We start from the raw sequence: 55,552 nt of genomic DNA, 5'->3' as shown, positions 1-55,552 counted from the left end.
ACGGCGGCCTTGCCACCTATGGCATCAACTACGACCAGCTGGGCTACAAGGCTGGCCAGATGGCCGTCAAGGTCCTGAAGGGCGAGGCCAAGCCTGCCGAGATGCCCATCGAGTACCTCGCTGCGGAGGACTGCACCCTTGCGACCAACCAGGCCACGGCCGACGCCATCGGGGTCGACCTCTCCGTGCTGGGCGCCTAGGCGCGGGTCGCGTCTCGTCCCGGGATGGGACGACAGTTTCTGACGTTCGTCGTGTGCCCCGGGGCGACCCGGGGCACATCGCAGGTTTGGGGGTAGCATGCTGCCAGCTCTAACGGGTGCCGTCTCTCAGGGAATCCTCTGGGGCGTCATGGTGCTCGGACTCTTCGTCACCTACAAGATGCTCGACATCGCCGACCTGACGGTCGACGGCAGCTTCGCCCTGGGCGGCTGCGTCGCGGCGGTCGCCTCCGTCTCGCTGGGGCTCGACCCGCTGGTCGCAATCCTACTGGGCATGCTTGCCGGCGTGGTCGCGGGCCTGGTGACGGGGCTTCTCCACACTGTGTTCGACATCCCCGCCATCCTGGCCGGGATCCTGACCCAGATCGCCCTCTGGTCGGTCAACCTGCGCGTCATGGGCAAGTCGAACACCCCGCTCCTCAACGTGGACACCGTCTTCACGCGCATCTCCGCGCTGACGGGCCTCAACCAGGCCACCTCGGCCATGGTCGTGGGGCTCGTGGTGGCAGCGGCTCTGGTGGCGGCCATGTACTGGTTCTTCGGCACCGAGATTGGCTCCGCCCTGCGCGCCACGGGCAACAACGAGGACATGTGCCGCGCCCTGGGCATCGACGTGCGCGTCACCAAGCTCATAGCGCTTGCCCTCTCCAACGGCCTGGTGGGCCTCTCGGGCGCCCTCATCTGCCAGAGCCAGAAGTACGCTGACATCGGCATGGGCACGGGCGCCATCGTGATCGGACTCGCCGCCATCGTCATCGGCGAGGTCCTGGGCCGGCTCACCCCCGGCAAGCTCCAGGCCTTCGGCAGCCGCCTCACCTCGGCGGTCGTGGGCTCCGTCGTCTACTTCCTCATCAGGGCCATCGTGCTCCAGATGGGCCTCGACGCCAACGACATGAAGCTCCTCTCGGCCGTGATCGTCGCCCTTGCCCTGGTGGTACCCACCGTCGTCGAGCGCCAGCGGCAGAGGCGCTCCTACTCGAAGGGAGGCGAGCGCTGATGCTGCGCCTCACCAACGTCAGCAAGACCTTCAACAAGGGCACCGTCAACGAGAAGCCCGCCCTCGTCGGCGTGGATCTCCACCTCGAGCCCGGCGACTTCGTCACCGTGATCGGCGGAAACGGGGCGGGCAAGTCGACCCTGCTCAACGCCATAGCCGGCGTCTTCCCGCCCGACTCGGGCGTCATACAGATCGACGGGGCCGACGTGAGCCTGCTCTCCGAGCACCAGCGCGCCCGCTACCTGGGGCGCGTCTTCCAGGACCCCATGCGCGGCACCGCGGCCGACATGCAGATCGACGAGAACCTGGCTCTGGCCCGCCGCCGCGGCGAGGGCAGGGGACTGTCCTGGGGCATCGGGAAGGCCGAGCGCGCTGAGTACGCGGAGCGACTGGCCTCGCTCGACCTGGGCCTCGAGGACCGCCTGAGCTCCAAGGTCGGCCTGCTCTCGGGCGGGCAGCGCCAGGCGCTCACCTTGCTCATGGCCACGCTCAAGAAGCCCAAGCTCCTGCTTTTGGACGAGCACACGGCGGCACTGGACCCCAAGACCGCCAAGAAGGTCCTTGAGCTCACGGCCCAGGTCGTCGAGAGGGACTCCCTCACCACCCTCATGATCACGCACAACATGAACGACGCCATCCGCCTGGGCAGCCGCCTGATCATGATGCACGAGGGCCACGTGATCTACGACGTGAGCGGCGAGGAGAAGCGCGCGCTCAAGGTCCACGACCTGCTCCTCAAGTTCGAGGAGGCAAGCGGCGGCGAGCTCGCCAACGACCGCATGCTCCTGAGCTAGCCGCGCGCCGGCGGACGGGGGGTCTCATGAGGAAGATGGGCATCGTTCTGGCGACGGGCGAGGCGGGCATGCGCCACTTCACGGACGTGCTCGGGGAGGAGCTGGGCGAGACCGCCGTGCAGGTCGAGCGCTCGTCCGTGGATGCCGCTCTGACGAACGCCCTCGCCGGCGAGGGCGACAGGGAGGGCCTGGTCGCGCTCCTCGCCCCTGCGGTCGAGTCGCTCGAGCGTCGTGGCTGCGAGCTCGTCGCGATCGTGGGGACCGACGCGCACCTCGTCCTCCGCGAGTTGCGGGGTACGACCAGCGTGCGGCTGCTGAGCGTGGTCGAGGCCAGCTGGAGGAGAATCGTCGCAGCGCGGTATGTGCGCGTACTTCTCCTTGGCACGTCCACCACCATGCGCGAGAAGTTCTTCAAGTCGCCCATCGCGGCGAGCCACGTTCCGGTGTTTACGCCCAACGACGAGGACAAGGAGTGGGTCGACGCCGTGATCGGGCGCGTGTCCGGGGGAGAGGAACCCTCAGCGGACGACCTGGCACGTTTTGACGAGCTCGTGGGCGAGGCGGTCGAGCATGGCGCCCAGGCCATCGTGATGGCCGCGCCGGAGCTCCTCGCGCTCACGCGGGGTCGAGAGCTTGCGCTCCCGGTGGCCGACGCCCTGGGGGCTCAGGCCCAGGAGCTCGTGGACGAGGCTAGAGCCAGGTAGCGCGTGCGCCGCGAGGCTAATCCAGGAACTTGTCCAGCTCCCTGTCGAGCAGGGCGTTGCGTCTGACGTGGGGGTGCCGTACGAGGATGCCGCGTGCCATGACCATGTCGACCTCGCGAAGCGCCTTGAGGTCCTCGAGGGGGTTCCGCGCACAGACGACGAGGTCGGCGTCCTTTCCCTCCTCGACGGAGCCCGTCACCCTGTCGATGCCCGCGAGCCGGGCGTTGCCGAGGGTTGCGGTATGCAGGGCGAGCGCATTGCTTGCGCCCACGTACTTGTGGAAGTAGACGAGTTCGCGCCAGAAGTCGTACTGGGCGATCCAGGGGCAGCCCACGTCGTTGCCGAGCGCCACGGGCACCCCGGCGGCAAGTGCCGCCTTCGAGCACTCCCTGATGCCGTCGAAGACGACCTTGCCGTTGAACTGGGCCATCTCGGAGGCGCCTGAGACGCTTCTGTCGAAGAGCGCATAGGGGAGGGCGGGGGAGAGCGTGGTCACCAGGAAGGAACCCCTCTCGGCGAAGAGGGCCATGGTGTCCTCGTCCGGCCTGGCGCCGTGCTCGATCGAGTCGACGCCGCCCTCGAGTGCGGCGCGGACGCCCTCGAGAGACTCCACGTGCGCCGCCACGATGCGACCGCGCGCGTGCGCCCGGTCGCAGCAGGCACGCACCATCTCTGGAGGCATCTTCATCTCGCCGGGCTCTCCCTTGGCCCGTGCGTCCATGACCCCGCCGGTAATCATGAGCTTGACGAGGTCCGCGTTCTGGTCGCAGGCGGCATCGACCGCGGCCAGGGCCTCTTCGACGGTCGTCGCCGCGACGGCGACCGATCCGGCCATGTGCCCTCCCGGCACCGAGACCGCCTCGTTGGCGGCGAGGATGCGCGGTCCGATCCTCCTACCTGCGGCGATCTCGTCCCTCACGCGCGTGTCGAGGTCGCGCAGGCCACCAACGGTGCGCACGGTGGTCACGCCGCCCATGAGTGCGGCCTTGGCGAACCCGGCCACCATGAGGTGGGCGACGGCCGCGCCGACAGGAGTGGCAAAGATGGCGTCCACCGTCTTCTTGGGGTCCTTGCCACCCGACTTCGGGCTGCCGTTGCCCGCGAGGTGGACGTGCATGTTTATCAGGCCGGGCAGCAGGAATCTGCCCCCGAGGTCGACCACGCGGTATCCGGAGGGGGCCGTGCCCGCATCGACGGACTCGATGCGTCCGTCCGCGACGAGTACGCAGCGTCCCTCCTGGGGTTGAGCCTCGAGCGTTCCGTCGATCACGGTGGCATTGGCAAATGCGTATCTCATGGCCCCTCCTCGAAGTCAGCGCTGCCATCGTAGACCTTCCGAGTTTCGATGGGCTAGGAGGCGGGGTTCTTGTGCCAGACACTTTTCCCTTTGCCTGCATTGCAGCAGGATGGCGCGCCTCCTTCCCTGTGACGCATGCTTCGGGGTGGAGTAAGCTCTCCTCGATGTGAATTGGGTCCTGGGGGAGGCACATGGAGGACAAGGAAGTCATCGCGCGCAAGAAGGAGCTTCGCAAGCGGCTCAGGCAGGCGCGCAAGGACCTTGGCTCCGAGGCGCGAGAGCGTGCCGATGCCGGCATCGCCTCCCGCGTCCTCTCTCTGTCCGAGTGGCAACGCTCCCAGATCGTCCTCGCCTACCTTTCGGTAGGCGAGGGGGTGGACACACGCGGGCTCGTACGTCAGGCGTGGTTGGCTGGCAAGGTCGTTGCCATCCCCCGCGTGGTGCCCCACACTCGTCTCATGGAGTGGTATCGCATCGACGACTTCGACCGCCTCGAGCGCAGCTCCTTTGGCGTGGAGGAGCCCCTTGCGGAGCCAGATCGCCTTCTGGACGTCGCGCGCGAGGCAGAGGCGGGCGGGAGCATCCTCGCCGTCGTGCCTGGCCTGACCTTCGACGGCCATGGCTTCCGCATGGGGTACGGGGGCGGCTTCTATGACACGCTGCTTGCCGATTTTCCTGGCACTTCCGTCGGCATATGTCGCGAGGCGCAGCTTACCGATAACCTGGCAGCCATGGGCGTGGTGGGGGAGCATGACCTGGGCGTCGACGTGGTAGTGACGGAGCGGCGCACCATCGAAACGTCCGAGAGCCCCTGGTCCAATTGGGTGCGAGAGAAGGAGGGCCAGGCATGACCATGGAGAAGACAACGGCGGCACATGGTGGCGCGCGGCGGGCCGAGGGCGCAACGCTGCGGCCCATCCTCATAGTGGAAGATGACAGCGCCCTCGCGGGCCAGGTAGCAGACCTGCTGGGGCGGTATCGCTACCAGTGCCGCGTGGCGGACTCGTTCGATGACATAGACGCCCAGGCCCGTGCCCTCGACCCCTCCCTCGTCCTGCTCGACGTGAGCCTGCCCCGCTACGACGGATTCTTCTGGTGTCGTCGCATCCGCGAGACATCGCACGTCCCCATCGTCATGGTTTCGGCTCGTGATGCCGCGTCCGACCAGGTGCGTGGCATGGAGGCGGGAGCTGACGACTACGTGACGAAGCCCTTCGACCTCGACGTGCTGCTCGCCAAGGTGCAGGCGCAGATCGCCGCAACTATGGGGAGCTCGCACCTGCCACAACGGAGCTCGAGTCCCTCGCTTGCGACGGGCTCGTCTTTTTCCCGGGACTCCTCAGGGCGGAGTACCAGGGCTCAACGATCGAGCTCACCGCCACGGAGGCAAGTCTCCTTGGATGCCTGATGAGGGCATATCCAAAGACGGCTGCGCGTGGAGACCTGTACATGGCCGCGTGGGACGGGGAGGGCTTCGTGGAGCCCAACACCCTGAATGTCAACATCCGCCGGCTTCGCGATCGCTTCTCCAGTGCGGGCATTCTCGCCCAGATCAAGGTGGTGCGCACCGTTGGCTATCGTCTCTACATGGACGGAAGGCCATGAGGCTCTTCCTCAGGGATCATCTGGACGTCATGGCCCTCTTCCTCCTCGAGTCCGTTGCCATAGCCCTTGCCTTTCACTTTGGCCGAGGCTTCGATACGGCCGCAGGCATCGCCTACTTCCTCTTCGTGGCGGCATTCGTGCTGGCGGTGTTCCTTGTCGTGCGATTCGCGCGCAAGCGGGCGTTCTACGAAAGCCTGGAAGAGGACGTCGAGACCATGGAACAGCTGGTGGGGCGCCATAGCGGCGACCCCGTCACCGAAGCGTACGTCACACGCAGGCGTGATGCCTACCGCAGCTACCAGCGCCAGCTGAACGAGCGAGACGACGAGATGCTGCGCTGGCGGACGCATGTCATGCAGTGGGTGCACCAGATGAAGACGCCCGTGAGCGTCCTGCGCCTCATGGTTCAGAAGGACCCCGGGCACATGGACTCGTTCGGTGCGCTCTGCGAGCTCGATCGCATGCAGGGGCAGCTCGACCTCATCCTGAGTCTCGTGCGCATGGAGCGCATGCAGGCCGACCTCACCATCGAGGACCTGTCCCTCAAAGAGGTGGTAGAGGCCGTTATTGACAAAGAGAGGCGCCTCTTTGCGCAGAGGGAGGTCTTCCCCACTGTAGGCATCGACGCAAGCCTGCGCGTGCGCACCGACAGGAAATGGCTCGCGTTCGTCATCGAGCAGATACTGCATAACGCCGTGAAGTATTCGGACGCGGGGTCGTCGATCGAGGTCGGCGCGGGGGAGTCGGACGGAAGCGTGGAGCTCAGCTTTGTCGATCACGGCATTGGCATCCGCCCGCGCGACCTGCCGCGCATCTTTGACCTCTACTTCACGGGGAGCAACGGACGCGATCACGACCAGTCGTCAGGCGTCGGACTGTACGTGGTGAAGCGCGCGCTCGACGAGCTTGGGCACGAAATAGAGGTGAGGTCTGAGGTTGGGCATGGAACCCGAGTGGACATAGTTTTCTAGCGTCGCCCCCGACTCGCGCCCATCATCCCCCTTGTGCAAAAGTGACAGGGGCTGTCATCTTTCGTCACTCCACTCGATAGCGCCCCTCACGTGCCGTTTCGTATTCTGCTTGCAGCGAATCGGAAAGGAGAACCTCATGGCGATTCTCACCATCGAGCACGCGAGCAAGATATACGGAACCGGAGTTCAGGTGCGTGCCGTGAACGACCTGTCCATGAAGATGGAGGAGGGCGAGTTCGTAGCGATCATGGGGGCGTCGGGATCGGGAAAGTCCACGCTCCTCAACCTCATCTCGGGCATCCTCCCGCTCAGCTCGGGAGAAATTCGCATCGACGGGCGCGACATCTCCCACCTGGGCGAGCCCGAGGCGGCCGAGTTCCGCCGCAACGAGCTCGGCTTCGTCTTCCAGGACTTCAACCTGGTGGACACGCTCACCATCCGCGAGAACATCATGCTCCCACTCATGTTGCGCCACGTCCCGCCTGCACGCATGAACGCTGCAGCCGAGAGCATTGCCGCGAGCCTTGGCATCGGCAAGATCCTCGACAAACGGACGCATGAGGTGTCGGGAGGTCAGGCGCAGCGTGCCGCCATCGCCCGCGCCATCATCCACAGCCCACGCCTCCTTCTTGCCGACGAGCCCACGGGCAACCTCGACTCGGCGGCAGCCGAGGGCGTCATGCGCATCTTTGCCGACCTCAATGCGCGTCGGGGCACCTCCACCATCATCGTCACGCATGACGCCAAGACCGCAAGCTTCTGCACGCGCGCCATCTTCATCAAGGACGGTTGCATCCTGGAGGAGCTGTACCGCGAGGGAGACGGGCTGGCGTTCTACGACGAGATCCTGAACGTGCTCAAGTTCATGGGGGCGAAGTAGGATGAGCTTCTTCAGGTTTGCCCTCAACAACGTCATGCGCGACAAGGAGAGCTACGTCGCGTTCTGGCTGAGCAGCGTGTTCTCGATCGTGGTCTTCTTCGTCTTCTCCGCCAACATGAACCATCCGCAGCTTGCGCAGAGCGAGAGCGTGCAGGGCATCATGCGCCTCGCCATCGCCTTCATCGCCGTGTACTCCCTGGGGTTCCTGGGGCTTTCGCTCAGCGCCTTCCTGAAGCGCAAGCGGCGCCTGTACGGGGCCCTCCTCACCATGGGCATGACGAGGCGCCAGGTCGCCCTCTCGATCGTGCTCGAAAGCCTCCTGATTGGCGTGAGCGCCATCGCCGCAGGACTCGTCATCGGGCTTGTCTTCGGGCATCTCATGGTCATGCTCATGGCCCGCATCATCCATGTCGCCGACATCGCATACCAGTTCCCGTCCGCGTCCATCGTGCAGACCGTCGTCACGTTCTCCGTCATATTCCTGGTGGCGAGCGCAGCGCAGGCGCGCGGGATATGCAGGCGTCCCATCGTCGACCTGCTTGCCGCCAAGGTCGACGAGAGCCGCGAGATGCGCTTCTCGAAGCCCCTGGCCGTCCTGGGCATCGTCCTGCTCGCCTGCGGCTGCGGCACCTGCCTGTTCGGCGTCATCCCGTCCGTGCGAACGTTCGTGGAGTCCCACGACGCGCTCGTCGACGTCATACCCTGGCTCATCATCGCGTCCACGCTCGCCGGACTCTTCCTCGCGTACCGCCAGTTCTCGTTCCTCGTGATCTCGCGCGTCGCGCGGTCGCGCTATTACCTGAGGGAGGGAAACGCCATCTGGGTCTCCGGGCTCAGGGACCGCCTCAAGGGGTCGGTCACGACGATGTTCGTGTCGACCCTCATGCTCACGATGTCGTTCAGCGCCATCGTCGTGTCCCTCGCCCTCGTCACGACGGTCCGCGCCGACATCACCAGGGACATCCCCTTCGGAATCGGGTACTTCTCGTATGGCGACAACGCGCGGGAGTCGTCAGACGTCAGCGAGATCGAGGCCGAGCTCGCCAGCCATGGCGTGGCGTACGCGAAGGACTCCTACGGCATGCTGCAGACCGAGAAGACCATCTTCGGGAACAAGTTCGTTGCCCAGAGCTCATACGAGAGGCAGTCGGGTAGGACGCTCTCGATCGAAGACGGACAGGCGGTTGACGTCTCCGGCGCGGCCGAGCCAGAAAGCTCGGTGGAGGTGCCAGGCGGCCGGGTGCTGGAGGTCGTCGGCACGTCCACACCCATACTGGACACCGCCAAGCGCAGCGGCAGTTACGTGGTGAGCGATGCGGACTGGCAGATGCTGCAGGACACGGGCAGCCTTGTGGACGTGAGGGTCTTCACGTTTGACGTGGATGACGATGCCCAAGCCCAGGAGGTGCGTACCGCCTGCGAGCGCATACGCAGCACGATAGGCGTGGGCCTCGGGGACGGGAACGACTTCCTCTTCATTCCTCGCATAGAGACCATCTTCCTGCAGGAGTACTCGTACGAGATGTACGCCTACATCTCGCTCATGCTGGCCGTCATCTTCATAGTGGCTTCCATCAGCCTCGTCTACTTCCGGCTGCTCTCCGACGTGCGCGAGAGCCTGCCCGTCATGCGCAACCTGAACCGCATGGGGCTGTCCCTGGCACAGGTGCTGCGCATCCAGAGGCGCCAGCTGCAGCTGCTCTTCTCCCTGCCCATTGGGTTCGCAGTCGTGCTGACGGGCTTTGCGATGGCGTTCCTCATCAGCATGGACGTAGCGAGCGCACATGTCTACGTGCGCATGGCTGTGACCATGGTTCCCCTGCTCGCGCTGGAGACCCTGCTCTTTGCAGCGCTGGACACCCGCTTCAGCGGACAGGTGAAGGCCTTCGTCCGTCCGCGGGACTAGTTGACTCAACCTTCGAAAAGGTCAACTCGCGCTCGCTTGAGCGGTAGGCACCAGCGCCAGAGAATGGACCCGCACGGAAGAGGGGAGCCATCCTGAAGAGGGGAGCCATCATGCAGAACACAAGCGCGACCAACATCGGGGCCACCATCGCGCGGGCACGCCATGCCGAGGGGCTCACGCAGGAGCAGCTCGCGGACCTCCTTGGCGTGACGAAGGCTGCCGTAAGCAAGTGGGAGCTTGGGCTCAGCCTGCCCGACGTGGCGCTGCTGCCGAGCATAGCGGCACAGTTTGGCATGTCGCTTGACGAGCTGTTCGATTGGGACTCCCAGCTGGACGAAGGCCAGGTCAGGGAGACGGCGGCGAGAATTGCCCTGCGCGCCAACGACGACCCCGAGGGTGCCTACGCAGAGATCAGGTCGGTGACGGCAGAGCACCCCTTCTGCCTGCCTTGGCTACTCCAGGCAGCAATGTTTTACCTTGGTCGGAGCGCGGCGGATCCCACGCGAGCCGACGAGCTGAGGGGCAGCGCCTTCGACTGCCTCGACCGTGTCGAGGCTCGCTCCGAGGACGCGAGGCAACTCGCCCTGGCGCGCTTCATCAGGGCGGGGTTCCTCCGCAGGCAAGATGACAGGTTGGGGGAGGCGATCGCCCTGCTTGAAGGCATCGTTGGGGCAACGCCCATAGGAACCTCCTCGGTGCTCGCCTCTCTGTACGAGCAGTGCGGGCGAGCGGAGGACGCCGCATCTCTTCGTGAACGCGAGCTGTTCTCGAGCCTCGGTGGGGTCATGGGGGGCATCTGCGCCCAGCTGCTGGCCCATCCATCCAAGGCGCAGGCGGATGCGCTGCTCAAGGCTGGGAACGCCCTCGTGTCGGGCTTTGAGCTGGAGGAGCACCTGCCCGAGACCGCCCTTACCTTCTGGGCCGGGGCAGCGGCGGCTTCGGCCCAGCTTGAGGAGGCGACGGAGGCAGCATCCTATCTCGCCAGGTTCGCAGGCCTGGCGGAGAAGGTCATCTGCGCGGCGGAGCAAGGTGAGAGGTTCCCTGCCGGTCCCCTCTTCGAGCACGTCTTCGCCCCCGGCAACGCGGCAGACATGGTGCGACCCCCGGCATCAATGGTGAGGAAGGGCCTTCTTTCCATGGTCGAGGGCCGCGGCGAATGGAGCTTGGTCGCACAGGATTCCAAGGTCGCGAGAGCCCTTGCCCGCATAAGGCAACTCTAGCAAGCGCGACGGGCGCCGCACGCACAGAGCACTCGTACGCGCGGCCTGCTCCACCCAGGGCGCCCTGTTATCCTTGCGGGCAGCCGCCCGGGGGCATTGCCATCGGCGAAGCCCAATGCGTGCCGGAACACGCCATCGTATGGGTGATTCTGCCTATTGCCCCCACGCGCCGAAGCTTGGGTGTGTGGCTCGGGCATTCCGTTCAATATGATTGTCATTGTCGTACCACCTGCGGGCGGCTGGTTTCATCGGCGCAAAATGACCAACCCTGGCGCAGGAGTTCTTGCCAAAATGGCGTGGGGAGCCGGGGCACGTTCCCTAGCATGTGTCCCGTGAGTCCAAAGGCGAGCGTTGCGTCCGGAGAAGGGGAGTAAGCGATGGCAAAGTCAGACATCGAGATCGCACAGGAGGCCGAGATTCGGCCCATTGGCGAGATTGCCGAGAAGCTGGGCCTCACCGACGACGAGCTCATCCCCTACGGCCACCACATGGCCAAGGTGGACGTCACCAAGATGGCCGACAAGCCCAAGAAGGCCAAGCTCGTCCTCGTGACCGCCATCAATCCCACGCCCGCCGGCGAGGGCAAGACCACCACCTCCGTCGGACTGGCCGACGCCATGAACGCCCTCGGTCACAAGACGGTGCTCGCTCTGCGCGAGCCCTCTCTGGGGCCGGTTTTCGGTGTCAAGGGTGGTGCGGCAGGTGGCGGATACGCCCAGGTCATTCCCATGGAGAACATCAACCTCCACTTCACCGGCGACTTCCATGCCATCGAGAACGCCAACAACCTGCTGGCCGCCATGCTCGACAACCACATCAAGCAGGGCAACGAGCTGGGCATCGACCCGCGCCGCATCGTGTGGAAGCGCGCGATGGACATGAACGACCGCCAGCTGCGCAAGATCGTGGACGGCCTGGGCGGCGTGGCCAACGGCATGCCGCGCGAGGACGGCTTCGACATCACCGTGGCCTCCGAGGTCATGGCCATCTTCTGCCTGGCCACCGACCTCATGGACCTCAAGGCGCGCCTGGGGCGCGTCGTGGTGGCCTACACCTTTGACCGCAAGCCCGTCACCGCACACGACCTCAAGGCGGAAGGCGCCATGACGGCGCTGCTCAAGGATGCCATCTCGCCCAACCTGGTGCAGACCCTCGAGCACAATCCCGCGTTCGTGCACGGTGGCCCGTTCGCCAACATCGCCCACGGCTGCAACTCCGTCTCTGCCACCACCACGGCCATGAGGCTCGGCGACTACGTGGTGACCGAGGCTGGTTTCGGGGCCGACCTGGGCGCCGAGAAGTTCTGTGACATCAAGTGCCGCCTCGCGGGCCTCACGCCCGACGCCTGCGTGGTGGTCGCCACGGTCCGCGCGCTCAAGCACCACGGCGGCGTGGCCAAGGCCGACCTCAACGACGAGGACCTCGAGGCCCTCGAGGCGGGCCTGCCCAACCTCCTGCAGCACGTCGACAACATGAAGAACGTCTACGGCCTGCCCGTCGTGGTGGCCATCAACGCGTTCCCCACCGACACCAAGGCCGAGCTCGACCTCGTCGAGGCCAAGTGCAGGGAGCTGGGCGTGAACGTGGCCCTTTCTGAGGTGTGGGCCAAGGGCGGCGAGGGCGGGCGTGCCCTGGCCGAGGAGGTCGTGCGCCTCTGCGACGAGCCCTCGGACTTCCATTTCTCCTACGAGCTCGGCGGCATCAAGGAGTCCATCGAGGCCATCGCCAAGCGCGTGTACCGCGCCGACGGGGTCGACTTCACCACCTCTGCCGAGAAGCAGATAAAGCAGCTCGAGGACCAGGGCTTCACCAACATGCCGGTGTGCATGGCCAAGACCCAGTACTCCTTCTCCGACGACGCGGCAAAGCTCGGTGCGCCCAAGGACTTCCGTATCACGGTGCGCAACGTGAAGGTCTCCGCGGGCGCCGGCTTCGTCGTCGCGCTCACTGGCGACATCATGACCATGCCCGGCCTGCCCAAGCGGCCCGCGGCGGAGGGAATCGACGTCACCGAGGACGGCCGCATCGTGGGCCTCTTCTAGAGCGTCGCCTTCGCCGTCCGCGCGGAGCGCGCGCTGTGGGAACATCGACGGGGTCAAGCAAAAGCATCCTGGGTGCCGGGAGCCCCTGCCCTGGTGCCCAGGCGTCGTTTGGAGCAAACATGGAAGACCGCCTAGCGCAGAGGAGCTGCGAGGACTTCTCGCACGACCTCGCGTCCAGGGTGTCGAGTCCCGCAGGCGGCGCGGCCGTCGCCTACGTCGCCTCCCTGGGTGCCGCCCTGGGCTCCATGGCAGCAGAGTTCACCCTGGGCAAGTCTCGCTACGCCGATGTGGAGGGGGAGGTCAGGGAGGCCCTGGACGAGCTCGGGCGGATCCGTCTGAGGCTCGTCGAGCTCGTGGACGAGGACGCCCGCTCGCTCGAGCCTCTGACCCGAGCCTACGCCCTACCCGCGGGCGACCCCCGAAGGCCCGCCGCCCTCGAGGCGGCAGGCCGAGGCGCCTGCGAGGTCCCCCTCGAGCTCATGGGACTCGTCGCCCGGGCGATCCCGCAGCTGGAGCTCCTGGGCGAGAAGGGCTCGCGGCTGCTCGTCTCGGACGTGGGCTGCGCCGCGGCGCTCTGCGGGGCGTCGCTCTCGGCGGCGAGCCTGAACGTCTACGTGAACACGCGCTCGCTCGTGCGGCGCGACGTGGCGGATGGGCTCGACGCCCGCTGCGATGCGCTCCTGGCGCAGTGGGAGCCAAGGGCCGAGGCGCTGCTGCGCGCGGTCACGCGCGCCTTGAGGGAGAGGGGCTAGCATGTCCAGGGAACTGAGGGGTGCCCCCGTCGCCGCAGCCATCGCCGAGGGGCTGCGCCGGCGCGTGGATGCCCTCGCCGAAGCCGGGAGGCCACCCGTGCTGGCGGTCCTTCGCGTGGGGGAGAGGCCCGACGACCTCAGCTACGAGCGCGGCCTCCAGAAGAGGGCGGACGCGCTCGGCATCGGCCTGAGGAGGGTCCTGCCGCCCGAGGGCTGCGGCCAGGGGGAGCTGGAGGCGGCCATTCGCTCCGTCAACGAGGACGACGAGGTCTCCGGCTGCCTCATGTTCCGTCCGCTTCCCGCGGGGCTCGACGGGGAGGCTGCCTGCACCCTGCTCGCTCCTGGGAAAGACGTGGACGGCGTCACGCCTCTCTCGCTTGCCAAGGTCTTCTCGGGCAGGGGACGTGGCTTCGCGCCCTGCACGGCGGAGGCGGCCCTGCGCCTCCTCGACCACTACGGCATCGGGCTCTCGGGCAGGCGCGTGACCGTCGTGGGGCGCTCGCTGATCGTGGGACGTCCGCTGGCGCTGCTGCTGCAGGCGCGTGACGCTACCGTGACGCTCTGCCACAGCAGGACCCGTGACCTCGCCGCCGCATGCCGCGGGGCCGAGGTCCTCGTCGTCGCCACGGGCAGGCCTCGCATGGTCGGCGCGGACTTCGTCACTCCCGGCCAGGTGGTGGTGGACGTGGGCATAAACTGGGACGGCGAGGCGGGCAGGCTTGTGGGCGACGTCGACTTCGACGCGGTGGCGCCCCTCGTCTCTGCCATCACGCCGGTCCCGGGCGGGATCGGCTCCATAACGACGGCCGTGCTCATGGAGCACGTGGTGAGTGCGGCCGAGCTGCGGCACTGATTCAGACGTTGACGGTGCATGGCGCCGCGCCCGCGCGCGGCCGGAGGGAAGGCAGGTGCATGGAACGGGACGAGGCCCAGGTGGCGCATGGGATAGACAGGCCGCGCGTGGAGGCGGCGATGAGGGAGTTCCTTCTCGCCATAGGGGAGGACCCCGACCGCGAGGGGCTCAGGGGCACCCCCGACCGCGTGGCGCGCGCCTGCGAGGAGCTCCTGGGGGGATACGCCGAGGACCCGTCCTCCCACCTGCTCAGACAGTTCCAGGAGGGCCACAACCAGGAGCTCGTCATAGTGAGGGACATCCCCTTCGCCTCCCTGTGCGAGCACCACGTCCTCCCCTTCGTGGGCAAGGCGCATGTCGCCTACATCCCCCGCGACGGTCGCATCACGGGACTCTCGAAGATAGGCCGCTGCGTGAGCGGCTATGCCCGCAGGCTCCAGGTCCAGGAGCGCCTCACCGCACAGATCGCCGACGCCATGGTCGACGCGCTCGACCCCCTGGGCGTCCTCGTCGTCCTGCAGGCGGAGCACAGCTGCATGACCATGCGTGGCATCAGGAGCGCCGGCTCGCAGACGGTCACCTCCGCGGTGCGCGGCGCGCTCAAGAACGACGCGCGCACGCGCGAGGAGGCACTGAGGCTCCTCGGGCTCTAGGGGGCGAGCCTCCGCCCGTGGTGGGGCATGCGGGCCCTCTCACCCCGGGCCTCCCGGTCTCCGTCCGCCAAACGTCGCCGCATGCGTCCATGTCGCGAACACGAAGGAAGGCAAGACATGTACCGACTCCCGTTTCCCGTTCCCGAGCTGAGCTACGACGACGCGCTCGGCGTCCTCCGCTCGACGCTCAGGCTGGGCATCAGCCCCATGCTCGAGAGCGTGGAGGACATGCTCGCGGAGCTCGGCAACCCCGACCTGAGCTTCCGCAGCCTGCAGGTCGCGGGCACGAACGGCAAGACGTCCACCTCCCGCTACGCGGCGGCGATCCTGCGCGGGGAGGGCCTCAGGGTGGGCCTCTACACCTCGCCCGAGCTCGTGAGCTACACCGAGCGCTTGGAGCTGGATGGCTCTCCCGTCGCCGAGGCGGACTTCGCCCGCGGGGTCGCAGCGGCCGCCGAGGCGGGCCAGCGCGTCAACGCCCACCGCGCCGACCTGGGCCAGAGGCCCTATGACATCACCGAGTTCGACCTGCTCACCGTGGGTGCCTGCGTCGCCTTCGCGCTTCTGGGGGCGGAGGTCGTGGTGCTCGAGTGCGGTATGGGCGGCCGCTGGGACGCCACCACGGCTGTGGGTTCCATCGAATCCGTCGCCGTGACGGGGGTGGGCCTCGACCACACCCGCATCCTGGGTGACACCCTCGAGAAGATCGCGGGCGAGAAGGCCGCCATCATCCGCTCCGGAAGGAGCTGCGTCTTGGGCGTGGGCACCGCCACCCCGGCGAGCGTCGAGGACGTCTTCCTCCGGCGCTGCGCCGACGAGGGTGTGGTGCCGACGCTCCTCAGGCCGCGGAGGCTCGAGGACGCGGTGGGGGAGCTCCATCCCGGACTGCCGCGCGAGCACGAGGGCGCCCCGCACGCGAGCTACGAGGTCCTGCGTCGCCCGGGACGCATCGGCGGCTCGCTCGTCTTCGACGTCACGACGCCGCACGGCAGCTATCGGGAGCTCTCGGCACTCAAGCCCGTCTACCAGGCCGCCAACGTGGCCTGTGCCGTGGTGCTCTGCGAGGACTTTCTGGGACGCGGGCTCGATCCCGAGGCGCTCTTCGAGTCCGTGGTCTGCTGCCCCACGCCCGGCCGCTTTGACGTGGTGCGCGCCGACCCCGTGGGACTCATCGACGCCTGCCACAACCCGCAGTCCGTGGGGGTGTTCCTCTCGGCCGTGAGGGAGGTGGCTCCCGAGGTGGCGACGAGGCCCACCCTGCTCTGCGCCGTCCTGGCGGACAAGGACGTGGACGGGATCGTCGGTCTGCTTGCCCCGGAGTTCCCCCGCGTGGTCGTCACGCAGACGCGCTCGCCGCGCGCCCTGGCGGCGCACGAGCTTGCCGAGCGCTTCCGCGCCCATGCCGCAGAGCCGGTGGGGGAGTATGCGAGCTGCGGAGAGGCGCTGGCCGCCCTGGTGGGAGAGGCCTTCGTCGCCTGTGGTTCCATCACGCTTGCGGGAGAGGTCGCGGCCGCCCTGCGCTAGCCATCTGCTACAATTGCCCGAGCTACCCAAATGGGTCATGGCGCGAGCATGTCCGTCCGCGTGGCGCCGTCCTATGACAGCAAAGGAGCACAGCCTTAATGTCAGACCTACTTGACCAGCTCATCACCCCTGAGGTGCGCATGGTGCTCTACCTCATGGTCGCCTGCGTCGTCATGCTCTATATCCTCTCCATCGTCTACGTCATCCGCGACGCCCAGCGGCGCGGTGCCGAGCCCTGGTGGCTCTGGGCGATCATCTCGGTGATCCCCATCGTGGGCCTTCTCGCCTACGTGATCCTGCGCCCCAGCAGCTACCTGGTCGACCGCGAGGAGCAGGACCTGGACATCGCCCTGCGCGAGCACCAGCTCTCGCACTACGGCATCTGCCCCAAGTGCGGAGCTCCCATCGACCGCGACTTCGTGGTCTGCCCCATCTGCAACACGCAGGTGCGCAACGTCTGCCCCACCTGCCACCGCCCGCTCAATGCGGACTGGAAGGTCTGCCCCTACTGCCGTACCCGCATCCAGTAGCCCTAAGGCCAACGTAGTTCCGACGCCAGGCGCCTCCGTCACCGCGACGGGGGCGCCTGACTTGTGCGTGACGGACCGACGGCGTCGTGCGGCCCGCTTCGTTACGCATGCGTTTCGATGGGCGGGAAGGTACGTGACGTCGTTCTCGCGCGCCCCACCCCGGGGAATAAGGTTCCGAGAAAAGCCGCCGTTCCGATGCGGCGCAGAAAGGAAGCGCATGTACCTAGAGAACATCCATTCGCCCCAGGACGTGAAGGCCCTCGCGAGCGACCAGCTGCCGGTCCTCGCACAGGAGATCAGGGACGCGCTACTGAGGCGCGCCGCGGCGCACGGTGGGCACTTCGGCCCCAACTTCGGCTTCGTCGAGGCGACGATCGCCTTGCACTACGTGTTCGACTCGCCTCGCGACCACTTCGTCTTCGACGTCTCGCACCAGACCTACCCGCACAAGATGCTCACAGGGCGCGTCGACGCCTACCTCGACACCGCGCGCTACGACGAGGTCAGCGGCTACAGCAACCCCGCCGAGTCGGACCACGACCTCTTCGAGGTCGGCCACACCTCGACCTCCATCAGCCTGGCACTGGGCCTGGCCAAGGCCCGCGACCTCGCCGGGAGGCACGAGAACGCCGTCGCGGTCATAGGCGACGGGTCCCTCAGCGGGGGAGAGGCCCTCGAGGGCCTGGACGTCGCCGGCGAGCTGGGCAGCAACTTCGTCATCGTCTTCAACGACAACCAGATGTCCATCGCCGAGAACCACGGCGGCATGTACGCGCGCCTCGCCCGCCTGCGCGAGACGGGGGGGCAAGGCGGAGGACAACCTCTTCCGGGCCATGGGCCTCGACTACCGCTACGTGGCGGACGGCAACGACTGCGCGGCCCTCGTCGCCGCCTTCGAGGAGGTCCGCGACATCGACCATCCCGTGGTGGTCCACGTCAACACCCTGAAGGGCAAGGGCTACGCCCCCGCCCAGCAGGATCCCGAGCCCTGGCACTACAACGCCCCCTTCGACCTCGCCATGGGGCGTCCCCTCCGCCAGGGCTCCGGCGAGGGCTACGGCTCCATCACGGCGCGCTATCTGCTCGAGCGCGCCAAGTCGGACCGCGACCTCCTCGTGCTTGCAGCCGGCGTGCCCGGGACCCTGGGCCTCGGCCCCGACCAGCGCCGCGAGCTCGGCTCGCACTACCTGGACGTGGGCATCGCGGAGGAGACCGCCGTCGCCCTGGCCTCCGGCGCCGCCAAGGCGGGCGCCCACGTCGTCTTCGGGACGCAGGCCACCTTCCTGCAGCGCGTCTATGACCAGCTCTCGCAGGACCTCTCCATCAACCACAACCCCGCGACCATCGTGGGGGCGAACGCCTCCGTGTGGGGTATGAGCGACGTCACGCACGCCGCGTTCTACTCCATCCCCATGGTCGCCAACATCCCCGGCATCACCTACCTTGCGCCGACCAACGTGGAGGAGTACCTCTCCATGCTCGACTGGTCGCTCGACCAGAAGGAGGGGCCGGTCTACATCGCGGTCCCTGCCGGTCCCGTACGGCATGCCCCCGAGGGCGCGACGCAGCGCGGCGACTACTCCCAGACCCGCTGGGGGCACGCGCGCGAGGGCAAGAGGGTCGCGATCCTCGCGTTGGGGGACTTCTTCGGCCTGGGAGAGCGGGCGGCGGACCTCCTCGCCGAGCACGGGGTGGAGGCCACGCTGGTCAACCCCCTCTTCGTCTCCGGTCTCGACGAGGGCGCCCTGGACGAGCTCGCCCGCACGCACGAGCTCGTCGTGACCCTCGAGGACGGTTCGGTCGACGGGGGCTTCGGCCAGCGCGTGGCAGGCCATCTCGCGGCCGACGCCTCCACGAGGGTGCTGGTCCGCGGCTTCGCCAAGGCGTTCTACGACCGCTACGACGCGGACGAGCTCCTGCGCGAGGCGCGGCTCGCCCCCGAGCAGGTCTGCGAGGACGTTCTGGCCCAGCTGGGGGCATAGCCACCGCGCGGGGCGGGCGAGAGGGGCGTGCGTGCGCGGTCGCGGATGGCTCCTCTCGCCCGCGTCGTCCATGTGGCCTCCTTGGGGCGATGGGTTCCAAGTGCGCTGTCTGGGCTGACCGGAGGCCCAGGATGTGGTAAACCTTTGCCCTGTAGCCAAACGGAGGTTTCCCAGCATGCTCTCTTGCGACAGGCCAGCGTCTGCCAGCTCCACCCGAACTCCGACTATCTAGGCGTCTGTCCCTTCACGGCAGCGAGCTGCCTGCGGCAGGCGCCTCAACCGCTCGGCCCCAGAGGGAGGTCGGGCGTTTTTTCTTGTACCGACGAGCATGGCAAGCGACCAGCTGCAAGGAAAGGTTTTACAACTATGAAGGCACTCTTCAACGACGGCCGCGTGGACGAGGTCCCCGAGGACGAGGAGCTCCACGTCATCCGCCACTCCGCCGCGCACATCATGGCCCAGGCTATCAAGCGCCTGTACCCCGAGGCGGACTTCGCTTACGGCCCCGCGACCGAGAACGGCTTCTACTACGACATCGACCTGCCCGAGGGCCAGAAGATCAGCGACGAGGACCTCCCCGCCATCGAGGCCGAGATGCGCAAGGTCGCCAAGGAGAACCTCAAGTTCGAGACCTACGAGCTCCCGCGCGCCGAGGCCATCGAGCACATGAGGGAGAGGGGGGAGAAGTACAAGGTCGAGCACATCGGCGACCTCCCCGAGGACGCGCGCATCACCTTCTACAGGCAGGGCGAGTACGTAGACATGTGCGTGGGGCCCCACCTCACCTACACCAAGGCCCTCAAGGCCTTCAAGCTCACCGGTGTCTCGGGCGCCTACTGGAAGGGCGACAGCTCCAACAAGATGCTCACCCGCGTGAGCGGAACCGCCTTCCGCAGCAAGGACGAGCTGGCGGCCTGGGAGCACATGCTCGAGGAGGCCGAGAAGCGCGACCACCGCAAGATAGGCCGCGAGATGGACCTCTTCATGATGAGCGACGCCGGTCCAGGCTTCCCCTTCTGGCTCCCCAACGGCATGCGCGTCAAGAACGCGCTCATGCAGTACTGGCAGGAGATGCAGGACGCCTACGGATACGAGCAGGTGCAGACGCCCATCATCCTCTCGCGCAAGCTTTGGGAGACCTCGGGCCACTGGGACCACTACAAGGAGAACATGTACACCACCCTCATCGACGATGAGGACTACGCGGTGAAGCCCATGAACTGCCCCGGCGCCTGCCTGATCTACAAGAGCCGCCCGCGCTCCTACCGTGACCTGCCCCTGAAGCTCGCCGAGGCCGGACTCGACCACCGCCACGAGCTCAAGGGCGCCCTGCACGGCCTCTTCCGCGTGCGCGAGTTCACCCAGGACGATGCCCACCTCTTCATCCGCCCGGACCAGATCACCGAGCAGGTGACCGACACCGCACACCTGATCACCACCTACTACGCGCAGTTCGGCTTCCCCTACCGCGTCGAGCTTTCCACCCGCCCCGAGGACTCCATGGGCTCCGACGAGGACTGGGAGCAGGCGGAGGCGGGCCTCAAGGAGGCGCTCGACTCCATGGGCGTCGAGTACACGCTCAACGAGGGCGACGGCGCCTTCTATGGCCCCAAGATTGACTTCCACCTGCAGGACTGCCTGGGCCGCACCTGGCAGTGCGGGACCATCCAGCTCGACTTCCAGCTCCCCCAGAACTTCGAGCTCGAGTACACTGCCCCCGACGGCAGCAAGCAGCGCCCCATCATGATCCACCGCGCCGGCTTCGGATCCTTCGAGCGCTTCACCGGCATGCTCATCGAGCAGTACGCCGGAAAGTTCCCCACCTGGCTGAGCCCCTGCCAGGTCAAGGTCCTTCCCGTGTCCGAGAAGGCCCGCGACTACGCCAAGGAGGTCGGCGAGAGGCTGCGCGCCGCCGGCATCCGCGTCAAGGTGGACGAGCGCGACGAGAAGATCGGCTACAAGATTCGTGAGGCGCGCTCCATCGACCGCGTGCCCTACATGCTCATCCTGGGCGAGAAGGAAGCTGAGGCGGGCAACATCAGCGTCCGCGACCGCTCCAACGAGACCCACCAGACGAGCCTCGAGGAGTTCGTTGCCAGCGTGACGGCAGAGATCGCCGAACGTCGCGGCTAGGCGTGGGGGGCCGTCCTCAGAGCGAGGTCGAGAGGGGCTTCTCCCAGAGGGTCGGGGCACGGCGCACGCGCGTCGTGCGCGCCGGCTCCCGGGAGGGGCTCCTCTCGCGTCTGTGCCTGCCCGGGGACGCCCTCGTGGTGCCGACCCTCGGAGGCATGCCCGTGGGGGTGCCGGACCTGCGCGTCCTCGCTCCCGAGGCGCGGGGGCAGGGCAGGGCGGTCGTGGCCGACAACACGCTCGCGAGCTCCTTTGGCGCGGCGCCGCTCAGGCGTGGTGCGCACCTGGCGGTGGAGCTCCTCGACCCCGTCCTGGGAGAGGGCGCGGGTCTGGCCGCGGTGAGCCTCTCGCGCGACTCGCGGCGCGTCGCGGGACTGGACGAGGCTGTGGACGCGCTCGACGGCGCGAGTGCGGGGGAGCTCGAGGCGCTCGTGGCGGCGCTTCCTGCTTTCGACCTGCGCCGACGTGCCGCGAACGACGAGGCGATGGTCGTCGCCTGCTATCTGCGCTGCCATCCCGCCGTCTCGGGGCTGCGCTATCCCGGGCTTCCCGATGACCCAGACCACGAGGCTGCGGCGGCATTGCTCTTCGACGGATTCGGGCCCCTCGTGGACTTCCGGCTGGCGGGGGAGGCCTCCTGGCGTCGCGTCGCCTGCGGCGGGGGAGACGCACGGGGGCTCGTGGCACGGCTGGAGGCACGGCTGTGCCGTCAAGGCTGCTGACCCCGGGCGTTCCCTCTGCCCTTTTGTGCGCCTCGCTGCCCGAAATGGGGTCGCGGGCCTGGCAGCGGGCGCCAGCGGGGTATGGGGCACTTCTAGCATCTTGCCCTTTCGTCCACGAAGCCTCCCCATGCGTTCTTCCTTCCGTACGTTCTTCTTGCCCCCGATGTTCTCTATGCACATCTCTGAAATCGTTTCGGTCCCAACTGGGGTTTTGTAAGCGAGAAGTAAGAGACTTGCATAGAGAACGCCCGCAGGGGCGTGGCGGCTTGCATAGAGAACGCCTGCAGGGCCGCGACGGCATAGAGAACGCCCGCAGGGGCGCAGTTGCTTGCATAGAGAACGCTCCGGGCGAGAGGGACGCGCGCTCCGTCGCCGCATGGCGTCAGTGGCCTCGTTGCCTTGCGGCCCAATTGCGCCACTGGGCGCCAATTAGGGCCCACTTGTACATCGTTTGATAGACAACCGCAGGTAAAGGTGCAAATCTGAAGCGCTTAGGCCTGTCTTTGCACATATCCCCGCAAGGCTTTTTCGCTATGATTAGGACCGTACGTAGAGCCCTACGTAGACGGCATCACCGACTGCGGTGCCCTACCTCACGCGAAAGGGGAAGCATGGCAAAGGCCGAGAAAGTCATCGACAGCGTCGATGCCCTGGCAGAGCGTATCGCGCAGATGCGCGTGGCCCAGGCCGAGTTCGCAACGTTCACCCAGGAGCAGGTCGACAGGATCTTCTACGAGGCGGCCATGGCCGCCGACAAGGCCCGCATCCCGCTGGCCAAGCTCGCGGTGGAAGAGACCCACATGGGCCTCGTCGAGGACAAGGTCATCAAGAACCACTATGCGGCCGAGTACATCTACAACAAGTACCGCAACACCAAGACCTGCGGCGTAATCTTCGAGGACAAGGCCTACGGCTTCAAGAAGATCGCGGAGCCCATCGGCATCATCGCCGCCGTCATCCCCACCACCAACCCCACCTCGACGGCCATCTTCAAGACGCTGGTCTGCCTCAAGACCCGCAACGCCATCATCATCAGCCCGCACCCCCGCGCCAAGCAGTGCACCATCGAGGCCGCGCGCGTGGTACGCGACGCCGCCGAGGCGGCAGGCCTGCCCAAGGGCATCATCTCGTGGATCGACGAGCCCTCGCTCGCCCTCACCAACGAGCTGATGCACTCCTGCGACACCATCCTGGCAACGGGTGGCCCCGGCATGGTCAACGCCGCCTACAGCTCGGGCAAGCCCGCCCTGGGTGTCGGCCCCGGCAACAACCCCGCCATCATCGACGACTCCGCCGACGTCGAGCTCTCGGTCAACTCGATCATCCATTCCAAGACCTTCGACTACGGCATGATCTGCGCCACCGAGCAGAACGTGATCGTCCTCGACGGCGTCTACGACGCGGTGAAGGCCGAGTTCGAGAAGCGCGGCTGCTACATCCTGAAGGGCGACGAGGCAGACAAGGTCGTCAACCTGGTCATCAAGGACGGCGGCGCGGTCAACGCCGCCATGGTGGGCCAGTCTGCCTACCACATCGCCTGCGAGGCGGGCGTGGACGTCCCCAGGTCCACCAAGGTCCTGATTGGCGAGACCGAGTCCGTCGAGCCCTCCAACCGCTGGGCGCACGAGAAGCTCACCACCATCCTGGGCATGTACCGCGCCAAGGACTTCGACGACGCCATCGCGAAGGCATCGCGCCTGGTCGCCGACGGCGGCTACGGCCACACGAGCTCCCTCTTCTGTGACGTGCGCGAGACCGAGAAGCTCGAGAAGCACCAGAATGCCATGAAGACCTGCCGCATCCTGGTCAACACCCCCGCTGCCCAGGGCGGCATCGGTGACATCTACAACTTCATGATGACCCCGTCGCTCACCCTCGGCTGCGGAACCTGGGGAGGCAACTCCGTCTGCGGAAACGTCGGCGTCGCCAACCTGCTCAATGTCAAGGACGTGGCAGAGAGGCGTGAGAACATGCTGTGGCTCCGTACCCCCGAGAAGGTCTACTTCAAGAAGGGCTGCATGCCCGTCGCCCTGGACGAGCTGGGCACGGTCATGGGCAAGAAGCGCTGCTTCATCGTCACCGACCAGTTCCTCTACAAGAACGGCTTCACCAAGCCCATCGAGGACAAGCTCGACCAGATGGGCATCGTGCACTCCAGCTTCTGGAACGTCGAGCCCGACCCCTCGCTGCAGTCCGCGCTCGAGGGCCTGCAGCAGATGAAGGCCTTCGAGCCCGACGTGATCATCGCCATGGGCGGCGGCTCGGCCATGGACTGCGGCAAGATCATGTGGTCGATGTACGAGAACCCGGACGAGAAGTTCGAGGACATGTCCGCCGACTTCATGGACATCCGCAAGCGCGTCTACACCTTCCCCAAGATGGGCAAGAAGGCCTACTTCGTGGCCATCCCCACCTCCTCGGGCACCGGCTCCGAGGTCACGCCCTTCGCCATCATCACCGACAAGACGACCGGCGTTAAGTGGCCCATCACCGACTACGAGCTCATGCCCAACATGGCCATCGTGGACACGGACAACATGATGACCCAGCCGCGTGGCCTCACCTCGTCCTCTGGCGTCGACGTCCTGACCCACTGCCTCGAGGCCTACGTGTCGGTCATGGCGTCCGACTACACCGACCCCCTGGCACTCCAGGGCATGAAGCTGGTCTTCGACTACCTGCCCCGCGCCTACGACAACCCGACCGACGTCGAGGCCCGCGACCACATGGCGAACGCCTCCTGCCTGGGTGGCCTCGCCTTCGCCAACGCGTTCCTCGGCATCAACCACTCCATGGCGCACAAGCTGGGCGCCTTCCACCACATCCCGCACGGCTGGGCCAACGCGGTGATCCTCACGCGCGTCATGCGCTACAACGCGGCCGAGCGCCCCACCCGCATGGGCACCTTCCCGCAGTATGACCATCCCAAGACCCTGCACCGCTACGCCGAGGCCGCCCGCTACTGTGGCGTCACCGGCAAGGACGACCAGGAGGTCTTCGAGAAGTTCGTCGCCAAGATCCAGGAGCTCTTCGACTACGTGGGCGTCCATCGCACCATCGCCGAGTACGGCGTGGACGAGAAGAACTTCCTCGACAACCTCGACGCCATGGTGGAGCAGGCCTTCAACGACCAGTGCACCGGCGCGAACCCCCGCTATCCCCTGATGAGCGAGATCAAGGAGCTCTACCTCGATGCCTACTACGGCCGCGAGCCTAGCTCCTACGAGGACTAGCGCTGCGGGAGGTCGAAGGAAGCAACGATTCGTGACCCACGAGGAGGATCGCAATGAAGCTGTCTGACGGCAAGGTCGAATTGGTGCGTCGTGGCAACAAGGTCGTCTACCACGATGGTGACAGGCTCGTTAAGGTGTTCAACAGCGAGAAGCCCGCGGCCGACGTGTTCAACGAGGCCCTCAACCTCGCGCGCGTCCAGGGCGTGGGCATCCGCGTCCCCGAGGTGCTCGAGGTCTCCCGCGTGGAGGAGGGCGAGCACAAGGGCTCCTGGGCCCTTGCCACCCGCTACGTCCACGGCGTGACGCTGCTCGAGGTCGCCCAGGGCGATCCCGAGGGGAGGGGGCGCTACCTGGAGCAGCTGGTGGACCTCCAGGCGGAGGTCCACTCCTTCGAGGCACCCCTGCTCAACCGCCAGAAGGACAAGCTGGCACGCATGATAGCCAGCTGCAAGGGCATCGACCCCTCCGTGCGCTACGACCTCGAGATGCGCGTCGACGGGATGAAGCCCGGCATGAGGGTGTGCCACGGCGACTTCGTCCCCTCCAACGTGATCGTGAGCGAGGACGGCAACGAGCTCTACGTCTGCGACTGGGCGCACGTCACCGCCGGCCTGCCCGAGCTTGACGCCGCCATGACCTACCTGCTCTTCAGCCTCGAGGACCCCGAGCTTGCCGAGGAGTACCTGGTCATCTACTCGCGGCGTACCGACACGCCCAAGCAGGTCGTGCACTACTGGCTGCCCGTCGTCGCCGCCGCGGAGCTCTCGCGTAACCGCAAGGTCAACGAGGAGAAGCTCGCCGGTATGGTCAACGTGGGCGACTACGAGTAGGCAACGGGGCATGGCCCGCCACGTGAGTTAGGGATGCAGGGGACCCGGAGAGCCTTTCGGGTCCCCTGCGCATGACGCCCCAGCAAGGACAAGGCCCGAAGGAAGGGGAGAGATGCGCGCAAAGACCACTCGAAGGGGACTTGCCAGGCTTGCCTGCCTGGCCTTCGCCCTGGTGCTTGCCGTGGGTGCGGGGCTCTCGCTCGCTGGATGCAAGCAGGCGGAGGAGCAGCTCATACGGGCTGGCCTCACGCAAAGCCTGGACGCGCTCAAGAACCCGAGCAGGGAGTCGCTGGAGCCTTACGTGTCGCAGCTGGGGCAGGACGGCGTGAGCAGGCTCGAAGGCTGTGGGATCGACGTGTACGACCTTGCCGCGCACGTACTCAAAGGCTTCGACTACCAGCTGGGGGACGTGAGCGTGGATGGTGACACGGCGACCGCCGCCGTGCACGTCAAGGGGCGCGACCTCGCCCCGGCGCTCGAGGCGACCTGGTCGGGCTTTTCCTCCGGCGAGGGGATGGCCGAGCTCGTCTCGACCTACCAGGACGGCGGGGAGGCCGCCGTGGCGCAGAAGCTCCTCTCCCGCTTCTACGAGAACCTGGACGCAAGTGACGCCCAGGTCGAGGGTGACGTTACGCTCGACCTGGTGAAGGGCGAGGATGGCTGGCAGCCCACGAAGGATGACGCCCAGAGGATGGCGGACGTCCTGTTCGGCAACATCGACCTCTCGTCCCTGGAGTCCCTCGTCTAGCCCTGGCGTCTGAGCAGCGAGAGACGGGGCGCGGGCCGAAGACGGTCTGCGCCCCGCATCGTTCGCAACCCGCGCTGTTGGCCAGTGCTGTCTACTCGTCCTCCGCCAGGCCCCGTGGCTCAAGCTGACGGTAGGTCAGGTACTCGAAGGGCACGCCCCCCGCCGTGACGCCACCCTCCTCGCGCGACTCGATCCTCCAGCCAGGAAGGTCGTCGAGCCGGGGAAACCAGGCGTCGGCCTCCGCCTCGACGTAGTTCATCGTCACGTAGGCGCGCTCGCACCAGGGTAGGAGCTCCTGGTAGACGCTCTGTCCTCCTATGAGCCAAACCTCGTCGGGAGTCGTGTCCGCGACGAGGCCCAGCGCCTCCTCGATGCCGCTCGCGACCTCCACGCCCTCGGGCAGGCCCCCTGCCCCGCGCGTGAGTACGACGTTGCGGCGTCCCCTGAGGGGGCCACCGGGGAAGCTCTGGAGGGTCTTGCGCCCCATGACGACGGTGCCGCCCATGGTGAGCTCAACGAAGCGGCGCATGTCGGCGCGGTTGCGCACGAGGAGGGACCCGTCGAGGCCGATGCCCCAGCTGGGGGTGACGGAGACTATCGCGTTCATCATGGCTCCCCTAGACCGCGATGGGGATGTTCTTGACTTGCGGACCGTGCTCGTAGTCCTCCACGACGAGGTCGTCGGTGGTGAAGTCGTAGAAGTCGTGCACCTCGGGGTTCAGGCTCACCTTGGGCGCAGGGTGGGTCGGGCGCGAGATGAGCTCCCGCACGATGTCCACGTGGCGGTCGTAGATGTGGGCGTCGGCGATCATGTGCACGAGCTCGCCGGCCACCATGTCGTTGGCCTGGGCGACCATCATGAGCAGGAGCGCGTACTGGCAGACGTTCCAGTTGTTCGCGGCGAGCACGTCCTGGCTGCGCTGGACGAGCAGCATGTTGAGGGTCGGCCTCTCGTCACCCTCCGCATGGGTCACGTTGTAGATGGCGTTGAAGGCGCAGGGATAGAGGTTCATCTCGCTGAGGTCGCCGAAGGTGTACAGGTTGGTCATGATGCGGCGGGAGTAGGGGTTGTTCTTGAGGTCATAGAGGACGCGGTCCATCTGGTCGAAGTCGCCTTCGGGGTAATGGCTCCTCTGCGCGACCTGATAGCCGTAGGCCTTGCCTATGCTGCCGTCCTCGTCGGCCCACTCGTCCCAGATGTGGGAGTGGAGGTCGTTGATGTTGTTGGACTTGCGCTGGTAGATCCAGAGGACCTCGTCCATGGCGCTCTTGAGGGCGGTCCTCCTCAGGGTGAGGGCGGGAAACTCCTCCCGCAGGTCGTAGCGGTTGCACACGCCGAAGCTCTTGATGGTGTAGGCGGGACTGCCGTCCTCCCAGCGGGGCCGGACCTTCTGGCCCTCGGTGGTGCTGCCGTGCTCGATGATCTGCCTGCACATGCCAATGAAGATGTCGTCGGCCTTGCTCATGCGCGCTCCTCTCGCCTTGCGCCCTGGATCTTGGTTGTGGCGGCACGTCGCCGCCCTCGTTGGTCTAGCCTCGCTGGATGGAGGATGACCCGAGGTCCTGGTCGTCGCGGAGGAGCTCCTCAAGCTCCCGGACGAGCTCCTCGTCGTCTTCGTCGGTCTCCCAGGCATTCCCTCCCGAGCCCTTCATCTGGTCGAAGGCCCTGAATTCCCTGTCGAGGACGTCACCCACGACCTGGGCGGCGCAGCCACCCAGGTAGGAGAAGACGAGGATGGCCAGCAGGAGGCCCAGGCCGGCTATGACGAGGGGCTTGGCCCCCGAGTTCGCGTTGTCAGGCGAGGTGGTGCCCGAGGCGGTCTCTATGACCTGTGGCCCGCTTTCGGTGACCTGAGCCTGCTCCTCCATGCACACCTCCTCTGTGGGCTGGCTTCCCATGATACCCGAGGCAAGGCGTCACGTCGCATTTCCTCGGGGTGCCTGTAGCCTAGAGATGGCTGGACTCGAAGACGGAGTCCCACATCACGCCCAGCGTCATGATCAGCCCGTGGTCCGCGGGAAGCCAGTCGACGTCGGTGAGCTCGTCCCGGCCCAGCCAGCGGAGCTCGCGGTGCTCGCGAAGGACGGGCTCCTCATCCTCGGCGAGGCTGCACACGAAGCAGTCCATGTCCAGGTGGAAGCCGGGATACTCGTAGTCGACGCTGTCGAGGTACCAGATGGTGGAGAGCTCGCACCCCAGCTCCTCCCGCACCTCGCGCCTGAGGGCCTCCTCGCGCGACTCGCCCTCCTCCACCTTGCCGCCGGGGAACTCCCATCCCTCCATGCCATGTCCGCGCCGTGCCGCCAGGACCTTCCCGCCGCGTTGGACGATGGCACAGACGACCTTGGTTTTTTCCATTCACGCACCTCCGGGCCCTCGCGATGGGTATCAGTGGTTGGTATGCGGAGCCCATTCGATTCTATAGCGCGGAGGTATCGCGACATGTCAGGGGAGCAGGTCGACTCGGAGGGGGGCCAGGAGCTGAGGACGCTCTTGGAAAGGGACGAGGGCGAGAGGGACCGGACCATCGTTCGCGCGAGCGAGCTGGCCATCGCCGGCAACGTCGTGCTCGCGGCCTTCAAGGCGGTCGTGGGCGCCCTCACGGGCTCCATCGCGATCGCGCTCGACGCGGTGAACAACCTCTCGGACGCCCTGTCCTCGCTCATCACCATCATCGGGACGCGACTTGCCTCCCGTCCGGCCGACAGGCGGCATCCCTTTGGCTACGGCCGCGTGGAGTACCTCTCCGCCATCGTGATCGCGGCAATAGTGCTTGCGGCGGGCGCAAGCTCCCTCAAGGAGTCTGTCGCGTCCATCCTGGACCCCGCGACGCCAGACTACTCTGCGGCGTCCCTCGCCATCGTCGCGGCGGCGGTCGTCGCCAAGCTCCTTATGGGAAGACACGCGAGGTCGGTGGGCAGACGCGTCTCTTCCGACGCTCTCGTCGCCTCCGGCACCGACGCATCCATGGACGCGGCCATCTCTGCGACGACCCTTGCGGCCGCCCTCGTCCATCTCGCCACCGGAGCGCGCCTCGAGGGATGGCTTGGCGCGCTCATCTCGGTCATCATCCTCAAGAGCGGCGTCTCCATGCTTCGAGAGACCCTCTCCAAGGTGCTGGGCGAGCGCGTCGACGCCGGCGTCTCGCGTCGCGTCAAGGAGGCGGTCGAGTCCGTCGATGGGGTGCGTGGCGCCTATGACCTCCTGCTGAGCGACTACGGGCCCCAGCGCCTTCAGGGAAGCGTGCATGTGGAGGTGGATGACCGCCTCGCCGCCCCCCCAGATTGACGTGCTCTCCCGCGCCATCCAGTCACGGGCGTTCGAGCGATGCGGGGTCATCCTGACCACGGTCGGGATTTATGCGACGAACGATTCGGGGTCGGAGGTCCTGAGGGACCTGCGCGAGGGGGTGGAGCGCATCGTGTGGTCCCACGAGCACGTGGCGCAGATGCACGGGTTCTACGCAAACGAAGAGAGGCACACGGCGCTCTTCGACGTGATCGTCGACTTCGACGACCCTGACAGGATGGGGACCTACGAGGCGATCCGTGCAGAATGCTCCGAGGCATATCCCGACTGGAGCTTCACCGTGGGGCTCGACTCGGACGTTTCGGACTAGGATGGGGGAGTCGTCGCCCGGGGATGGCGACCCAGATGGCGAGGTGCCGCATGTACAGCTTCGATGGCAGGGTGCGTTACAGCGAGTGCGACGAGGACGGGAGGCTGTCGCTCCTGGGCCTTGTCAACTACCTGCAGGACTGCTCGACCTTCCAGTCGCAGAGCCTGGGCATCGGCCTTGACTTCATGGCCGCGCACCACTTCGCGTGGTTCATCTCCGCCTGGCAGATCGAGATTGACGAGCTCCCGCGCTTCTTCGACCCCATCGTGGTCTCCACCTGGGCGTACAGCATGAGGCGCACCCAGGCGGGTCGCTGCTTCACCATCTCCTCGCTCGAGGGGAGGACCTACGTCCAGGCGGACTCGCTCTGGTTCGTGTATGACACCGAGGCAAAGTCACCCGTGCGCATACCGGAGTCCCAGCTGGCATATGCCGAGGACACGCCCCGGCTCGACTTGCCACCCACCAAGAGGAAGCTCGAGGTCGAGGGACCGTACCGAGAGACGCGTCCCGTGACCATCGCCGAGCAGCACCTCGACACGAACCGCCACGTCAACAACGCCCAGTACATCCAGCTTGCCTGCGACGCGCTGGAGGAGCTGGGCGAGGCCTTCGAGCCACGGCGGATCTGCGTGCAGTACCGCCAGATGGCACTTCTGGGGGACCTCGTGGCGCCCCGGGTCCACCGGTGGCAGGACGGCGCCTGCGTTGACCTCTCGGACGGCGGCGAGAGGAGCTACGCCGTGGTCCGGCTCTCTCGCTAGGGGCGCACCGGTGCCCGCTCGCCCTGTGGCCTGTAGCGGCTGAGGCCGTCCACCACCAGCTTGCAGCAGGAGGGGAGGGCCCGCGCCTCGTATTCGGTGACCCCCTCCGTGACCAGCTCGCCGTCGATCTGCATGGGCATGGGCTCGCTCGAGCGGACGTGGACCCTCTCGCCTGAGAAGTGCTCGAGGTATGGCCTGCCCAGGTGGCTTCCCGCAGGGTCGACGAGGCTTGCGAACATGGGCCTGAGCAGGTGGACGGCGTCTTCGGTCTCGAGCACGATCACGTCGAGACGCCCGTCGTCCATGCTGCTGTCGGGGACGATCTCCACCTCACCCTGGATCATGGCGCAGTTGGCGACCATGCAGGCGATGCCGTCACGCTCGTGACGCTCGCCATCCACCTCTATGGAGAAGTGTGATACCTGCGGTCGGATGTTCTTCAGCGCCGCCGCGAAGTAGGCCGCCTCCCCCATGCTCTGCTTGTTGGGAACGGCGGCCTGCATGAGGCGGGCGTCGTAGCCTGTCCCGGACATGACGCCGAATCCACACACGTGTGCGCCGGAGGGGTCCTCCCAGCTCAGCTCGCCGAGGTCGGTGCGCGCCCAGAGGCCGCGCCTGCAGGCCCGGGCGATCGCCGCGGGCTCGGCGGCCGATCCCAGGTTGGCGTGCAGGAGGTTGGCCGTGCCCGAGGGGAACACGCAGCTGAGGACGTCGCGGCCCCTGAGCTCCCAGAGGAGGCCGGACACCGTGCCGTCCCCGCCCGAGAGCACGACGAGGTCGAAGTCCTCCGCGTCCGCGAGGCACTCGCGCCCTCCTCCCGAGCCGGGCAGCACGCGCATCACGCACTCGTCGCCCTGTTCGAGCAGGGCGCGCTCGAACTCGAAGACCGCGTCCGACCCGAAGCCGGAAGCGTTGTTGTGGACTATGAGGCTGCGCATGCTGACCTCCGACGGCCTTGAGTATGATGGTGGGGCCGGCGAGGGGCCGGCCGACGGATACAAATGTATCCGTTTTTGGCGACAAGACATGAATCGAGCGTGCGTGTACATATCTGACGCGGAGGGGCTCGCGCGTTTCTGCGAGCGCGCCTCGGACTCCAAGGTGCTGGCGGTGGACACCGAGTTCCTGCGCGAGAGGACCTACTTTCCCCGGCTCTGCCTGATCCAGGTCGCGACCGCCGACGAGTCGTGTGCCGTCGACCCCATCCTCATCGAGGACCTCACGCCCCTCAGGAGGCTCCTCGAGGACCGCTCCGTCACCAAGGTCTTCCATGCGTGCACGCAGGACCTCGAGGTCATCCTGGACGGCATGGGCTGCGTGCCCGCGCCGGTCTTCGACACCCAGCTCGCCGCTGCCTTCCTGGGGCATCGCCAGCAGATCGGCTACGGTGCCCTCGTCGAGGCCTGCTGTGGCGTGCGCCTGCCCAAGGCGGAGTCGCTCACCGACTGGTCCCGCCGCCCCCTCGACGCCGAGCAGCTGCGCTACGCGGAGGACGACGTGATCTACCTCCCGCGCATCTATGAGCAGATGGTGTCGGAGCTCGCCCGCCGCGACAGGCTGGCCTGGCTCGAGCCCGAGATGCGCTCCCTCACCGACCCCTCGCGCGTCGAGCGCGACCCCAGGGATGCCTACCTGCACCTCAAGCGCTCCAACTCCCTCACCCGCCGCCAGCTCTCCGTCGCGCGCGAGGTCTGTGCCTGGCGCGAGCGCGAGGCGGCCCGCAGGGACGTCCCCCGCAGGTGGGTCGTCTCCGACGAGGTGCTCGTCGAGCTCTGCAAGAGGGCGCCCAGGGGCGTGGACCGGCTCAGGCGCATCCGGGGCACCGAGCAGCTCCCCACGCGCGACGCCGAGGAGCTCGTCGCTGCCGTGGGGCGCGGTCTCGCCTGCGATCCCGACGAGATGCCCCTCCGCCCGCACCGCGAGCGCCCCTCGTCCGAGACGGAGAGCGTTCTGGACCTCATGTACTCCCTCCTCAGGCTGGTCTCGGAGCGCAGCGGCGTCGCCGCCCAGCTCATCGCCACGAGGGAGGACCTCCAGGACTACGTCTCTGACCCCGCCTCCTCCAAGCTCTCGCGCTCGTGGAGGGCGGAGCTCCTGGGAAGCCAGCTCTCCCGCCTCCTCTCGGGCGAGATGGGCCTCACCGTCAAGGACGGACACATCGAGCTTCTCTGAGCGACCTTGCCGATTGTGTCCCAGGACTGTCGTAGGATGGGCGCAAGACAGCGCGGGCGGATGGGGTACAAGTGCTCCATGTCACCGATCGGATGGGAGGCAGGTCGTATGCCAATGGGCATGTATTACGGTTACGGTGCGGACCTGGGCTACCTGGGCGTGGTCCTGGTCTCGCTCGTCCTGGGGCTCCTCACCCAGAGCTACATCCAGTCCACCTATAGGAAGTGGTCCAAGGTCCCGTCCACCCTGGGCGCCACCGGGGCTGAGGTCGCCCGCCGCATGCTCGACTCGGGCGGGGCGCATGGCGTGGGCATCACCAGGGTGGAGGGCCACCTCACGGACTACTTCGACCCGCGCGACAACCAGCTGCACCTCTCGGGCGAGAACTACGCGCAGGGCTCGGTCGCCTCGGTCGCCGTGGCCTGTCACGAGGCCGGGCATGCCGTGCAGACCGCCAGGGGCTATGCCTTCGGCAGGCTGCGCTCGGCGCTGGTGCCCGTCGTCAACGTCACCCAGCAGGCGTGGGCGGTCGTCTTCATGCTGGGCGTCTTCCTGAGCCTCTCCGGCCTCGTGCGCCTGGCCATCGCCCTCTTCGCCTTCTCGGTCGTCTTCCAGCTCGTCACCCTCCCCGTCGAGATCGACGCCTCGCGCCGCGCGGTCGCCTACCTCTCGGCGAACGGCCAGGGGCTCGACGGGCGCGGCGCCCGCCAGGTCCTCACCGCCGCGGCGCTCACCTACGTCTCGGCGGCGCTCGTCTCCATCCTGCAGCTCCTCTATCTCCTGGGACGCAGCGGTGACAGGCGCTAGGGAAGGGGCCCTGGAGAGTGGCTCCCAGCCCATCTCCGTGAGCCAGGCGGTGGGGCTTGCCGCCGCGGCGGCGGACGCCATGCCCACCCTGCTCGTCAACGGCGAGGTGACGGGGTTCCGAGGCCCCAACGCCCGCTCGGGCCACTGCTACTTCCAGGTGAAGGACGACTCCTCCGCGATGGACGTCATCGTCTGGCGCGGGAGCTACGCCAAGTCCGGCGTGCGGCTCAGGGACGGGCTCCAGCTCGAGATGCAGGGCAGGTTCAACGTGTACCGGGGGAGTGGCAGGCTCTCGTTCGTGGCGTCGCGCATCAGCGTGGCGGGCGAGGGGCTCCTGCGCCAGCAGGTGGCCCAGCTCGCCCGCAAGCTCGAGGCGGAGGGACTCATGGCCCCGGAGCGCAAGCGCCCCATACCGCGCTTCTGCCAGCGGGTGGCCGTGGTCACCTCCCTCTCGGGCTCGGTCATCGACGACGTGAAGCGCACCCTCGCCCGCAGGAACCCGCTCGTGCAGGTCCAGGTCGCCGGCTGCATGGTGCAGGGGCCTGGGGCCCCCGAGTCCATCATCCGTGCCCTGGGGGTCGCCGCCGCGGCCCGTCCCGACGCGATCCTCCTGGTGCGCGGTGGCGGCTCCTTCGAGGACCTCATGACCTTCAACGACGAGGCGCTCGCCCGCGCCGTCGCCGCCTGCCCCGTCCCCGTCATAACGGGCATCGGCCACGAGCCGGACACGTCCATCTGCGACATGGTGGGCGACCGACGCACCTCGACGCCCACGGCGGCTGCCGAGTCGGTCGCGCCGGGCATCGACGAGGTCGAGCTGCAGATCTCCGAGCGTGCGAAGCGCCTCGTCCGCAGCATGTCCTCGACGCTCGCCCTGAGCGGACAGGCGCTCGACGGGCTGGGGGCGCTCGCCTCGCGCTCTCTCGCCGCTCGCCTCGCCCAGCTCCGCTCGGGGGTCGAGGCCCTGGGCAGCAGACGCTGCCTGAGCGACCCTGCGGCGACGCTGCGCGACCGGGAGCTCCAGCTCGTGCAGACCGAGCAACGCCTGCACGACGCCGTCCCCCGCGGCCTCGCCATCGACGCCGAGCGCACACACAGGCTGGCAGACCGCCTGCGCGTGGGAGGGGAGGGCCTCCTCTCTCCCTTCGACCACCAGACCCTGCGCCTCGCGGCGACGCTCGAGGCGCTCTCGCCCCTCAAGGTCCTCACGCGCGGCTACGCCATAGCCCGCGACGCGCAGGGACATGTCGTGACCGACGCCGCGGGAGTGGGCGCCGGAGACGAGCTGCGCCTCCTGCTCGCGCACGGGAGCGTCGGCGCGCAGGTGACGGACGTAAGCCTTGACACGGCGAGGCAGCTCGCCTCGCGAAAGGAGTAGACCCATGGAAGAGAAGGCATCGTACGCCGACATCGAGCAGCTGAGCTTCAAGGAGGCGTCGATCGAGCTCGAGCAGATCGTGCGCTCCCTCGAGGCGGGTGACCTGGAGCTCGAGGAGTCCCTCAGCCGCTACGGTCGCGGCGTGGAGCTCCTGAAGAGCCTGCGCAAGCGCCTCGCGGAGGCCGAGCAGAAGGTCCAACTGCTCGTGGACTCGACCGAGCCCGCCGTCGTCGCCGACACCACCTCGGCCCCTTCGACGGCCTATCTGGACGAGTAGGAACGGTGTCGGGACGGACGCCCGCTTCCGGGACCCGGTGACAGTGACAGACAAGGGGAGAGGAACTGCCATGGCCATAAAGGACGACTGCATCTTCTGCAAGATCGCCAACCACCAGATCGAGTCCGACTACGTGTACGAGGACGAGCTGGTCTGCGCGTTCAGGGACATGAGCCCCCAGGCGCCGACGCACGTCCTGGTCGTCCCGAAGAGCCACCACGATGACATCCTCGACGGCGTCGACGAGGCGACCCTGGCCGCCCTCGCGCATGCCGTGGGCGAGGTCGCGCGCGCGGAGGGCATCGACAAGACGGGGTTTCGCGTCATCACCAACACGGGAGACGACGCCGGGCAGACGGTCCACCACCTGCACCTCCACGTCCTGGGCGGGGAGTCCCTGGGCGAGGGCCTGATCGCGAGGTCCTAGCGTGCCCTCGCATGAGGAGGCGGCCGCCGAGCGACACTCCCGCGGCTACAACTGCGCCCAGGCGGTGGCGTGCAGCTTCGCCGACGAGCTGGGCATGGACGAGGCCTCCCTCTTCAGGGCTGCCGAGGGACTGGGGCTTGGCATGGGCGGCATGCAGGCCACCTGTGGTGCCGTCGCGGGTGCGTGCATGGTTGCCGGTCTCCTCAACAGCACGGGCGATCTGGACCATCCCAACAGCAAGGCATCCACGTACCGTCTCTCGCGTCAGATTGTGGAGCGATTTGGCGAGGCAAACGGATCGACCACCTGTCGCGAGCTCAAGGGGGTGGGGACGGGAACGGTGCTCGCGCCCTGCACGAAGTGCGTCAGCGACGCGGTGAGAATCGCCGAGGACGTGCTCCGGGAGGCGCGCACGCGCCAGGCCTAGCCCGTGACGTCCTCCCATGGCTGGTGGAGGGCTATGATAGAGAGAGTTTGTGCCGATTGGGCACACCGCCTCGAGAGGAGATCCATGAACGTCCTAGTCATCAACGCCGGCAGCTCTTCGCTCAAGTACCAGCTGCTCGACACCAAGACCCGCCAGGTCTTTGCAAAGGGCAACTGCGAGCGCATCGGCATCGACGGCTCGTTCATCGGCCACCAGGAGAACGACGGCGAGAAGCAGAAGCTCGAGGTGGCCCTGCCGGACCACAAGACCGCCATCCAGCACGTATTCAAGATCCTGGACGAGGCCGGCTTCGACACCTCGAAGATCGAGGGCATCGGCCACCGCGTGGTCCAGGGTGGTTGGTACTTCCCCGAGTCCAAGGTCGTCACCGACGAGACCCTGGGCTGGGCCCGTGAGGTCGCTCCTCTCGCACCCCTGCACAACTACGCCGAGGCAGACGTCATCCAGATCTGCCGCGAGCTCTTCCCCAGCATCGGTAACGTGATCGTGGCGGACACCTCCTTCCACTACAACATGCCCGAGAAGGCCTGGCGCTACGCCCTGCCGCGCGACGTGGTCGACAAGCTGCACATCCGCAAGTACGGCGCGCACGGCACCTCGCACCGCTTCATCTGGAAGACCACCAACGAGTTCCTGGACGGCGACGTCCACAAGCTCGTCTCCTGCCATCTGGGCTCCGGCGCCTCCCTCGCCGCCATCCAGGACGGCCGCGTGATGGACACCACCATGGGCCTCACCCCGCTCGACGGCCTCATCATGGGCACCCGCTGCGGCAGCGTCGACCCCGCCACCGTGTTCTATCTGCAGCGTGTCGGCGGCTACACCGTCGACGAGGTCGACACCATGATGAACAAGCAGTCCGGCCTGGCGGCCCTCAGCGCCATCTCGAGCGACTCCCGCGACATCGAGGAGGGTGCCGAGAGGGGCGACGAGAACTGCAAGCTCGCGCTCGAGATGTTCTACTACCGCACCTCCCAGCTCGTCGCTGAGATGGCCCAGTCCATGCATGGCTTCGACACCATGGTCTTCACTGCGGGCATCGGCGAGAACTCCGACATCATGCGCCTTGGCGTCGCCAAGGAGCTCGAGTGGCTCGGCGTCAAGATCGACGAGGAGGCCAACAAGGTCCGCTCCGGCGAGCCCCGCGTCATCTCTGCGCCCGACTCTAGGGTCAAGGTCCTCGTGGTTCCCACCAACGAGGAGCTCATGATCGCCATGGACGTCGAGGAGCTCCTGGGCAAGTAGTCTCAAGCCAAAACGCTTTGCAGAGACGGCCCGGCGGGATTTCCCGTCGGGCCGTCTCTGCAATGCGGGCGCGTTTCCTTCGCCTGGCAGGGCCCATTCCTACCCTCGCTATGTCGAGTGCGCAAGCTGAAACCTTAAGGTTGCGCATTCGACGTCCCTCTCCCCAGTGTTTTCCCAGTTGAGAGGAAGCCAGCGTCTCTCGAGTGTGCAACCTTAACCCTTCAGCTTGCGCACTCGCGAGGCCTGGTCGGCCTGTATAGTCGAGAGTCTTGAGCTACTGCGCTGTCGAAAGTCTTGAGTTGCTGCGCTGCTGCGGGTGAGTTCCCTTCGCCTGGCAGGGCCCTGTCGTGGCTCCTCTTACTTGCCAAGCCCGCCCTTGCGCCAAGGAAGCCATCCCAGGATGCCCCGCGACTCTGGCTCGTGCGTGGGGGAGAGGTACTGGTAGGCGAGTCGTTCCTCTCCGTTGGAAAGGCAGATGACCCCGCAGCGCCTGAAGCCATGCCTCTCGAGCAGCCCCTGCATGGGCAGGTTGAGCTCGTGGGTGTCCATGCGCAGGCTGTCTGCCGTCTCGCAGAGCCAAGCCATCATGAAGGAGCCGACTCCGTTGCCCTGACGAAGCGTGGCAAAGCGGTGCACGACGAAGTAGGGGCCGTCGTCCAGCCAGTCTCCATCGTCGATTCGCAGGTAGCAGGGGTCTGGCCCCGGCGCGAGGACGAAGCATCCGACGACCCCCTCGCCCTCCTCCTCGCAGACCATGAGGGTGCCGCGCCTGAGCTCCGACGTCAGCTCCGCCCTCGTGGGGAAGGAGCGTTCCCATTGTGGGTTGCCCCGTGCGCGCATGAAGGAGCGCGACGACTCGAGCGCGTGCATGACGTCGTCGAGCTCGCGATTCCTTGCCGTCCTGATGCGTCGTTCCGACATGACGTCCCTAGAAGGGGGTGACGACGAAGGAGAGGCGGTCTGTCTGTCCGGGCGAGAGGAGCCTCATGCCCCGCTTGTGCTCGAACACGTCGTCCTCGTCCTCCGCCGTGGCGCAGCCCGTCCAGGGCTCGAGCGCGACGAAGGGCGCGTCCCCGGCGGCAGACCAGACGCCGAGGTAGTCGAATCCCGCGAAGTCGACCCTGATGCCGTGTCCCTCCGGCCCCACGAGACGAACCTGCCTCTGCGGGACGTCCTCGAGGACCAGGGTGTCGACGTCGAAGGTCCTGTGGGTCAGCGGCAGGACGGAGCAGCCGTCCAGGAGGGGGAGGCGGTCCTGGAAGTCGAGGAGGCCGGTTGAGACGTCGATCCGCGGAGCGGCGTAGGTCCAAGGCTCGGCGAACTCGAGGCGGTAGGCATCGAAGCCATCGGAGGCTCCCACAGCCGGGACGTTGAAGGCGGGATGGCCCCCCAGCACATAGGGAAGGTCGTGCGAGCCGGTGTTGGTGACCTCGAAGCCCTGCACGAGCGAGCTCTCGTCGATGGCGTACGAGAGGCGCAGCCTGAAGTCGTAGGGGAAGGACCGGCGCGTTCCCTCGTTCGACTCGAGCTCCAGGAGGACGCGGTTCCCCTCCCGCTCCACCAACGAGAACTCCTCGTTGCGGGCGAGGCCGTGCCTGCCGAGGCGTATCTCTCCCCGAGCGCTGGTGGCGTGGTCTCCCCTGAGGTTGCCCACGATGGGGAAGAGGACGGGCGCCCGGCGGGGCCACCAACGGGGGTCTCCCTGCCACAGGCACTCCGTACCGCCCGCCTTGAGGCTCATGAGCTGAGCCCCAAGCCTGCTGACCTCGGCCTCGATTTGACCAGAGGAGATGCGTGCCGTGTCCTCCATGCCGTCCTCCCGCCCCGAACGCTTGAGTTGGATGCAGTAATATGTGCAATGTGTGAGCACATAGATAGTACATCCCCCAGGCAAAGGAAGGCTCAGGCATGCACAAGAGGAAGCTGTTCCCGCTCGCGTCGTTCGTGGTGGTCCTCCTCGCCCTCGCCCTTGTCGGCTGCGCTGGCGCGCCGTGGCAGGGGCAGAATGCGACGGGGTCCCAGGGAGTGACCGAGGTGCGCGTCGGCTCCCTCAAGGGTCCCACCTCCATCGGCCTCGCGTCCTTCATGGACCGGGCGGCTGGTGGCGGCACCGCGAACGCCTACAGCTTCACCATCGCCTCCTCCGCCGACGAGATCGTCCCCTCCGTCGTGAGCGGTGACCTCGACGTTGCCTTGGTTCCCGCCAACGTCGCCTCCGTCCTCTACAACAAGACCAAGGGGGCCGTCTCGGTCATCGACGTCAACACGCTGGGCGTACTCTCCGTCGTGACGGGCGACGAGGGCGTGTCGAGCCTCGCCGACCTCGCCGGCAGGACGGTCTACATGACCGGCAAGGGCACGACGCCCGAGTTCGTCATGCAGTACCTGCTCCAGAAGTCGGAGCTTGCAGACAAGGTGACCCTCGAGTTCAAGAGCGCCCCCACCGAGGTCGTGGCCGCCCTCGTGGCAGACCCGTCTGCGGTCGGTGTGCTGCCCCAGCCCTACGTGACCGCGGCAACCTCGAAGAACCCCTCGCTGCGCGCTGCAATCGACCTCAACGATGCCTGGGCGGCGACGGGCGAGGGCGCCACTATGGTCACCGGCGTCACCGTCGTGCGCAACGACTTCCTGAGGGACCACCCGGCTGCCGTGGAGGAGTTCCTGAAGGAGCATGCGGCGTCGGTGGATGCCGCCAACTCCGACCCCGCTGGCGTCTCCCCGAAGGTGGTGGCCGCCGGGATCATGGACAACGAGAAGGTCGTCGAGAAGGCCATTCCCGCCTGCCACCTGGTCTGCCTGACCGGCAGCGAGATGGAAGGCGCGCTTTCGGGCTACCTCGGGGCGATCGCCTCCGTCGACGCCAGCTCCGTGGGCGGGAGCCTCCCTCCCAAGGACTTCTACTTCCAGGGCTAGCCCTTGAGGGGAAGCCGCTCCCATAGGTTTGCCTCGTGGCTCGCGGCCTGCCTGCTCTGGCTTGGCGCCTGGCAGGTCGCGAGCCTCCTCGTCTCGAGCGAGCTCCTGCTGCCTGGCCCCCTGGCCGTGCTCGGGAGCCTCGCGCGCCTCGCTGCCGCAGGGACGCTCGTCCGGGTGGGGTCGGCGACGCTCGCGCACGTCGCCCTGGGCTTTGCCGCCTCGCTCCTCTTGGCCCTCCCGCTGGGATGGACGCTCGACGCCTTCCCCGCCGTCCGACGCGTCGTCCTTCCCGGCGTGACGGTGCTCAAGAGCGCCCCCATCGTGTGCGTCATCGTCCTGCTCCTCCTGTGGTTCGGGGCGGCGCGCGTCGCCGAGGCGGCGGTGTTCCTCGCCTGCTTCCCGCCCCTGCTCTTTGCCGTCCTGGAGGGGCTGTCCGAGCTAGACCGAGGGATGTCGTCGCTCCTCTCCGTCATGAGGGTCCCCCTCTGGAGGAGTCTCCTCGCCAGCTTTTGGCCGCAGGTGCTCCCCTTCGTGGTCGCCGCCTCCCGGAGCGCCGTGGGGATGGCGTGGAAGGCCGCTGTGGCCGCCGAACTCGTCGGCTCATCCCTGGGCAGCGTGGGGGAGCGCGTCTTCCAGGCCAAGCTCCTGCTCGAGACCTCGGACGTCTTCGCCTGGACGGCGCTGGTCATCCTGGCGTCGAGGCTCAGCGAGGCGCTCGTCGTGGCGCTGCTGGAGGCCTCCGGCCCGCTCTGTCGCAGACTCTCCCTCATGGGCCTGGGACGAGGGGGCGGAGGAGAGGGGCGTGCCCTTCCGCCCCTGACGCCCATCGTGGCCAGGGGGCTTCGCTTCTCGTATGGTGGCCCTTCCGTCATCGAGGGACTCGACCTCGAGCTCGCGCCCGGCTCGCGCGCCTGCCTGAACGACGCCTCCGGCTCGGGGAAGACCACCTTCCTGCGCCTGCTCGACGGCGTCCTCGCTCCCACGGCGGGTGAGCTGCGCGGAGGCGCGCCTTTCTCCGTCCAGACCCAGGGAAGCCTCCTCGTCGACGAGATGGGGGCGCTCCAGAACGTCCTCCTCTGCGCGCGCGGCCGCGCGCGCGACGAGGTCGAGCGCACCCTGGCGGAGGCCCTTCCCGGCGTGGATCCCCTTCGACCCGTGGGCGAGCTCTCCGGTGGGCAGCGCAGGCGCGTCGAGCTCGTGCGCGCGCTCCTCTCGCCCTCGAACACCGTCCTTCTGGACGAGCCCTTCGCGGGACTCGACCCAGACGCGCGCGGGCGCTGCCGCTCCCTCGTGGACCGGCTCCTCGGCGGCCGGACCCTCGTCATGGCCTCCCACGACGGGGGGGACCTGCGCGCCCTGGGCGCGCGCCCCCTCTCCCTGCGACCCACGCGCTAGCGAGCGGGCGGACCTGGCGCCGGCCCGTCCCATGGCGCGTCCCTCGTTAAGCTTTGTTAATAAACTCCCGGCACCTCCGGCCTTCCCATATGCTGGATGGGTTGAACTCCCGCGGCGCCGTGTCCCAGCCCGTGCCCGCGGCCATGGAGAAGGAGGTGGGTCATGATTCAAGACCAGCTTGCTGCCTGCGGTCTTGTCAACTGCAGGGGTGCCATCCAGGTGGACGCGGCCCCGGCCGTCCTGGTGGAGAAGGCCCTGCTCGCCAACGAGGGTCGCCTGACCTCGCGCGGCGCCCTGTACGTGGAGACGGGCCGCTACACCGGTCGCTCCCCCGAGGACCGCTTCATCGTGGACACGCCCGACGTGCACGACGACATCGCCTGGGGCGCCGTCAACCGTCCCTTCGACGTCGAGGGCTACGAGAGGGTCAAGAAGGCCGTGGTCGACCATCTGAGCACGCGCGACCTCTATGTGGTCCACGCCATCGCCGGCGCCGATCGCCGCTGGTGCCGCAAGTTCCTCGTGGTCTGCGAGCGCGCGAGCCAGGCCCTCTTTGCCCGCCAGCTCCTGGTCAGGCCGTCTAAGCGCCAGCTGGCGGACTTCGAGCCCCAGGACTTCAGCGTCCTCGTCGCCCCCACGCTGCGGCTGGACCCCGCGACCTACGGGACCCACTCCGAGGCGGCCGTCCTCATCAACTTCCAGGAGCGCGAGGTCCTCATCGCGGGGACCATGTACTCGGGCGAGATCAAGAAGTCCATCTTCTCGGTCATGAACTACCTCATGCCCCTCGAGGAGGGCGTCCTGCCCATGCACTCCTCGGCCAACATGGACCCCGTCACGGGCGAGACGGCCGTCTTCTTCGGCCTCTCCGGCACGGGCAAGACCACGCTCTCGGCCGACCCGGACCGCATGCTCATCGGTGACGACGAGCACGGCTGGGCGGAGGGGAGCGTCTTCAACTTCGAGGGCGGCTGCTACGCCAAGGCCATCCGCATCTCGTCCGCGACCGAGCCCCAGATCTACAACGCCATCCGCTTCGGCAGCATCTGCGAGAACGTGATCGTGGACAACGCCACCCGCAAGCCCGACTACTTCGACGGCACCCTGACCGAGAACACGCGCGTGGCGTACCCCATCGACTTCATCGACAACGCCCAGGTCATGGGCCAGGGGCGCTATCCCAACGTGATCATCTTCCTGACCTGCGACTCCTTCGGCGTGCTCCCGCCCATCTCGCGCCTGGACAAGAACGGCGCCATGTACCACTTCCTGAGCGGCTTCACCAGCAAGGTCGCGGGCACCGAGCGCGGGGTGGACGAGCCCCAGCCCACCTTCTCGACCCTCTTCGGCGAGCCCTTCATGCCGCTCTCGCCCCTGCTCTATGCCGACATGTTCGGCAAGAAGATCGACAAGGCCGGCACCAGGGTCTACCTGATCAACACGGGCTGGACGGGAGGCCCCTACGGCGTGGGCATGCGCATGGACCTCGCTTCCACCCGTCTCATGGTCTCGGCGGCGCTCAACGGCTCGGTCGAGGAGGCGGAGTTCGTCCACGACCCCGTGTTCAACGTGGACGTGCCCCAGCACATCGAGGGCGTTGACAGCCGTGTCCTGAACCCGCGTGGAACCTGGGCGGACAAGGCCGCCTATGATGGCGTCGCCCGCCAGCTTGCGGGCATGTTCGTGGAGAACGCACGCGAGAAGTACCCCGACATGGACCCTGCCGTGAGGGCCGCGGGACCCAACCCCGCCTAGCGCCGTCGGCTCCCGGGGCCAGCGTGCGGCGTTGGCTCCCGGGGGCCGGCCCCCGTCGGAGCCTGTGCCACGTTCCGGTGCGACGTCGCCTCTGACCTCGGCCGCGCGCCCCTCTCGCCCGGCCACCCATCCCCGCTTTCCTTCCACTGGTTCCCTCGCAACGGCCCCCTCGGTCCCCAAACGACAGCCCTTGGCCCATCCTTAGCTATATACATTCAGGTGCGTGGCCAGGGGAGAGGAACGCGGCCACGCTCAGGCCGGGCGCGGGCGCGCCCCAGACCATAGGGGGGCAGATGGCTCGATTTCATCTGTTGGAACTGACTCCCGAGCAGAAGGTGATGGACGAGCTGCATGCCTCGGTGGGCAGGCGGCTCGAGGTGAGCTCCCTCGCCCCTTGCCCGGTCGAGTTCACGATGTCGTTCGTCAACATGTGCGCGACACAGAGCTGCGGCAAGTGCACGCCCTGCCGCGTGGGGCTCAGGGCGCTCAGGCACCTCCTGAGCGACGTGCTCACGGGCACGGCGACGATGGCGACGATCGACGAGATCGAGCGGCTCGCCCAGACGGCCTACCTCTCGAGCGACTGCGCCATAGGCTACGAGGCCGGCGCCATGGCCCTGAGGGCCGTGAGGGGCTTCAGGGACGACTTCGTGAGCCACGTGAGCCACAACTCCTGCGCGAGCGCCCTGGCTCCCAGCGTGCCCTGCGTGGCGGGGTGCCCCGCTGGCGTGGACGTGCCCGGCTACCTTGCGCTCGTCCGGGCGGGCAGGTGCGCGGACGCCGTCCGCCTCATCAGGAAGGATAACCCCTTTCCTCTGGTCTGCGGCCTGGTCTGCGAGCATCCCTGCGAGAGGAACTGTCGCCGCGGGATGGTGGACGACCCCATCAACATCCGCGCGCTCAAGCGCTTTGCCTGCGAGCACGAGGGGACTCCCGAGGAGCCCGCTCGTGCCGCTTCGACGGGCAAGAGGGTCTGTGTGGTGGGGGGCGGTCCCGCCGGCCTCAGCTGCGCTTACTACCTGACGCTGATGGGGCACGAGGTCACGGTCTTCGAGGCCCGGCACCATCTGGGCGGCATGCTGCGCTACGGCATCCCCGCCTACCGCCTCCCGCGCGAGCGGCTGGACCAGGAGATCGGCTGGATCGTGGGCCAGGGCGTCACGGTCCGCATGGACGAGAAGGTCGACGCGGTCGGCCTCGCGCGCCTGCGCGAGGGATACGATGCCGTCTACCTGGCCATCGGCGCCCATGGCGACAAGAAGCTGGACATAGCGGGGGAAGGGCTGCCGGGGGTCGAGAGCGCGGTGGACATGCTGCGCTCCATCGGCGACGGAGAGATGCCCGACTTCTCGGGACAGCACGTCTGCGTCGTGGGCGGCGGCAACGTTGCCATGGACGTCGCGCGCTCCAGCGTGCGCTGCGGCGCCGAGCGCGTCTACATCGTGTACCGCCGCCGTGCCTGCGACATGACGGCGCAGGACGAGGAGATCGAGGGCGCCCGGGCCGAGGGCTGCGAGATCCTGGAGCTCAACGCCCCTGTCCGCATAGAGGCCGATTCCGAGGGCAGGGTCGCGGGGCTCGTGGTCCAGCCCCAGCTCATCGGCGGGCACCGCGGGGGCAGGCCGACTCCCCGACCTGCCTCGGCGCCCGAGCGCACCATCGCCTGCGACCGCGTGGTCGTCGCCATCGGCCAGGCCATCGAGTCGGCACCCTTCGAGGGGTTGGGCATCCCCACCTCCTGGGGCCGCATCTCGACCCAGACCGACGCGAGCATCCCCGAGCTCGAGGGCGTCTTCTCGGGCGGGGACTGCCAGACGGGTCCCGCCACCGTCATCAAGGCAATAAACGCCGGCAAGGTGGCCGCGGGCAACATCGACAACTACTTGGGTTTCGACCACAGGATCGAGCTCGACGTCGACGTGCCCGCACCCCAGCTCGAGGACATGGGGCACTGCGCCCGCTGCGAGACCATCCTGCGGGAGGCGGGGGAGAGGAAGCGGGACTTCGAGGAGATAGAGCGCGGGCTCACGCCCGAGGAGGCGCTGCAGGAGTCCTCGCGCTGCCTGCGTTGCGACCACTTCGGCTTCGGAGCCTTCCGTGGGGGGAGGGAGATCCAGTGGTAGGACACGAGCACGAGCAAGGCGAGAGGGACGTCGCGACCAAGGCGGTGAGCCTCGTCGTGGACGGGACGCCCGTCACGGTCCCCGCAGGCACCAGCATCCTGGACGCCTGCCGCGCCGCGGGGTCCAAGGTCCCGACCCTCTGCTACCTGAGGGAGCTGAACGAGATCGGCTCCTGTCGTGTCTGCGTCGTGGAGGTCAAGGGCCGAGAGCGCCTCGTCGCCTCCTGCAACAACTGCGTCGAAGAGGGGATGGAAGTCCTCACCAACAGCCCCAAGGTGAGGTGCGCCCGCCGCGAGAACGTGCTCCTGCTCCTCTCGCAGCATGACGCGACCTGCACGACCTGCGTGCGCTCGGGCAACTGCTCGCTGCAGGAGGTGTCAAACGACCTTGGCCTCGTGGGCATGCCATATCCCACCATCCTTCCCCATGGCTCCTGGCCGCAGGGCTTCCCCCTCATACGCAACAACGACAAGTGCATCCGCTGCATGCGCTGCATCCAGGTCTGCGACAAGGTCCAGGCCTCGCACGTCTGGGGGATCACCAACCGCGCGACCCACACCACGGTGGACGTGGCCGACGGGGCCAGCATCCTCAACGTGGACTGCACGCTCTGCGGCCAGTGCATCACCCACTGCCCGGTGGGTGCGCTGCGCGAACGCGACGACGTGTCCCGCGTCTACGACGCGCTCCAGGACTCCGAGGTGACGACCGTCGTCCAGATAGCCCCCTCCGTGCGCACCTCCTGGGGCGACCATTGGGGCCTGGGGGAGACGGCGGGCATGGGGCGCCTCGTCTCCGCCCTCCGTCACATGGGCTTCGACTACGTGGTCAACACCGACGTGGCGGCCGACCTCACCATCATGGAGGAGGGCACCGAGCTCCTCCGCCACCTGGGCGAGGGCCGTCCCTACCCGCTCATGACCTCCTGCTGCCCCGCTTGGGTCCGCTTCGTGAAGGCGCACCACCCCGAGCTGGTGGACGACGTGTCCACCAGCAAGAGCCCCCAGCAGATGTTCGGCGCCGTGGTGAAGAGCTACTACGCCCAGCTGCTGGGGCTCGACCCCCACAAGGTCTTCTCGCTCTCGATCATGCCCTGCGTGGCGAAGAAGGCGGAGTGCGCCTATCCCAACATGAACGACGCCTGCGGGGACCCCGATGTCGACTGCGCGCTCACGGTGCGCGAGCTCGAACGGCTCCTGAGGGCGGACCACGTGGACGTGGCGAGCCTCGGGGAGGAGCCCTTCGACGAGCCGTTGGGCGTGGGGACAGGCGCGGGCATCATCTTCGGGGCCACGGGCGGCGTCATGGAGGCCGCGCTCAGGACCGCGCACTACCTGGTGAGCGGGAGGCCGCCCAAGGACGACATGTTCGGCGACGTGAGGGGCCTCGAGGGATGGAAGGAGGCCAGCTTCGACCTGGCGGGGACCACGCTCAGGGTGGCCGTCGCTCACGGGCTGGCCAATGCCGACGCCCTCTGCAAGGCGCTGGTCTCGGGAGAGGCCCAATACGACTTCGTCGAGGTCATGGCCTGCCCCGGCGGCTGCGTGGGCGGCGGCGGGCAGCCCATCCACGAGGGGCAGGAGCTTGCCGGCGTGCGCGGGCAGGCGCTCTACGGCTTCGACAGGCGCTCGGAGTGGCGCAACTCCTACGAGAGCCCCGCCGTCAGGCGCTGCTACGAGGAGTTCTTCGGAGAGCCCAACTCCGAGCTCGCCGAGGAGCTGCTGCACACCGACCTCCGGGCTTGGAAGATGCCCGCGGAGTGGATACGCGAGGCGGAGTCCGCCCCGGACGCGGCGCTGGCGAGACGCTAGGCTTCCAGGCACGGGGTTCGCCAGAAAAGGAGGTGGCCCCTCTCGCCCATGTGGGCGAGAGGGGCCACCGTTCGTCCTGGGGCCTGTGCCGGAGGGGCTACTCGGCCATCTGGGCCTGGACGGCGGTGATGGCGACGACGCCCACGATGTCGTCGGCGGAGCAGCCGCGCGACAGGTCGTTGACGGGCTTGGCGATGCCCTGGAGCACCGGGCCGTAGGCCTCGGCGCCGGCGAAGCGCTGGACCAGCTTGTAGCCGATGTTGCCCGCCTCGAGGTCGGGGAAGACCAGGATGTTGGCGTTGCCGGCGACCTTTGACTCGGGGGCCTTGAGGGCGGCGACGCTCTTCACGAGGGCGGCATCGAGCTGGAGGTCGCCGTCGAGGGCGAGCTCGGGGGCCTTCTCGTTGGCGAGGCGGGTGGCCTCCTGGACCTTCTCGGGGACCTCTCCCTTGGCGGAGCCCTTGGTGGAGAAGGAGAGCATGGCGACCTTGGGCTCGTCGCTCATGAACTGCTTCCAGGTGTTGGCCGAGGCGATGGCGATCTCGGACAGCTCTTCGGCGGTGGGGTCGATGTTCAGACCGCAGTCGGCGAAGAGCAGCGTGCCGTCCTGGCCGTACTCCGCCTTGTCGGTGCACATGATGAAGAAGGCTGAGACGAGCTTGGTGCCAGGGGCGGTCTTCAGGATCTGCAGCGCGGGACGCAGGGTGTTGGCGGTGGAGTGGCAGGCGCCCGAGACCAGGCCGTCCGCGTCGCCCATCTTCACCATCATGGTGCCGAAGTAGGTGGCGTCGTCCATCTGCTCGCGGGCCTGCTCGATGGTCACGCCCTTCTTCGCGCGCAGCTCGGCGAACTTCTGGGCGTATGCCTCGTGCCGCTCGCTGGTCCTGGGGTCGATGACCTCTGCGCCCTCGACGTCGATCTGGGAGGGGTCACCCAGGATGACGAGCTTCGCCAGGCCCTCGGCGACGATCTTCCTGGCCGCCTCGATGGTGCGGGGGTCCTCGCCCTCGGGCAGGACGACGGTCTTGACGTCGGCCTTGGCTGCGTCCTTCATGCGCTGCAGAAACTCGCTCATCGACTCTCCTTCTGGTTGTTGTTCCCTGCCCAAGAAGGCCGCTCGGCCCCAATCTATGGGGCCTGGGCCTGGCTTTTGGGTGCAATCCTCCCCATTATAGGGCGGCGTGATAGAATCGACCAAGGAATCGAGCCGCGGGCAGGGGCCTGCAACTCGATTTATTTGTGCGCAGCGCCCGCGTCACGTGCGGGCCGCCCATCGAAGGGAAACGACCATGAACCTCAACGCAGGCCTTCCGGACGACTTCAACCCCTCCTCCTTCGACGCCATCGTCGTGGGGGCCGGATACGCCGGTGCCGTCTGCGCGCGCCGTCTGGCCGAGGCCTGCGGCTTCAAGGTCTGCATCCTCGAGCGCCGCGGCCATGTGGCGGGCAACGCCTACGACTACGAGGACGAGGCCGGCGTGCTGGTGCACAAGTACGGCCCGCACATCTTCCACACCTCCGACGAGCGCGCCCACCAGTTCCTCTCGCGCTTCACCGACTGGACGGAGTACCAGCACAAAGTCCTCGCCGACGTGCATGGCACCCTCATGCCCGTCCCCTTTAACCACACGTCCCTCAAGCTCGCCTTCGGCGAGGAGAGGGGAGAGCGGCTCTTCCAGAAGCTCGTCGCGACCTTCGGCATGGACAAGAAGGTCCCCATCATGGAGCTGCGCGAGAAGAACGACCCCGACCTCTCCGAGGTGGCGGACTACGTCTACGAGAACGTCTTCCTGCACTACACGATGAAGCAGTGGGGCAAGACGCCCGACCAGATCGACCCCTCCGTCATGGGCCGCGTTCCCGTCTTCGTGGGCGACGACGACCGCTACTTCCCCCTGGCGCCCAACCAGGGCATGCCCGCCGACGGCTATACCGCCATGTTCGAGCGCATGCTCGACCACGACCTGATCAAGGTCTACGTGGGCGTCGATGCCCGGGACCTCCTCAGCACGGCGGACGGCGTGGTCAACGTCTGCGGCAGGCCCTTTGGCGGCGAGGTCATCTACACCGGTCCCCTGGACGAGCTCTACGGCTTCGACCTCGGCGCACTGCCGTACCGCACGCTCGACATGGTCTTCGAGACCCTGGACATGGACCAGTTCCAGCCCGTGGGCACCGTCAACTACACCGTGAGCGAGAACTTCACCCGCATCACGGAGTTCAAGCACCTCACCGGCCAGGTCCTTCCGGGCAAGACGACCATCATGCGCGAGTACTCCCGCAGCTACATCCCCGGCGTGGGCGAGACCCCGTACTACATCATCAATGAGCCCGAGAACCTCGAGCTCTACCGTCGCTACCGCGACCGCACGAGCGGGCTTGTCAACTTCCACGTGGTGGGTCGTCTCGCCGAGTACCGCTACTACGACATGGACGGCGTCACCGCCTCCGCGCTCGAGCTCTCCGACGAGATCATCTCCAACCACTAGCCGAGGGTCCCGGTCGAGGTCCGATTGATGTCGCAGACGAGTCAGAAGAAGACGATCAGCTTTGGCGTGCCGTGCTACAACTCCGCCGAGTACATGGACCATTGCATCGGGTCCATTCTCGAGGGTTCGGGCCACGCCGAGGACGTCCAGATCGTCATCGTGGACGACGGGTCCACGAAGGACGACACGCTGGCCAAGGCCCGTGAGTGGGAGGGCCGCTTTCCTGGCTTGGTGAAGGTCGTGCACCAGGAGAACGGCGGGCACGGAATGGCGGTGCTCGCCGCCCTGGAGGCTGCGGACGGCACCTACTTCAAGATCGTCGACTCCGACGACTGGGTCGACGAGGAAGCCCTCCGGGCCCTGCTCAAGACCCTGCGCGAGTTCATTGCCTACGAGACGCGCGTCGACCTCGTGGTGACCAACTACGTGTACGAGCATGCGGAGGACGGCAAGCAGAACGTCGTCGACTACGGGTTCGCCCTTCCCAAGCGCAAGATCATCGGGTGGGACAGGATCGGCCACTTCAACATGGCCCAGAACATGTTGATGCACGCCCTCTGCTACCGCACCGACGTGCTGCGCGACGGCGGGGTGCCCATGCCGGCGCACACCTTCTACGTGGACAACATCTACGCCTACGTCCCCCTGCCGCGCTGCCGCACCCTCTACTACCTGGACGTGGACCTCTACCGCTACTTCATCGGGCGGGAGGACCAGTCGGTGAACGAGGACGTGATGGTATCGCGCATCGACCAGCAGCTTCGGGTCACCCGCGTGATGATGCGCGCCTACCATCTCTACGACGACATACCGAGCCGTCGCCTGCGGAGCTACATGGTGGGCCACTTCACCCTCATGATGGCCGCCTGCTCCATCTTCTCGAAGCTCTCTGACGATCCCTCCGCCATGGACGACCTCGACTCGCTCTGGAAGGAGCTCCGGCAGTTCGACGCGCGCATGTACTGGAGGGCGCGCAACGGGCTCGTGGGCATCGCCATGAACCTTCCCGGAGAGGGTGGCCGAAGGGCCACGGTCGGCATCTACCGCATCGCCCGGAGGCTGGTCAAGTTCAACTAGCCGTCCCTGGCGGACGCCCGCCTCATCGGGGCACCCAAGCGGAAAACTGCGCACGATAGCGTCGAATTGTGAAGACGCGTGACGTTTGCCCAGATGATTCTCGCTCTGGAAAGATACCGTGCGCAGTTTTCTAGCCTGTCGAGCCGTAAAAAGGCCCACCTGCGAAGCGGAGGGGCCTAGTCGCACGACGATCGGCCTGTCAACACCTCACTCGAGGTCGCTGACGGCAGGGAAGCCGTAGGCGCCCTCGGCGGAGCGGACGCCGTCCACGATGGCCTCCTCGAGCGCCCTCGTGGCGAGCATGCCCACCTCGTCGACCGTCACCTCGACCTCTCCGGTCGCCATCACGAAGATGGTGTCGCCGTCGTTGGTGGTGTGGGTGGGCTTGATGGCGTGCGCGTAGGCGTCGGCGGAGATCTGCGCCACCTTGGTGGCCTGGGCCTTCGTGAGGAAGGCGTTGGTCACCACGCAGGAGATGGTCGTGTTGGTCCTCAGGAAGGGCACATGGTCAGAGTGGGCCGCGAGTGACCCCGCGAGGTCGAGGGGACGGCCCTCGTTTGATAGGGTGCCCGCGACGGGGCTTCCGTCCTTTGGGTCGACCACGTTCCCGAAGGCGTTCACCGCGGCGATGGCGCAGCAGACGAGTTCGCCGGAACTTGCGGTCGCCCGTCCTAGGCCGCCCTTCATCGCGTGGGCGGGCCCGCGGAGCTTGCCCACGGTGCAGCCGCAGCCAGCGCCGTGGTTGCCCGCCTCGAGCTCACGGTCCCTCTCGTCAAGCGCACGGGCCACGGCGAGCGCGCCCTCCGCCGTCCCCGGACGGACGTCGGGGGAACCACAGGCGAGGTCGAAGACGCAGGCGGAGCTCACGATGGGGACGACGCCTACCCCGACGTCGAGGCCGATGCCCCTGCGCTCGAGCTTCTCGGCCGCTCCGCAGGCCGCCGCGAGCCCGTAGGCGCTGCCGCCCGACAGCACGACGCAGTGGAGCTTGCTCACGGTCTCCTCGGGCCTCAGGAGGTCCGTCTCCCTCGTGGCGGGGGCTCCCCCTCGCACGTCCACGGCCCCCGTCGCCCCCTCGGGGCAGACGATGGCCGTGCATCCCGTGCCCGCCTCGTGGTTCGACACGCTCGCCGCGAACACGCCCGCAATGGGGAAGGCGGCTCCGTCGATCCTGCTCACTGCGCTCCTCCTAGCACTTGGGCCGCGAGGTCCACCTCGTCGCCCAGCAGGTCCGAGAGCTCGCGGACGAGCCGGGAGACGGGAAGCCCCACGACGTTCTGGTAGTCACCGGCTATAGAGCGTACCAGGAAACGGCCGCGCCCCTGAATGCCATAGGCACCGGCCTTGTCGAGCGGCTCACCGCTCTGGGCATAGGCATCGATCTGGGTGCGCGTGAGCTCCCAGAAGGACACGGTCGTCGTCTCGACGAAGGAGGCCGGGCGGGGAGAGCCGTGCTCGGGCAGCGCTGCCAGGCAGACGCCGGTCGAGACCCGCGACTCCCGCCCTGACAGCTCCCTCAGCATGCGGGCCGCGTCATGCGTGTCCCTAGGCTTGCCCAGGACGTCCCGTCCGGGCATCCAGACGACGGTGTCCGCGGCGACCACGGCCTGGCAGCCGGAGCGCCCGGGTGCTTGGAGCTGGGGGAGGGCAAGGCAGGCCTGTGCCTTCATCCTCGCGAGGCGCTCGACGAGGGCGACGGGAGACTCTCCCTCCTGGCGCGTCTCGTCGACCTCAGGTGGGAGCACGAGGAGCTCGAACCCCGCCTCCTCCAGCAGCTGGCGGCGGCGGGGCGAAGAAGATCCCAGTGCGATGCGCATGCTGTTCCTCCAAGAAAAAGGGAGCCGCGTCAGCGGCTCCCGGGCGTCACGCTCGTTGGTAGCTGTGCTACTCGACGGTGATGGCGCTGACGGGGCAGTTGTCGGCGGCCTCCTGGGCGCTGTCCTCGTTCTCCTCGGGGACCTCGTCGACGATGACCTCGGCGACGCCCTCGTCACCGATGGCGAAGACCTCGGCGCAGGTGGACTCGCAGAGACCGCAGCCGATGCAATCCTCGTTCACAGTTGCCTTCATGGTGGTTTCCTCTCACTCTGAATCCGAACCCAGGCCCCTTACCCAAGTTCTCTAGACCCCTTTGTACTATTACTTCGCCCGGAGCGCTAGTGCCAATGTGGGTAGCGCGCGAGCCACTGGGGCTCGTCCGTCCAAAAGGGACGCCATACGCATGGGCCCACTTCGGGTTGGGCGTGGCGGCCGAAGGTCATCAGCGTCTCATGAATCCGCAACAGCCCAGCTCCGAAAGCGTACGGAACCCCATTGACCGATAAAAGGCCTTGGTCTTCTCGTTGTCGTCGGTCGCAAGCTCTATCTGGCGCACGTCGCCATAGCGGTCGAGCACGGCCTCGACTAGTGCCGTGCCGACTCCCTGCCGCTGCCTCTCGGGGTAGACCAGGACATCCTGGATGAACACAATGGTGAAGCCGTCGCCGACGGCCCTGATGACACCAAGCAGCTCGTCGCCTTCGTAAGCGGCCAAAACCAGCAGAGAATGCACGAAGCCGTTTCGCAGAGCTGCGGGGTCTCTCGTGTATGCCGTCCAGCCCACCGCATCATAGAGCGGCAGTATCTCGTCCTCGCGATAGTCCGTGTACTCCCTTATCTCCATCTGCCACCCCCAGATTCCGACTTCCCCTGCGGCGTCCGGCCCACAGCACGAGCCCCAAGGCACCATCCGGCCTCTTAGAGGCTCTCGGGCCTCAGCCCCGGGCCCTCGACAGCAATGTCACGCACTCGACGTGGAAGGTCTGGGGGAAGAGGTCCACGGGAGTGATGCGGACGGGGGAGAAGACCCCCCTCTCGCCGAAGCGCGCGAGGTCGCGCGCGAGCGTCGCCGGGTCGCACGAGACGTAGGCGATGGCGCGCGCCGGCTGCTCGCTGAGCCGTTCCACCACGTCCTCGGCAAGCCCTGCCCTCGGCGGGTCCACCACGATCACGTCCGCATCGGAGTCCGGGAACTCGCGCCCTGCGTCCCCACCCACGGCGTCGACGTTGTCGAGCCCCGCTCGCTCGAGGTTGCGCCTGAGGTCGCGGACGGCGGGTCCGTATGACTCGACGGCGTCCACCCATGAGACGCGTCGCGCCAGGGGCAGGGTGAAGGTGCCCGCCCCGCAGTAGAGGTCCATGGCGACGTCGCCCTCGTCTGGGTCGAGCCCCTCCATCACGAGTTCGACCAGTCGCTCGGCGCCCTTGGTGTTGACCTGGAAGAAGGAGGGGGCGGAGAGGAGCATTGTCCCACCCGCGACCTGCTCGCCCCAGCAGCCCGCGCCCGAGAGCCGCTCCACGCCCGTCACGCGCCGGGCCTTCTTGGGACCCTTGGTGAGCACGCGCACGACTGAGCTCGCCCTTGTCGCCTCCTGCAACACCTTCGCGACCTGCGCCCGGGGGAAGGGGCCGGGCTCGGTCCACAGGGCAATCTCGACCTCGCGCGTGCGACGGGAGGCCCTGATGCCCACGCGGTCGATGTCGAGCCCGTGGGAGTTGGAGAGGTAGCTCAGCGCGCCGGCGACGGACTTGGTGAGCTTGGAGTGGCGGGCGTCGAGGAGGGGGCAGGAGTCGACCTTGACCACGCCCGTCCCGGACCTGTCATGCATGCCGATCAGGCTGCGCCGTCCGTGACGCTCGAAGGCGAGCTCGACCTTGTTGCGGTACCCCCAGCGCTCGCCGGGGGACTCGCAGGGCGCGACCAGCGACTCAGCCCGAGCGGGGTCCATGTGGCCGATCCTCACCAGCGCGTCCACCGCGCTGGAGCGCTTCTGCTCCAGCTGGGCGCCCTCGGAGAGCCCCGCCCAGGGACAGCCGCCGCAGACCGGGACGAGGGGGCAGGCGGGGCGCACCCGCATCTCCGAAGGCTCGAGCACCTCGGTGACGACTGCGTGGGAGAGGCTCTTGCCGTCCTGGTCCACGCGTGCGCGCACCAGGTCCCCGGGAACGCCGCCGCTCACGAAGACCGCCTTCCCGTCGTCGCGATGGGCGACGGAGTCGGGCCCGTAGGCCATCCTCTCGACCCTGAGCGTGAGCTCCCCTCGCACCTCTTCTGCCACCGGTTTCCCTCCAAGGCTCGTGTCCCGGCCACTTCCGGGTCCCAGAAGATTCTAGCAACTGGCGACCGCCCGCCTCCCGCCCGGAGTGGCGTGATTCTCAGTGGTGAATGAAAATGAAAATCTATAGTATATGTATGGAAGGTTTATTAGATTGAGTCAAGGG

General features: G+C 67.3%; 54 protein-coding genes and 1 pseudogene (1 of these 55 cut by a window edge). 41 read left to right on the top strand and 14 right to left on the bottom strand.

Going from position 1 to position 55,552, the window contains the following annotated elements:
- The 4 genes from ACMPH2_RS01805 to ACMPH2_RS01790 form a co-directional block, all read left to right on the top strand.
- A protein-coding gene (locus ACMPH2_RS01805) for an ABC transporter substrate-binding protein (RefSeq protein ID WP_417118462.1) crosses the window boundary here: on the top strand, positions 1-200 show its 3' portion. The gene continues 766 nt to the left of window position 1, outside the view; only the last 200 of its 966 coding nucleotides appear in the window; its start codon lies off the left edge, out of view; the stop codon is at positions 198-200.
- Between the two features lie 97 nt (positions 201-297).
- Positions 298-1,215, top strand: a complete 918-nt coding sequence (locus ACMPH2_RS01800) for an ABC transporter permease (protein WP_062531321.1) — start codon at positions 298-300, stop codon at positions 1,213-1,215.
- On the top strand, positions 1,215-2,009 hold the full coding sequence (locus ACMPH2_RS01795) for an ABC transporter ATP-binding protein (RefSeq protein WP_062531320.1): 795 nt from the start codon (positions 1,215-1,217) through the stop codon (positions 2,007-2,009). The genes ACMPH2_RS01800 and ACMPH2_RS01795 overlap by 1 nt, the downstream gene beginning before the upstream one ends.
- 26 nt (positions 2,010-2,035) lie before the next feature.
- Positions 2,036-2,713, top strand: coding sequence for an aspartate/glutamate racemase family protein (locus ACMPH2_RS01790; protein WP_417118461.1), 678 nt, complete (start codon positions 2,036-2,038; stop codon positions 2,711-2,713).
- Between the two features lie 16 nt (positions 2,714-2,729).
- Here ACMPH2_RS01790 and ACMPH2_RS01785 read toward each other — a convergent pair whose 3' ends face one another.
- Positions 2,730-4,010 carry an amidohydrolase family protein gene (locus ACMPH2_RS01785; RefSeq protein WP_417118460.1) on the bottom strand — a complete coding sequence of 427 codons (1,281 nt, stop codon included), beginning with the start codon at positions 4,008-4,010 and terminating at the stop codon, positions 2,730-2,732.
- 191 nt (positions 4,011-4,201) lie between these two features.
- Between ACMPH2_RS01785 and ACMPH2_RS01780 the strand changes: the two genes are divergently transcribed.
- The 20 genes and pseudogenes from ACMPH2_RS01780 to ACMPH2_RS01685 all read left to right on the top strand — a co-directional run bounded on the left by ACMPH2_RS01780 (position 4,202) and on the right by ACMPH2_RS01685 (position 26,591).
- Positions 4,202-4,861, top strand: coding sequence for a 5-formyltetrahydrofolate cyclo-ligase (locus ACMPH2_RS01780; protein ID WP_417118459.1), 660 nt, complete (start codon positions 4,202-4,204; stop codon positions 4,859-4,861).
- Positions 4,858-5,418 (top strand): response regulator, encoded by a 561-nt coding sequence (locus ACMPH2_RS01775; protein ID WP_417118458.1) that lies wholly within the window; start codon positions 4,858-4,860, stop codon positions 5,416-5,418. Before ACMPH2_RS01780 ends, ACMPH2_RS01775 begins: the two co-directional genes overlap by 4 nt.
- Positions 5,418-5,615, top strand: coding sequence for a winged helix-turn-helix domain-containing protein (locus tag ACMPH2_RS01770; RefSeq protein WP_417118457.1), 198 nt, complete (start codon positions 5,418-5,420; stop codon positions 5,613-5,615). The genes ACMPH2_RS01775 and ACMPH2_RS01770 overlap by 1 nt, the downstream gene beginning before the upstream one ends.
- Positions 5,612-6,586 (top strand): sensor histidine kinase, encoded by a 975-nt coding sequence (locus ACMPH2_RS01765; protein WP_417118456.1) that lies wholly within the window; start codon positions 5,612-5,614, stop codon positions 6,584-6,586. Before ACMPH2_RS01770 ends, ACMPH2_RS01765 begins: the two co-directional genes overlap by 4 nt.
- A gap of 136 nt (positions 6,587-6,722) precedes the next feature.
- A complete protein-coding gene (locus ACMPH2_RS01760; protein ID WP_009279083.1) occupies positions 6,723-7,466 on the top strand; it encodes an ABC transporter ATP-binding protein in 744 nt (247 codons plus the stop codon).
- 1 nt (position 7,467) lies between these two features.
- Positions 7,468-9,372, top strand: coding sequence for an FtsX-like permease family protein (locus tag ACMPH2_RS01755; RefSeq protein WP_417118455.1), 1,905 nt, complete (start codon positions 7,468-7,470; stop codon positions 9,370-9,372).
- 110 nt (positions 9,373-9,482) lie between these two features.
- The gene (locus tag ACMPH2_RS01750; RefSeq protein WP_417118454.1) at positions 9,483-10,592 is read left to right on the top strand and encodes a helix-turn-helix domain-containing protein; all 1,110 of its coding nucleotides are present in this window, start codon (positions 9,483-9,485) and stop codon (positions 10,590-10,592) included.
- Positions 10,593-10,969: 377 nt separating this feature from the next.
- Entirely contained in the window at positions 10,970-12,634 is a 1,665-nt protein-coding gene (locus ACMPH2_RS01745; RefSeq protein ID WP_417118453.1) for a formate--tetrahydrofolate ligase, read from the top strand.
- Positions 12,635-12,753: 119 nt separating this feature from the next.
- On the top strand, positions 12,754-13,386 hold the full coding sequence (locus ACMPH2_RS01740) for a cyclodeaminase/cyclohydrolase family protein (protein ID WP_009279087.1): 633 nt from the start codon (positions 12,754-12,756) through the stop codon (positions 13,384-13,386).
- A gap of 1 nt (position 13,387) precedes the next feature.
- A complete protein-coding gene (locus ACMPH2_RS01735) occupies positions 13,388-14,239 on the top strand; it encodes a bifunctional 5,10-methylenetetrahydrofolate dehydrogenase/5,10-methenyltetrahydrofolate cyclohydrolase (RefSeq protein ID WP_417118452.1) in 852 nt (283 codons plus the stop codon).
- A 59-nt stretch (positions 14,240-14,298) separates the two neighbouring features.
- Positions 14,299-14,892, top strand: a complete 594-nt coding sequence (gene folE / locus ACMPH2_RS01730) for a GTP cyclohydrolase I FolE (RefSeq protein WP_009279089.1) — start codon at positions 14,299-14,301, stop codon at positions 14,890-14,892.
- Between the two features lie 117 nt (positions 14,893-15,009).
- Positions 15,010-16,416: a bifunctional folylpolyglutamate synthase/dihydrofolate synthase gene (locus ACMPH2_RS01725; protein ID WP_417118451.1), complete on the top strand. Its 1,407-nt coding sequence runs from the start codon at positions 15,010-15,012 to the stop codon at positions 16,414-16,416.
- A 98-nt stretch (positions 16,417-16,514) separates the two neighbouring features.
- Positions 16,515-16,946, top strand: a complete 432-nt coding sequence (locus ACMPH2_RS01720; protein ID WP_009279091.1) for a double zinc ribbon domain-containing protein — start codon at positions 16,515-16,517, stop codon at positions 16,944-16,946.
- Positions 16,900-17,682 (top strand): annotated as a pseudogene (locus tag ACMPH2_RS01715) (1-deoxy-D-xylulose-5-phosphate synthase N-terminal domain-containing protein); the annotation flags it as partial. The gene ACMPH2_RS01720 and the pseudogene ACMPH2_RS01715, both read left to right, overlap by 47 nt.
- A gap of 97 nt (positions 17,683-17,779) precedes the next feature.
- Complete coding sequence (locus ACMPH2_RS01710; protein ID WP_417118450.1) at positions 17,780-18,928, top strand: transketolase C-terminal domain-containing protein; 1,149 nt, start codon at positions 17,780-17,782, stop codon at positions 18,926-18,928.
- Between the two features lie 366 nt (positions 18,929-19,294).
- The gene (gene thrS / locus ACMPH2_RS01705) at positions 19,295-21,061 is read left to right on the top strand and encodes a threonine--tRNA ligase (RefSeq protein WP_417118449.1); all 1,767 of its coding nucleotides are present in this window, start codon (positions 19,295-19,297) and stop codon (positions 21,059-21,061) included.
- A gap of 2 nt (positions 21,062-21,063) precedes the next feature.
- The gene (locus ACMPH2_RS01700) at positions 21,064-21,780 is read left to right on the top strand and encodes a PLP-dependent transferase (protein WP_417118448.1); all 717 of its coding nucleotides are present in this window, start codon (positions 21,064-21,066) and stop codon (positions 21,778-21,780) included.
- 611 nt (positions 21,781-22,391) lie between these two features.
- A complete protein-coding gene (adhE, locus tag ACMPH2_RS01695) occupies positions 22,392-25,013 on the top strand; it encodes a bifunctional acetaldehyde-CoA/alcohol dehydrogenase (RefSeq protein WP_417118447.1) in 2,622 nt (873 codons plus the stop codon).
- 53 nt (positions 25,014-25,066) lie between these two features.
- On the top strand, positions 25,067-25,843 hold the full coding sequence (locus tag ACMPH2_RS01690; RefSeq protein WP_009279096.1) for a phosphotransferase family protein: 777 nt from the start codon (positions 25,067-25,069) through the stop codon (positions 25,841-25,843).
- Between the two features lie 112 nt (positions 25,844-25,955).
- Positions 25,956-26,591 (top strand): hypothetical protein, encoded by a 636-nt coding sequence (locus ACMPH2_RS01685; protein WP_417118446.1) that lies wholly within the window; start codon positions 25,956-25,958, stop codon positions 26,589-26,591.
- 91 nt (positions 26,592-26,682) lie between these two features.
- On the opposite strand, the gene ACMPH2_RS01680 is transcribed toward ACMPH2_RS01685, so the two are convergent.
- The 4 genes from ACMPH2_RS01680 to ACMPH2_RS01665 form a co-directional block, all read right to left on the bottom strand.
- On the bottom strand, positions 26,683-27,198 hold the full coding sequence (locus ACMPH2_RS01680) for a dihydrofolate reductase (protein ID WP_417118445.1): 516 nt from the start codon (positions 27,196-27,198) through the stop codon (positions 26,683-26,685).
- A 10-nt stretch (positions 27,199-27,208) separates the two neighbouring features.
- Positions 27,209-28,057, bottom strand: coding sequence for a thymidylate synthase (gene thyA, locus ACMPH2_RS01675; RefSeq protein ID WP_062531294.1), 849 nt, complete (start codon positions 28,055-28,057; stop codon positions 27,209-27,211).
- Positions 28,058-28,121: 64 nt separating this feature from the next.
- Positions 28,122-28,460: a hypothetical protein gene (locus tag ACMPH2_RS01670; RefSeq protein ID WP_417118444.1), complete on the bottom strand. Its 339-nt coding sequence runs from the start codon at positions 28,458-28,460 to the stop codon at positions 28,122-28,124.
- A gap of 79 nt (positions 28,461-28,539) precedes the next feature.
- Positions 28,540-28,950, bottom strand: coding sequence for a (deoxy)nucleoside triphosphate pyrophosphohydrolase (locus ACMPH2_RS01665; RefSeq protein ID WP_009279103.1), 411 nt, complete (start codon positions 28,948-28,950; stop codon positions 28,540-28,542).
- 84 nt (positions 28,951-29,034) lie between these two features.
- Here ACMPH2_RS01665 and ACMPH2_RS01660 point away from each other — a divergent pair, with 84 nt between their 5' ends.
- Genes ACMPH2_RS01660 through ACMPH2_RS01650 form a run of 3 tightly spaced genes read left to right on the top strand, consistent with a single transcriptional unit; the run spans position 29,035 to position 30,975 of the window.
- Complete coding sequence (locus ACMPH2_RS01660; RefSeq protein ID WP_417118443.1) at positions 29,035-29,880, top strand: cation diffusion facilitator family transporter; 846 nt, start codon at positions 29,035-29,037, stop codon at positions 29,878-29,880.
- A complete protein-coding gene (locus ACMPH2_RS01655; protein ID WP_417118442.1) occupies positions 29,840-30,211 on the top strand; it encodes a hypothetical protein in 372 nt (123 codons plus the stop codon). The genes ACMPH2_RS01660 and ACMPH2_RS01655 overlap by 41 nt, the downstream gene beginning before the upstream one ends.
- A 50-nt stretch (positions 30,212-30,261) precedes the next feature.
- On the top strand, positions 30,262-30,975 hold the full coding sequence (locus ACMPH2_RS01650; RefSeq protein WP_417118441.1) for an acyl-[acyl-carrier-protein] thioesterase: 714 nt from the start codon (positions 30,262-30,264) through the stop codon (positions 30,973-30,975).
- Here the strand turns inward: ACMPH2_RS01650 and ACMPH2_RS01645 are convergent.
- Entirely contained in the window at positions 30,972-31,913 is a 942-nt protein-coding gene (locus ACMPH2_RS01645) for a diacylglycerol/lipid kinase family protein (protein WP_009279106.1), read from the bottom strand. The two genes, ACMPH2_RS01650 and ACMPH2_RS01645, sit on opposite strands and share 4 nt — an antisense overlap.
- Before the next feature lie 103 nt (positions 31,914-32,016).
- On the opposite strand from ACMPH2_RS01645, the gene rnd reads away from it, so the two are divergent.
- The 7 genes from rnd to ACMPH2_RS01610 all read left to right on the top strand — a co-directional run bounded on the left by rnd (position 32,017) and on the right by ACMPH2_RS01610 (position 37,729).
- Complete coding sequence (gene rnd / locus ACMPH2_RS01640; protein WP_417118440.1) at positions 32,017-33,147, top strand: ribonuclease D; 1,131 nt, start codon at positions 32,017-32,019, stop codon at positions 33,145-33,147.
- 108 nt (positions 33,148-33,255) lie between these two features.
- On the top strand, positions 33,256-33,954 hold the full coding sequence (locus ACMPH2_RS01635) for a zinc metallopeptidase (RefSeq protein ID WP_009279108.1): 699 nt from the start codon (positions 33,256-33,258) through the stop codon (positions 33,952-33,954).
- Positions 33,941-35,332: an exodeoxyribonuclease VII large subunit gene (gene xseA, locus ACMPH2_RS01630; protein WP_082719565.1), complete on the top strand. Its 1,392-nt coding sequence runs from the start codon at positions 33,941-33,943 to the stop codon at positions 35,330-35,332. The genes ACMPH2_RS01635 and xseA overlap by 14 nt, the downstream gene beginning before the upstream one ends.
- A gap of 4 nt (positions 35,333-35,336) precedes the next feature.
- Complete coding sequence (xseB, locus tag ACMPH2_RS01625; protein ID WP_062531283.1) at positions 35,337-35,609, top strand: exodeoxyribonuclease VII small subunit; 273 nt, start codon at positions 35,337-35,339, stop codon at positions 35,607-35,609.
- Between the two features lie 70 nt (positions 35,610-35,679).
- Positions 35,680-36,036 carry a histidine triad nucleotide-binding protein gene (locus ACMPH2_RS01620; protein WP_062531281.1) on the top strand — a complete coding sequence of 119 codons (357 nt, stop codon included), beginning with the start codon at positions 35,680-35,682 and terminating at the stop codon, positions 36,034-36,036.
- Position 36,037: 1 nt separating this feature from the next.
- Positions 36,038-36,463, top strand: a complete 426-nt coding sequence (locus ACMPH2_RS01615) for a C-GCAxxG-C-C family protein (RefSeq protein ID WP_062531279.1) — start codon at positions 36,038-36,040, stop codon at positions 36,461-36,463.
- Between the two features lie 84 nt (positions 36,464-36,547).
- The gene (locus ACMPH2_RS01610) at positions 36,548-37,729 is read left to right on the top strand and encodes an acetate/propionate family kinase (RefSeq protein ID WP_417118439.1); all 1,182 of its coding nucleotides are present in this window, start codon (positions 36,548-36,550) and stop codon (positions 37,727-37,729) included.
- Between the two features lie 357 nt (positions 37,730-38,086).
- Here the strand turns inward: ACMPH2_RS01610 and ACMPH2_RS01605 are convergent, their stop codons facing one another.
- Together ACMPH2_RS01605 and ACMPH2_RS01600 are read right to left on the bottom strand one after the other, a co-directional pair.
- On the bottom strand, positions 38,087-38,650 hold the full coding sequence (locus tag ACMPH2_RS01605) for a GNAT family N-acetyltransferase (protein WP_417118438.1): 564 nt from the start codon (positions 38,648-38,650) through the stop codon (positions 38,087-38,089).
- 7 nt (positions 38,651-38,657) lie between these two features.
- Positions 38,658-39,539: an aldose 1-epimerase family protein gene (locus tag ACMPH2_RS01600; protein ID WP_417118437.1), complete on the bottom strand. Its 882-nt coding sequence runs from the start codon at positions 39,537-39,539 to the stop codon at positions 38,658-38,660.
- 98 nt (positions 39,540-39,637) lie between these two features.
- Between ACMPH2_RS01600 and ACMPH2_RS01595 the strand changes: the two genes are divergently transcribed.
- The 5 genes from ACMPH2_RS01595 (at position 39,638) to ACMPH2_RS01575 (ending at position 47,726) form a co-directional block, all read left to right on the top strand.
- Complete coding sequence (locus tag ACMPH2_RS01595) at positions 39,638-40,642, top strand: ABC transporter substrate-binding protein (protein WP_417118436.1); 1,005 nt, start codon at positions 39,638-39,640, stop codon at positions 40,640-40,642.
- Positions 40,643-40,645: 3 nt separating this feature from the next.
- Positions 40,646-42,037, top strand: coding sequence for an ATP-binding cassette domain-containing protein (locus ACMPH2_RS01590; RefSeq protein WP_417118435.1), 1,392 nt, complete (start codon positions 40,646-40,648; stop codon positions 42,035-42,037).
- Between the two features lie 162 nt (positions 42,038-42,199).
- Positions 42,200-43,792, top strand: coding sequence for a phosphoenolpyruvate carboxykinase (ATP) (gene pckA, locus ACMPH2_RS01585; protein WP_417118434.1), 1,593 nt, complete (start codon positions 42,200-42,202; stop codon positions 43,790-43,792).
- A 293-nt stretch (positions 43,793-44,085) separates the two neighbouring features.
- Positions 44,086-45,915 (top strand): NAD(P)-binding protein, encoded by a 1,830-nt coding sequence (locus ACMPH2_RS01580; RefSeq protein ID WP_417118433.1) that lies wholly within the window; start codon positions 44,086-44,088, stop codon positions 45,913-45,915.
- Entirely contained in the window at positions 45,909-47,726 is a 1,818-nt protein-coding gene (locus tag ACMPH2_RS01575) for a [FeFe] hydrogenase, group A (RefSeq protein ID WP_417118432.1), read from the top strand. Before ACMPH2_RS01580 ends, ACMPH2_RS01575 begins: the two co-directional genes overlap by 7 nt.
- Before the next feature lie 97 nt (positions 47,727-47,823).
- Here ACMPH2_RS01575 and pta read toward each other — a convergent pair whose 3' ends face one another.
- Positions 47,824-48,801, bottom strand: coding sequence for a phosphate acetyltransferase (gene pta, locus ACMPH2_RS01570; RefSeq protein ID WP_417118431.1), 978 nt, complete (start codon positions 48,799-48,801; stop codon positions 47,824-47,826).
- A 214-nt stretch (positions 48,802-49,015) separates the two neighbouring features.
- Between pta and glf the strand changes: the two genes are divergently transcribed.
- Both glf and ACMPH2_RS01560 read left to right on the top strand, forming a co-directional pair.
- Positions 49,016-50,215, top strand: coding sequence for a UDP-galactopyranose mutase (glf, locus tag ACMPH2_RS01565; protein WP_062531262.1), 1,200 nt, complete (start codon positions 49,016-49,018; stop codon positions 50,213-50,215).
- Positions 50,216-50,242: 27 nt separating this feature from the next.
- On the top strand, positions 50,243-51,292 hold the full coding sequence (locus tag ACMPH2_RS01560) for a glycosyltransferase family 2 protein (RefSeq protein ID WP_417118430.1): 1,050 nt from the start codon (positions 50,243-50,245) through the stop codon (positions 51,290-51,292).
- A gap of 207 nt (positions 51,293-51,499) precedes the next feature.
- On the opposite strand, the gene ACMPH2_RS01555 is transcribed toward ACMPH2_RS01560, so the two are convergent.
- The 5 genes from ACMPH2_RS01555 to rlmD all read right to left on the bottom strand — a co-directional run bounded on the left by ACMPH2_RS01555 (position 51,500) and on the right by rlmD (position 55,389).
- Positions 51,500-52,471, bottom strand: coding sequence for a P1 family peptidase (locus ACMPH2_RS01555; protein ID WP_417118429.1), 972 nt, complete (start codon positions 52,469-52,471; stop codon positions 51,500-51,502).
- Positions 52,468-53,109 (bottom strand): Maf family protein, encoded by a 642-nt coding sequence (locus ACMPH2_RS01550; RefSeq protein ID WP_009279126.1) that lies wholly within the window; start codon positions 53,107-53,109, stop codon positions 52,468-52,470. Before ACMPH2_RS01550 ends, ACMPH2_RS01555 begins: the two co-directional genes overlap by 4 nt.
- 67 nt (positions 53,110-53,176) lie before the next feature.
- Positions 53,177-53,362 carry a ferredoxin gene (locus tag ACMPH2_RS01545; protein WP_009279127.1) on the bottom strand — a complete coding sequence of 62 codons (186 nt, stop codon included), beginning with the start codon at positions 53,360-53,362 and terminating at the stop codon, positions 53,177-53,179.
- A 190-nt stretch (positions 53,363-53,552) separates the two neighbouring features.
- On the bottom strand, positions 53,553-53,954 hold the full coding sequence (locus tag ACMPH2_RS01540) for a GNAT family N-acetyltransferase (protein WP_417118428.1): 402 nt from the start codon (positions 53,952-53,954) through the stop codon (positions 53,553-53,555).
- A gap of 91 nt (positions 53,955-54,045) precedes the next feature.
- Entirely contained in the window at positions 54,046-55,389 is a 1,344-nt protein-coding gene (rlmD, locus tag ACMPH2_RS01535) for a 23S rRNA (uracil(1939)-C(5))-methyltransferase RlmD (RefSeq protein WP_417118427.1), read from the bottom strand.
- Positions 55,390-55,552 lie beyond the last annotated feature (163 nt).

This window comes from Olsenella phocaeensis, assembly GCF_048189965.1.
In the GTDB taxonomy this organism is placed as follows: domain Bacteria; phylum Actinomycetota; class Coriobacteriia; order Coriobacteriales; family Atopobiaceae; genus Olsenella_I; species Olsenella_I phocaeensis.
Note: the sequence above shows the minus strand (reverse complement) of the source record. Positions and strands in the feature narration are given on the sequence as shown.

What these genes read in the sequence shown, in the direction of transcription:
- ACMPH2_RS01800 (WP_062531321.1), top strand. Translation starts at nt 298, where the DNA reads ATGCTGCCAGCTCTAACGGGTGCCGTCTCTCAGGGAATCCTCTGGGGC.
- ACMPH2_RS01795 (WP_062531320.1), top strand. Translation starts at nt 1,215, where the DNA reads ATGCTGCGCCTCACCAACGTCAGCAAGACCTTCAACAAGGGCACCGTC.
- ACMPH2_RS01790 (WP_417118461.1), top strand. Translation starts at nt 2,036, where the DNA reads ATGAGGAAGATGGGCATCGTTCTGGCGACGGGCGAGGCGGGCATGCGC.
- ACMPH2_RS01785 (WP_417118460.1), bottom strand. Translation starts at nt 4,010, where the DNA reads ATGAGATACGCATTTGCCAATGCCACCGTGATCGACGGAACGCTCGAG.
- ACMPH2_RS01780 (WP_417118459.1), top strand. Translation starts at nt 4,202, where the DNA reads ATGGAGGACAAGGAAGTCATCGCGCGCAAGAAGGAGCTTCGCAAGCGG.
- ACMPH2_RS01775 (WP_417118458.1), top strand. Translation starts at nt 4,858, where the DNA reads ATGACCATGGAGAAGACAACGGCGGCACATGGTGGCGCGCGGCGGGCC.
- ACMPH2_RS01770 (WP_417118457.1), top strand. Translation starts at nt 5,418, where the DNA reads ATGAGGGCATATCCAAAGACGGCTGCGCGTGGAGACCTGTACATGGCC.
- ACMPH2_RS01765 (WP_417118456.1), top strand. Translation starts at nt 5,612, where the DNA reads ATGAGGCTCTTCCTCAGGGATCATCTGGACGTCATGGCCCTCTTCCTC.
- ACMPH2_RS01760 (WP_009279083.1), top strand. Translation starts at nt 6,723, where the DNA reads ATGGCGATTCTCACCATCGAGCACGCGAGCAAGATATACGGAACCGGA.
- ACMPH2_RS01755 (WP_417118455.1), top strand. Translation starts at nt 7,468, where the DNA reads ATGAGCTTCTTCAGGTTTGCCCTCAACAACGTCATGCGCGACAAGGAG.
- ACMPH2_RS01750 (WP_417118454.1), top strand. Translation starts at nt 9,483, where the DNA reads ATGCAGAACACAAGCGCGACCAACATCGGGGCCACCATCGCGCGGGCA.
- ACMPH2_RS01745 (WP_417118453.1), top strand. Translation starts at nt 10,970, where the DNA reads ATGGCAAAGTCAGACATCGAGATCGCACAGGAGGCCGAGATTCGGCCC.
- ACMPH2_RS01740 (WP_009279087.1), top strand. Translation starts at nt 12,754, where the DNA reads ATGGAAGACCGCCTAGCGCAGAGGAGCTGCGAGGACTTCTCGCACGAC.
- ACMPH2_RS01735 (WP_417118452.1), top strand. Translation starts at nt 13,388, where the DNA reads ATGTCCAGGGAACTGAGGGGTGCCCCCGTCGCCGCAGCCATCGCCGAG.
- folE (WP_009279089.1), top strand. Translation starts at nt 14,299, where the DNA reads ATGGAACGGGACGAGGCCCAGGTGGCGCATGGGATAGACAGGCCGCGC.
- ACMPH2_RS01725 (WP_417118451.1), top strand. Translation starts at nt 15,010, where the DNA reads ATGTACCGACTCCCGTTTCCCGTTCCCGAGCTGAGCTACGACGACGCG.
- ACMPH2_RS01720 (WP_009279091.1), top strand. Translation starts at nt 16,515, where the DNA reads ATGTCAGACCTACTTGACCAGCTCATCACCCCTGAGGTGCGCATGGTG.
- ACMPH2_RS01710 (WP_417118450.1), top strand. Translation starts at nt 17,780, where the DNA reads ATGGGCCTCGACTACCGCTACGTGGCGGACGGCAACGACTGCGCGGCC.
- thrS (WP_417118449.1), top strand. Translation starts at nt 19,295, where the DNA reads ATGAAGGCACTCTTCAACGACGGCCGCGTGGACGAGGTCCCCGAGGAC.
- adhE (WP_417118447.1), top strand. Translation starts at nt 22,392, where the DNA reads ATGGCAAAGGCCGAGAAAGTCATCGACAGCGTCGATGCCCTGGCAGAG.
- ACMPH2_RS01690 (WP_009279096.1), top strand. Translation starts at nt 25,067, where the DNA reads ATGAAGCTGTCTGACGGCAAGGTCGAATTGGTGCGTCGTGGCAACAAG.
- ACMPH2_RS01685 (WP_417118446.1), top strand. Translation starts at nt 25,956, where the DNA reads ATGCGCGCAAAGACCACTCGAAGGGGACTTGCCAGGCTTGCCTGCCTG.
- ACMPH2_RS01680 (WP_417118445.1), bottom strand. Translation starts at nt 27,198, where the DNA reads ATGAACGCGATAGTCTCCGTCACCCCCAGCTGGGGCATCGGCCTCGAC.
- thyA (WP_062531294.1), bottom strand. Translation starts at nt 28,057, where the DNA reads ATGAGCAAGGCCGACGACATCTTCATTGGCATGTGCAGGCAGATCATC.
- ACMPH2_RS01670 (WP_417118444.1), bottom strand. Translation starts at nt 28,460, where the DNA reads ATGGAGGAGCAGGCTCAGGTCACCGAAAGCGGGCCACAGGTCATAGAG.
- ACMPH2_RS01665 (WP_009279103.1), bottom strand. Translation starts at nt 28,950, where the DNA reads ATGGAAAAAACCAAGGTCGTCTGTGCCATCGTCCAACGCGGCGGGAAG.
- ACMPH2_RS01660 (WP_417118443.1), top strand. Translation starts at nt 29,035, where the DNA reads ATGTCAGGGGAGCAGGTCGACTCGGAGGGGGGCCAGGAGCTGAGGACG.
- ACMPH2_RS01655 (WP_417118442.1), top strand. Translation starts at nt 29,840, where the DNA reads ATGTGGAGGTGGATGACCGCCTCGCCGCCCCCCCAGATTGACGTGCTC.
- ACMPH2_RS01650 (WP_417118441.1), top strand. Translation starts at nt 30,262, where the DNA reads ATGTACAGCTTCGATGGCAGGGTGCGTTACAGCGAGTGCGACGAGGAC.
- ACMPH2_RS01645 (WP_009279106.1), bottom strand. Translation starts at nt 31,913, where the DNA reads ATGCGCAGCCTCATAGTCCACAACAACGCTTCCGGCTTCGGGTCGGAC.
- ACMPH2_RS01635 (WP_009279108.1), top strand. Translation starts at nt 33,256, where the DNA reads ATGCCAATGGGCATGTATTACGGTTACGGTGCGGACCTGGGCTACCTG.
- xseB (WP_062531283.1), top strand. Translation starts at nt 35,337, where the DNA reads ATGGAAGAGAAGGCATCGTACGCCGACATCGAGCAGCTGAGCTTCAAG.
- ACMPH2_RS01620 (WP_062531281.1), top strand. Translation starts at nt 35,680, where the DNA reads ATGGCCATAAAGGACGACTGCATCTTCTGCAAGATCGCCAACCACCAG.
- ACMPH2_RS01610 (WP_417118439.1), top strand. Translation starts at nt 36,548, where the DNA reads ATGAACGTCCTAGTCATCAACGCCGGCAGCTCTTCGCTCAAGTACCAG.
- ACMPH2_RS01605 (WP_417118438.1), bottom strand. Translation starts at nt 38,650, where the DNA reads ATGTCGGAACGACGCATCAGGACGGCAAGGAATCGCGAGCTCGACGAC.
- ACMPH2_RS01600 (WP_417118437.1), bottom strand. Translation starts at nt 39,539, where the DNA reads ATGGAGGACACGGCACGCATCTCCTCTGGTCAAATCGAGGCCGAGGTC.
- ACMPH2_RS01595 (WP_417118436.1), top strand. Translation starts at nt 39,638, where the DNA reads ATGCACAAGAGGAAGCTGTTCCCGCTCGCGTCGTTCGTGGTGGTCCTC.
- pckA (WP_417118434.1), top strand. Translation starts at nt 42,200, where the DNA reads ATGATTCAAGACCAGCTTGCTGCCTGCGGTCTTGTCAACTGCAGGGGT.
- ACMPH2_RS01580 (WP_417118433.1), top strand. Translation starts at nt 44,086, where the DNA reads ATGGCTCGATTTCATCTGTTGGAACTGACTCCCGAGCAGAAGGTGATG.
- pta (WP_417118431.1), bottom strand. Translation starts at nt 48,801, where the DNA reads ATGAGCGAGTTTCTGCAGCGCATGAAGGACGCAGCCAAGGCCGACGTC.
- glf (WP_062531262.1), top strand. Translation starts at nt 49,016, where the DNA reads ATGAACCTCAACGCAGGCCTTCCGGACGACTTCAACCCCTCCTCCTTC.
- ACMPH2_RS01560 (WP_417118430.1), top strand. Translation starts at nt 50,243, where the DNA reads ATGTCGCAGACGAGTCAGAAGAAGACGATCAGCTTTGGCGTGCCGTGC.
- ACMPH2_RS01550 (WP_009279126.1), bottom strand. Translation starts at nt 53,109, where the DNA reads ATGCGCATCGCACTGGGATCTTCTTCGCCCCGCCGCCGCCAGCTGCTG.
- ACMPH2_RS01545 (WP_009279127.1), bottom strand. Translation starts at nt 53,362, where the DNA reads ATGAAGGCAACTGTGAACGAGGATTGCATCGGCTGCGGTCTCTGCGAG.
- ACMPH2_RS01540 (WP_417118428.1), bottom strand. Translation starts at nt 53,954, where the DNA reads ATGGAGATAAGGGAGTACACGGACTATCGCGAGGACGAGATACTGCCG.